The sequence below is a fragment of the Variovorax paradoxus genome, from assembly GCF_000834655.1.
In the GTDB taxonomy this organism is placed as follows: domain Bacteria; phylum Pseudomonadota; class Gammaproteobacteria; order Burkholderiales; family Burkholderiaceae_C; genus Variovorax; species Variovorax paradoxus_F.
This window is the reverse complement of the sequence record NZ_JXQQ01000048.1, coordinates 1-54,442: the sequence shown is the minus strand read 5'-3', so window position 1 is coordinate 54,442 and position 54,442 is coordinate 1. Positions and strand designations below refer to the sequence as shown.

At 67.1% G+C, this 54,442-nt stretch carries 57 protein-coding genes (1 of these 57 cut by a window edge); 25 read left to right on the top strand and 32 right to left on the bottom strand.

What is annotated here, in order from left to right; all coding sequences use genetic code 11:
- Window positions 1-571: the 5' portion of an alpha/beta fold hydrolase gene (locus RT97_RS20530; protein WP_042580668.1), read on the bottom strand. 338 nt of this gene lie to the left of the window's left edge; the window shows 571 of its 909 coding nt (coding positions 1-571); it begins with the start codon at window positions 569-571; the stop codon falls past the left edge of the window.
- A gap of 212 nt (window positions 572-783) precedes the next feature.
- The gene (locus RT97_RS20525; RefSeq protein ID WP_042580667.1) at window positions 784-1,386 is read right to left on the bottom strand and encodes a TetR/AcrR family transcriptional regulator; all 603 of its coding nucleotides are present in this window, start codon (window positions 1,384-1,386) and stop codon (window positions 784-786) included.
- Between the two features lie 172 nt (window positions 1,387-1,558).
- Here RT97_RS20525 and RT97_RS20520 point away from each other — a divergent pair, with 172 nt between their 5' ends.
- Window positions 1,559-2,503, top strand: a complete 945-nt coding sequence (locus RT97_RS20520) for a CysB family HTH-type transcriptional regulator (protein ID WP_042580666.1) — start codon at window positions 1,559-1,561, stop codon at window positions 2,501-2,503.
- A gap of 217 nt (window positions 2,504-2,720) precedes the next feature.
- Window positions 2,721-2,903 carry a hypothetical protein gene (locus tag RT97_RS20515; protein ID WP_253278278.1) on the top strand — a complete coding sequence of 61 codons (183 nt, stop codon included), beginning with the start codon at window positions 2,721-2,723 and terminating at the stop codon, window positions 2,901-2,903.
- Window positions 2,904-2,984: 81 nt separating this feature from the next.
- On the opposite strand, the gene RT97_RS20510 is transcribed toward RT97_RS20515, so the two are convergent.
- Together RT97_RS20510 and RT97_RS20505 are read right to left on the bottom strand one after the other, a co-directional pair.
- Window positions 2,985-3,437, bottom strand: coding sequence for an RcnB family protein (locus RT97_RS20510; protein WP_042580664.1), 453 nt, complete (start codon window positions 3,435-3,437; stop codon window positions 2,985-2,987).
- A gap of 124 nt (window positions 3,438-3,561) precedes the next feature.
- Window positions 3,562-4,134: a dihydrofolate reductase family protein gene (locus tag RT97_RS20505; protein WP_042580663.1), complete on the bottom strand. Its 573-nt coding sequence runs from the start codon at window positions 4,132-4,134 to the stop codon at window positions 3,562-3,564.
- Window positions 4,135-4,246: 112 nt separating this feature from the next.
- Between RT97_RS20505 and RT97_RS20500 the strand changes: the two genes are divergently transcribed.
- Window positions 4,247-4,687: a winged helix-turn-helix transcriptional regulator gene (locus RT97_RS20500; RefSeq protein WP_042580747.1), complete on the top strand. Its 441-nt coding sequence runs from the start codon at window positions 4,247-4,249 to the stop codon at window positions 4,685-4,687.
- A gap of 5 nt (window positions 4,688-4,692) precedes the next feature.
- Here RT97_RS20500 and RT97_RS20495 read toward each other — a convergent pair whose 3' ends face one another.
- Genes RT97_RS20495 through RT97_RS20470 form a run of 6 tightly spaced genes read right to left on the bottom strand, consistent with a single transcriptional unit; the run spans window position 4,693 to window position 10,889 of the window.
- Window positions 4,693-5,583 carry a VOC family protein gene (locus tag RT97_RS20495; RefSeq protein ID WP_042580662.1) on the bottom strand — a complete coding sequence of 297 codons (891 nt, stop codon included), beginning with the start codon at window positions 5,581-5,583 and terminating at the stop codon, window positions 4,693-4,695.
- A gap of 26 nt (window positions 5,584-5,609) precedes the next feature.
- A complete protein-coding gene (locus RT97_RS20490; protein WP_253278277.1) occupies window positions 5,610-6,458 on the bottom strand; it encodes an ABC transporter ATP-binding protein in 849 nt (282 codons plus the stop codon).
- The gene (locus RT97_RS20485; RefSeq protein WP_155403850.1) at window positions 6,455-7,303 is read right to left on the bottom strand and encodes an ABC transporter ATP-binding protein; all 849 of its coding nucleotides are present in this window, start codon (window positions 7,301-7,303) and stop codon (window positions 6,455-6,457) included. Before RT97_RS20485 ends, RT97_RS20490 begins: the two co-directional genes overlap by 4 nt.
- Complete coding sequence (locus tag RT97_RS20480) at window positions 7,287-7,865, bottom strand: OsmC family protein (protein ID WP_042580660.1); 579 nt, start codon at window positions 7,863-7,865, stop codon at window positions 7,287-7,289. The genes RT97_RS20485 and RT97_RS20480 overlap by 17 nt, the downstream gene beginning before the upstream one ends.
- Window positions 7,866-7,878: 13 nt before the next feature.
- The gene (locus RT97_RS20475; protein ID WP_042580659.1) at window positions 7,879-9,708 is read right to left on the bottom strand and encodes an ABC transporter permease; all 1,830 of its coding nucleotides are present in this window, start codon (window positions 9,706-9,708) and stop codon (window positions 7,879-7,881) included.
- Window positions 9,705-10,889: an ABC transporter substrate-binding protein gene (locus RT97_RS20470; protein ID WP_042580658.1), complete on the bottom strand. Its 1,185-nt coding sequence runs from the start codon at window positions 10,887-10,889 to the stop codon at window positions 9,705-9,707. Before RT97_RS20470 ends, RT97_RS20475 begins: the two co-directional genes overlap by 4 nt.
- A 159-nt stretch (window positions 10,890-11,048) precedes the next feature.
- Here RT97_RS20470 and RT97_RS20465 point away from each other — a divergent pair, with 159 nt between their 5' ends.
- Window positions 11,049-11,687: a GDSL-type esterase/lipase family protein gene (locus tag RT97_RS20465; protein WP_042580657.1), complete on the top strand. Its 639-nt coding sequence runs from the start codon at window positions 11,049-11,051 to the stop codon at window positions 11,685-11,687.
- 3 nt (window positions 11,688-11,690) lie between these two features.
- Here the strand turns inward: RT97_RS20465 and RT97_RS20460 are convergent, their stop codons facing one another.
- The 4 genes from RT97_RS20460 to RT97_RS20445 all read right to left on the bottom strand — a co-directional run bounded on the left by RT97_RS20460 (window position 11,691) and on the right by RT97_RS20445 (window position 13,969).
- Window positions 11,691-12,209, bottom strand: a complete 519-nt coding sequence (locus RT97_RS20460) for a class IV adenylate cyclase (RefSeq protein WP_042580656.1) — start codon at window positions 12,207-12,209, stop codon at window positions 11,691-11,693.
- Between the two features lie 293 nt (window positions 12,210-12,502).
- Complete coding sequence (locus tag RT97_RS20455; RefSeq protein ID WP_042580655.1) at window positions 12,503-12,853, bottom strand: hypothetical protein; 351 nt, start codon at window positions 12,851-12,853, stop codon at window positions 12,503-12,505.
- A complete protein-coding gene (locus RT97_RS20450) occupies window positions 12,850-13,446 on the bottom strand; it encodes a cob(I)yrinic acid a,c-diamide adenosyltransferase (protein WP_042580654.1) in 597 nt (198 codons plus the stop codon). The genes RT97_RS20455 and RT97_RS20450 overlap by 4 nt, the downstream gene beginning before the upstream one ends.
- A 22-nt stretch (window positions 13,447-13,468) precedes the next feature.
- Window positions 13,469-13,969 carry a DinB family protein gene (locus tag RT97_RS20445; protein ID WP_042580745.1) on the bottom strand — a complete coding sequence of 167 codons (501 nt, stop codon included), beginning with the start codon at window positions 13,967-13,969 and terminating at the stop codon, window positions 13,469-13,471.
- 74 nt (window positions 13,970-14,043) lie between these two features.
- On the opposite strand from RT97_RS20445, the gene RT97_RS20440 reads away from it, so the two are divergent.
- Entirely contained in the window at window positions 14,044-15,468 is a 1,425-nt protein-coding gene (locus RT97_RS20440) for an FAD-binding oxidoreductase (protein ID WP_042580653.1), read from the top strand.
- A gap of 88 nt (window positions 15,469-15,556) precedes the next feature.
- Here the strand turns inward: RT97_RS20440 and RT97_RS20435 are convergent, their stop codons facing one another.
- The 10 genes from RT97_RS20435 to RT97_RS20395 form a co-directional block, all read right to left on the bottom strand.
- On the bottom strand, window positions 15,557-16,450 hold the full coding sequence (locus tag RT97_RS20435) for a CsgG/HfaB family protein (protein ID WP_042580652.1): 894 nt from the start codon (window positions 16,448-16,450) through the stop codon (window positions 15,557-15,559).
- Between the two features lie 112 nt (window positions 16,451-16,562).
- Window positions 16,563-17,504: a ParB/RepB/Spo0J family partition protein gene (locus tag RT97_RS20430; RefSeq protein WP_042580651.1), complete on the bottom strand. Its 942-nt coding sequence runs from the start codon at window positions 17,502-17,504 to the stop codon at window positions 16,563-16,565.
- Window positions 17,504-18,049, bottom strand: a complete 546-nt coding sequence (locus tag RT97_RS20425) for an RBBP9/YdeN family alpha/beta hydrolase (protein WP_042580650.1) — start codon at window positions 18,047-18,049, stop codon at window positions 17,504-17,506. The genes RT97_RS20430 and RT97_RS20425 overlap by 1 nt, the downstream gene beginning before the upstream one ends.
- Before the next feature lie 42 nt (window positions 18,050-18,091).
- Entirely contained in the window at window positions 18,092-19,006 is a 915-nt protein-coding gene (locus RT97_RS20420) for a ParA family protein (RefSeq protein ID WP_042580649.1), read from the bottom strand.
- 18 nt (window positions 19,007-19,024) lie between these two features.
- Window positions 19,025-19,639, bottom strand: coding sequence for a LysE family transporter (locus RT97_RS20415; RefSeq protein WP_042580648.1), 615 nt, complete (start codon window positions 19,637-19,639; stop codon window positions 19,025-19,027).
- Between the two features lie 115 nt (window positions 19,640-19,754).
- A complete protein-coding gene (gene rsmG, locus RT97_RS20410) occupies window positions 19,755-20,396 on the bottom strand; it encodes a 16S rRNA (guanine(527)-N(7))-methyltransferase RsmG (RefSeq protein ID WP_042580647.1) in 642 nt (213 codons plus the stop codon).
- Window positions 20,393-22,351, bottom strand: a complete 1,959-nt coding sequence (mnmG, locus tag RT97_RS20405) for a tRNA uridine-5-carboxymethylaminomethyl(34) synthesis enzyme MnmG (RefSeq protein ID WP_042580646.1) — start codon at window positions 22,349-22,351, stop codon at window positions 20,393-20,395. The genes rsmG and mnmG overlap by 4 nt, the downstream gene beginning before the upstream one ends.
- A 176-nt stretch (window positions 22,352-22,527) precedes the next feature.
- Window positions 22,528-23,415 (bottom strand): transglutaminase-like domain-containing protein, encoded by an 888-nt coding sequence (locus RT97_RS20400; protein WP_042580645.1) that lies wholly within the window; start codon window positions 23,413-23,415, stop codon window positions 22,528-22,530.
- A gap of 10 nt (window positions 23,416-23,425) precedes the next feature.
- The gene (locus tag RT97_RS33485) at window positions 23,426-23,572 is read right to left on the bottom strand and encodes a hypothetical protein (protein ID WP_172672234.1); all 147 of its coding nucleotides are present in this window, start codon (window positions 23,570-23,572) and stop codon (window positions 23,426-23,428) included.
- Window positions 23,572-23,757, bottom strand: a complete 186-nt coding sequence (locus RT97_RS20395) for a DUF1328 family protein (protein WP_013538518.1) — start codon at window positions 23,755-23,757, stop codon at window positions 23,572-23,574. Before RT97_RS20395 ends, RT97_RS33485 begins: the two co-directional genes overlap by 1 nt.
- Before the next feature lie 193 nt (window positions 23,758-23,950).
- On the opposite strand from RT97_RS20395, the gene gstA reads away from it, so the two are divergent.
- The 7 genes from gstA (at window position 23,951) to gloA2 (ending at window position 30,304) form a co-directional block, all read left to right on the top strand.
- Window positions 23,951-24,559 (top strand): glutathione transferase GstA, encoded by a 609-nt coding sequence (gstA, locus tag RT97_RS20390; RefSeq protein WP_042580644.1) that lies wholly within the window; start codon window positions 23,951-23,953, stop codon window positions 24,557-24,559.
- 145 nt (window positions 24,560-24,704) lie between these two features.
- Window positions 24,705-25,487, top strand: a complete 783-nt coding sequence (locus RT97_RS20385; protein ID WP_042580643.1) for an enoyl-CoA hydratase/isomerase family protein — start codon at window positions 24,705-24,707, stop codon at window positions 25,485-25,487.
- Entirely contained in the window at window positions 25,484-27,316 is a 1,833-nt protein-coding gene (locus RT97_RS20380; protein ID WP_042580642.1) for an acyclic terpene utilization AtuA family protein, read from the top strand. The genes RT97_RS20385 and RT97_RS20380 overlap by 4 nt, the downstream gene beginning before the upstream one ends.
- A gap of 107 nt (window positions 27,317-27,423) precedes the next feature.
- On the top strand, window positions 27,424-28,527 hold the full coding sequence (locus tag RT97_RS20375; RefSeq protein WP_042580641.1) for an alkene reductase: 1,104 nt from the start codon (window positions 27,424-27,426) through the stop codon (window positions 28,525-28,527).
- Window positions 28,528-28,587: 60 nt separating this feature from the next.
- Complete coding sequence (locus RT97_RS20370; RefSeq protein WP_042580640.1) at window positions 28,588-29,073, top strand: RidA family protein; 486 nt, start codon at window positions 28,588-28,590, stop codon at window positions 29,071-29,073.
- Window positions 29,070-29,537 carry a GNAT family N-acetyltransferase gene (locus RT97_RS20365; RefSeq protein WP_042580639.1) on the top strand — a complete coding sequence of 156 codons (468 nt, stop codon included), beginning with the start codon at window positions 29,070-29,072 and terminating at the stop codon, window positions 29,535-29,537. The genes RT97_RS20370 and RT97_RS20365 overlap by 4 nt, the downstream gene beginning before the upstream one ends.
- 5 nt (window positions 29,538-29,542) lie before the next feature.
- Window positions 29,543-30,304, top strand: a complete 762-nt coding sequence (gene gloA2 / locus RT97_RS20360) for an SMU1112c/YaeR family gloxylase I-like metalloprotein (RefSeq protein ID WP_042580638.1) — start codon at window positions 29,543-29,545, stop codon at window positions 30,302-30,304.
- Here gloA2 and RT97_RS20355 read toward each other — a convergent pair.
- Both RT97_RS20355 and RT97_RS20350 read right to left on the bottom strand, forming a co-directional pair.
- Window positions 30,301-31,680: a sensor histidine kinase gene (locus RT97_RS20355; RefSeq protein ID WP_042580637.1), complete on the bottom strand. Its 1,380-nt coding sequence runs from the start codon at window positions 31,678-31,680 to the stop codon at window positions 30,301-30,303. The two genes, gloA2 and RT97_RS20355, sit on opposite strands and share 4 nt — an antisense overlap.
- Complete coding sequence (locus tag RT97_RS20350; protein ID WP_013538509.1) at window positions 31,677-32,366, bottom strand: response regulator transcription factor; 690 nt, start codon at window positions 32,364-32,366, stop codon at window positions 31,677-31,679. Before RT97_RS20350 ends, RT97_RS20355 begins: the two co-directional genes overlap by 4 nt.
- A gap of 138 nt (window positions 32,367-32,504) precedes the next feature.
- Between RT97_RS20350 and RT97_RS20345 the strand changes: the two genes are divergently transcribed.
- From RT97_RS20345 to RT97_RS20325, 5 genes are read left to right on the top strand one after another with little or no spacing between them, the layout of a single operon-like run.
- Entirely contained in the window at window positions 32,505-33,365 is an 861-nt protein-coding gene (locus tag RT97_RS20345) for an alpha/beta hydrolase (protein ID WP_042580636.1), read from the top strand.
- A 37-nt stretch (window positions 33,366-33,402) separates the two neighbouring features.
- Entirely contained in the window at window positions 33,403-33,684 is a 282-nt protein-coding gene (locus RT97_RS20340) for a phosphopantetheine-binding protein (protein WP_042580635.1), read from the top strand.
- A complete protein-coding gene (locus tag RT97_RS20335; RefSeq protein WP_052810711.1) occupies window positions 33,681-34,970 on the top strand; it encodes a beta-ketoacyl-[acyl-carrier-protein] synthase family protein in 1,290 nt (429 codons plus the stop codon). Before RT97_RS20340 ends, RT97_RS20335 begins: the two co-directional genes overlap by 4 nt.
- A gap of 23 nt (window positions 34,971-34,993) precedes the next feature.
- Window positions 34,994-36,121: a sterol desaturase family protein gene (locus RT97_RS20330; protein WP_042580634.1), complete on the top strand. Its 1,128-nt coding sequence runs from the start codon at window positions 34,994-34,996 to the stop codon at window positions 36,119-36,121.
- A 48-nt stretch (window positions 36,122-36,169) separates the two neighbouring features.
- Complete coding sequence (locus RT97_RS20325; protein WP_042580633.1) at window positions 36,170-36,652, top strand: GNAT family N-acetyltransferase; 483 nt, start codon at window positions 36,170-36,172, stop codon at window positions 36,650-36,652.
- Window positions 36,653-36,658: 6 nt separating this feature from the next.
- Here the strand turns inward: RT97_RS20325 and RT97_RS20320 are convergent, their stop codons facing one another.
- Entirely contained in the window at window positions 36,659-38,911 is a 2,253-nt protein-coding gene (locus tag RT97_RS20320; RefSeq protein ID WP_042580632.1) for a heavy metal translocating P-type ATPase, read from the bottom strand.
- Window positions 38,912-39,051: 140 nt separating this feature from the next.
- Between RT97_RS20320 and RT97_RS20315 the strand changes: the two genes are divergently transcribed.
- Both RT97_RS20315 and cueR read left to right on the top strand, forming a co-directional pair.
- Window positions 39,052-39,246 carry a heavy-metal-associated domain-containing protein gene (locus RT97_RS20315; protein WP_042580631.1) on the top strand — a complete coding sequence of 65 codons (195 nt, stop codon included), beginning with the start codon at window positions 39,052-39,054 and terminating at the stop codon, window positions 39,244-39,246.
- Window positions 39,243-39,644: a Cu(I)-responsive transcriptional regulator gene (gene cueR, locus RT97_RS20310; RefSeq protein ID WP_042580630.1), complete on the top strand. Its 402-nt coding sequence runs from the start codon at window positions 39,243-39,245 to the stop codon at window positions 39,642-39,644. Before RT97_RS20315 ends, cueR begins: the two co-directional genes overlap by 4 nt.
- A 117-nt stretch (window positions 39,645-39,761) precedes the next feature.
- On the opposite strand, the gene RT97_RS20305 is transcribed toward cueR, so the two are convergent.
- Window positions 39,762-40,715 carry a YcjF family protein gene (locus tag RT97_RS20305; RefSeq protein WP_042580629.1) on the bottom strand — a complete coding sequence of 318 codons (954 nt, stop codon included), beginning with the start codon at window positions 40,713-40,715 and terminating at the stop codon, window positions 39,762-39,764.
- Window positions 40,716-41,281: 566 nt separating this feature from the next.
- Between RT97_RS20305 and creB the strand changes: the two genes are divergently transcribed.
- On the top strand, window positions 41,282-42,073 hold the full coding sequence (gene creB / locus RT97_RS20300) for a two-component system response regulator CreB (RefSeq protein WP_042580628.1): 792 nt from the start codon (window positions 41,282-41,284) through the stop codon (window positions 42,071-42,073).
- Between the two features lie 124 nt (window positions 42,074-42,197).
- A complete protein-coding gene (gene creC / locus RT97_RS20295) occupies window positions 42,198-43,637 on the top strand; it encodes a two-component system sensor histidine kinase CreC (protein ID WP_042580743.1) in 1,440 nt (479 codons plus the stop codon).
- Window positions 43,638-43,642: 5 nt separating this feature from the next.
- Here the strand turns inward: creC and RT97_RS20290 are convergent, their stop codons facing one another.
- The 4 genes from RT97_RS20290 to creD form a co-directional block, all read right to left on the bottom strand.
- Window positions 43,643-44,248, bottom strand: coding sequence for a hypothetical protein (locus tag RT97_RS20290; RefSeq protein WP_042580627.1), 606 nt, complete (start codon window positions 44,246-44,248; stop codon window positions 43,643-43,645).
- A 97-nt stretch (window positions 44,249-44,345) separates the two neighbouring features.
- The gene (locus RT97_RS20285) at window positions 44,346-46,757 is read right to left on the bottom strand and encodes a penicillin-binding protein 1A (protein ID WP_042580626.1); all 2,412 of its coding nucleotides are present in this window, start codon (window positions 46,755-46,757) and stop codon (window positions 44,346-44,348) included.
- A 13-nt stretch (window positions 46,758-46,770) separates the two neighbouring features.
- Window positions 46,771-48,063, bottom strand: coding sequence for a glycoside hydrolase family 3 N-terminal domain-containing protein (locus RT97_RS20280; protein WP_042580625.1), 1,293 nt, complete (start codon window positions 48,061-48,063; stop codon window positions 46,771-46,773).
- Window positions 48,060-49,535 (bottom strand): cell envelope integrity protein CreD, encoded by a 1,476-nt coding sequence (gene creD / locus RT97_RS20275; RefSeq protein ID WP_042580624.1) that lies wholly within the window; start codon window positions 49,533-49,535, stop codon window positions 48,060-48,062. Before creD ends, RT97_RS20280 begins: the two co-directional genes overlap by 4 nt.
- 205 nt (window positions 49,536-49,740) lie before the next feature.
- Here creD and RT97_RS20270 point away from each other — a divergent pair, with 205 nt between their 5' ends.
- From RT97_RS20270 to RT97_RS20255, 4 genes are all read left to right on the top strand, one after another.
- Window positions 49,741-51,801 carry a VIT and vWA domain-containing protein gene (locus tag RT97_RS20270; protein ID WP_042580623.1) on the top strand — a complete coding sequence of 687 codons (2,061 nt, stop codon included), beginning with the start codon at window positions 49,741-49,743 and terminating at the stop codon, window positions 51,799-51,801.
- Between the two features lie 16 nt (window positions 51,802-51,817).
- The gene (gene xrtQ / locus RT97_RS20265; protein WP_042580622.1) at window positions 51,818-52,747 is read left to right on the top strand and encodes an exosortase Q; all 930 of its coding nucleotides are present in this window, start codon (window positions 51,818-51,820) and stop codon (window positions 52,745-52,747) included.
- Window positions 52,728-53,297, top strand: a complete 570-nt coding sequence (locus tag RT97_RS20260; protein ID WP_042580621.1) for a hypothetical protein — start codon at window positions 52,728-52,730, stop codon at window positions 53,295-53,297. The genes xrtQ and RT97_RS20260 overlap by 20 nt, the downstream gene beginning before the upstream one ends.
- Window positions 53,298-53,385: 88 nt before the next feature.
- Window positions 53,386-54,442: biosynthetic peptidoglycan transglycosylase (locus RT97_RS20255; protein ID WP_253278276.1), on the top strand; the 1,057-nt coding region annotated here is incomplete at its 3' end.

Here is a 54,442-nt window from a genome sequence, read left to right as displayed (position 1 = left end):
GCAGCACGATGCGCTCGGCCGGCAGCCCGCGTCCCGCGGCATAGGCCAGCGCATTGGCGCCCAGCGAATGCGCGACCACGGCGCGCAACGCGCGGCCGTCGGCAGCGAGCCGGGCGGTGACGTAGTCGATGGCGCGCGCGAACTGCGCGCCGTTGGTGGCCGTGCCCTCGCTGCGGCCGTGCGCGGGGAGCTCGAGCAGCACCGGCCGAAGGCCCGCCGCTGCCACCGCCTGTGCGATCGGCAGCATCTGGCCCGCATGGCCGCCCCAGCCGTGCACCAGCAGCACGACCGGCGCCGATTCGGCCGCCGAGTCCTGGGCCGCCAGGTGGTAGATGCCCACGCTCGCGTTCTCGAAGGACCAGGCCTCGTGGCGCCAGTCGGCGCCGGGGTGCTGCCCGCGGTACAGCCACTTGGGCGGCAGTGGCGTGCCGAACACGCGGTAGGCCGCGCGCACGCCGAGCGCGGGCCAGAGGCGCTGCGATGCGCCCAGGCCGAAGCGCATCGCGCGCATCAGGCGGCTGGCGCCGTAGTAGTTCGTGGGGGCAGTGCGCGCGGCGGAGTTGCTCGTCATGTCGATGGGTTCCTTGCGGCTCAGTACCAGACCCAGTCCTGGTTGCTGCGAGGCAGGCTGCGCAGCGTGTCGCGGGCGGTTTCGACGCCAATGGCGACGGCATAGATGGCAAGGCAGAGGGCAATGATCAGCATGACGCTTCTCCTATTTATCGCACGACTGTGCGAAATTCTGGCAAAGAAAGACGGGGGCGAATCCACGTGCCCGACAGCTCAGGCGAGGTAGCTGGAAAGGAGCCGCTGCCAGGTCTGTGCAGCCCGGTCGGCGGTGTGGGGGTCGCGCAGGAAGCGCGCGTCGTGCAACTGGTTCATCATGATCCCGTTGATCTCGCTGACCAGCTGTGCGGGTTCGGTGTCGGGCTTGAGTTCGCCGGACTCGATGGCGAGCGTCACGGTGCGGCGCAGGGCTGCGCGCCAGCGCGTGATCTCCCCGAGGAGCACATCGCGCAGCTCGCCTTCGCGGTCGTCGAACTCGAAGGCGCCGGCCACGTAGAGGCAGCCGGTCTGGGCCTCGACGTCGCGGGTGCGTGCGATCCAGCGGGCCACGATGTCGTTCAGCCGCGCGAGGCCCTTGGGCTTCTGCATGGCCGGCACGAACACATCGGCCAGGAAGCCGCGGCCGTATTCCTCGATGACCGCCTTCTGCAGCGCCTCGCGCGAGCCCACGCGGGAAAACACGCCGCTCTTGGAGAGCCCCAGGCGGCTCGCGATGACCTGCAGCGAGATCGCTTCCAGGCCCTCGGCCAGGGCGAGGTCCATTGCTGCGCCGACGATGGCGGCGCGGGTGAGTTCGCTTTTCTGGGTCTTGGCGTCCATGCTGCAAAATTTAGCACAGTCGTGCGAAACTGCAAGCACGAAGCGAACGTCACACCGTAAAGATGTTTTGCTCATGTGGAACCAACAAACGCATCGTTCCCTGCATAAGCACTTGTGCAGAGAATCGCCGGTCGGGCCCCACTCCGGGGTCTTGATGACACCTCGGCGCCAGATGAACTTCCAACAACTGCGCTCGGTACGCGAGGCCGTTCGTTGCGGCTTCAACCTGACCGAAGTCGCTCACACCCTTCACACCTCGCAGCCCGGCGTGAGCCGGCAGATCCGCGAACTCGAGGAGGAGCTCGGCATCGAGCTTTTCGTGCGCGCCGGCAAGCGGCTCACGGGCCTTACCGAACCGGGCGGCCACGTGCTTCCGATCATCGAACGGATGCTGCTGGAAAGCAGCAACCTGCGGCACGCGGGGCAGGAGTTCGTCGCGCAGCAGAGCGGGCTGCTCTCCATCGCGGCCACGCACTCGCAGGCGCGCTATGCGATGCCGGTGGCCGTGCAGGAATTCCGCGCGCAGTTTCCGAACGTGAAACTGCACCTGCACCAGGGCTCGCCCAAGCAGATCGCGCAGATGCTGATCGACGGCGAGGCCGACGTGGGCATCGCCACCGAGGCGCTGGGCGACTACCCGCAACTGGTCGCCCTGCCCTGCTACCGCTGGACGCATTCGGTGATCGTGCCGCCGGGCCATCCGCTGCTGGATGCGCCGCTGTCGCTGGAGGCGCTCACGCGCTATCCGCTGATCACCTACGACACGGGCTTCACCGGCCGCTCGCGCATCGACGAAGCCTTCGAGCAACGCGGGCTCGCGCCCAACATCGTGCTCGCCGCGATGGATGCCGACGTGATCAAGACCTATGTGCACCTGGGCCTTGGCGTGGGCATCGTGGCCGGCGTGGCCTACGAGGCGGAGCGCGACACGCAGCTGCGCGCGATCGACGCGGGGCGCCTGTTCGGCATCAACCTCACCAAGCTCGCGGTGCGCCGCGGCAACTACCTGCGCAAATACGTCTATGCCTTCATCGAGTCGTTCGCACCGACCCTGACGCGGGCCATTGTCGAAAAGGCGCTGGGCGACGAGGCCAAGGCTTCCCACTACGAAATCTAGCCGTGCCACCCGGGCCGGTGCGGGCGCTGTTGCGTGGCGGGTACTGGGAACACGGCGGGGTTCAAAAGAAAGCGTACGCCTTCACACAAGGGGCGTACATTCGGGTTAATTCCTTGGCTTCCGGAACGGATCAGCAATGGCATCGACCCCGCAGCAGCAGCAACAGCAAACTAGGGCCGCCCAGAAGGCGGCCGATGCAGCGGAGCGACGAGAACGGTTGAAACGAGCGCTGCCCGCCACGGTGGAGCTCCTGCAGAGCCGCCAAGCCGACCGCATCGACGACAACGACATCGACGCGTACGTGAGCCTCAACTGGCTCGAATGGCACGGCGGCGGGCTGCGCCTGACCATCACGGGGCGCAACGTGTGCGCCCAATCGGCCTCCACCGCGCTGGCCTGACAAGCGTCCAGATAAAGAAAAAACCGCCACAGTGACCTGTGGCGGTTTCGTATCCGGCCGGGCCGGGCAGAACGAAGCGGGTTATTGGCCCGCGATGATCTGCGCGATCAGGCCGGTCGCAATGGCGGCGAGCACGTAGTCACCACCCACGCCGACCCACTGGTAACCGCGCGGCGGCGGCTGCAGGCGGTAGGCGCGGTAATCGTTCACCACGTAGTTGCGGCCACGGTACTCGGCCGGCACGCGGCCACCACGGCGCCACTCGGAATGCGGCTGCGGGAAGCCACGGCGATCGAACTGGCGACCGTCGCGGAAGTCCTGGTTGCCGCGGTAGTCGCGGTGCGGACCCCGGCGATCGAAGTTGCGATCGCCCCGGTCGTTGCCGTGACGTTGCTCGACACGTCCATTGCGGTCGTCGCGCCCGTCACCGGGGCGTCCGTCGAAGCGGCGGTCTTGCGCGAAGGCGCTTCCCGCGGCCATGCACATCGCGAGCGCCGCAACAGCGACGGCCATGCTCTTTGAATTGATGATCATCTGGAACTCCTTCATGCGTTGATGACGAGTCCATTGTGTGCCGCCGTTGTGTCTGCTCAGAGCACTTCAGGTCATGGTCAGGTGAAATCAGGTAAGCACCGGTATCGCAGCGGCGCGTTGTCCTTCACGCAGGTGCGTAGCGATTGACGACGACGCCGCATTCGTAGCCCTTCGAGCCCAGCAGCCGCAGCGCATGTCCTTTGCGCTGGTCGTGAAACACCGAGCGCCCGCCGCCCACGGCCGTGGGGTTCACGAAGAACTGGAACTCGTCGACCAGCTTCTCGGTGACAAGCGACGACGCGAAGCCGACGCCGCCGATGACGAGGATGTCCTTGCCCTCTTTCTTCTTGAGCGCATTCACCTCGTCGATGAAGCCACCTCGCGCGATGGCGGTGCGCTCCCAGCGCGATGCCTTCAGCTTGTCGGTGAGCACCACCTTCTGAGCGAAGGCGAACTGCGGGTTCGCCGGATGGTTTTTCGCGGCGCGGCCCCAGTGGTCGAGGTAGCCCTCCTCCACGATCTTGCGGCTCAGCAGGATGGTGTCGACGCCTTCGAAGACCTGGTTGAAAAACGCCTTCAACCCGTCGTCCCAGGCCCAGCGATCGCCCCAGCCCCAGACCTGCCAGTCGAGGCTGCCATTGGCGGGCGAGACATACCCATCGACGGACATCTGCATCTGCAGGATGAGCTTTCGCATGGAGGCACTCCTTGGGTCCGATGGAGAAACTGCTCTTGAAATGCAATCGGTTCGCAGTATTCGTAAACCGATGCAAAAATGCAAGCAGTTTTTCAAACGCACCGGAATCCCGATGGCCACTCAACAGAAGTCGCTCTGCCCGATCAACCTCGCGCTCGAAGTCTTCGGCGACCGCTGGAGCCTCTTGATCGTTCGCGACATGATGTTTGCCGGCAAGCGGCATTTCAGGGAGTTCCTGCAGTCCGAGGAAGGCATCTCCTCGAACATCCTGACCGAGCGCCTGGGCAAGCTCGTCGAGCAGGGCGTGCTCAGCAAGACCAACGACCCCACGCACAAGCAGAAGGCCATCTACAGCCTCACGCCGATGGGCATCGACCTGCTGCCGGTGGTCACGCAGATCGGCATCTGGGGGCGCAGGCACACGCCGGCAACCAAGGAAAGCGGTGCGCCCGCGGCGGCGCTCGAGAAAGGCGGGCCGCCGCTGCAGAAGAAGATGCAGGCGGCGCTGCGCAAGGCGCACCTGGGCCGTGCGAACACGGCTTCGGCGGCCTGAGCGGCTCAGCCCCCGACCACGCTGTTAACCTGGTCGCTGCGCGCGCCGTGTTTCACGTGCAGGTCGACCGGCGGCAGGTCGAGCTCGATCAACGCGCCATGCGTGCTGGCAAGGTCGAGCACGCCGGTGGACTTGGGCTCCTCGGTGTGCAGCACCACCGCGTAAGGGCCTTCGCCGCGCGCCACGAGCCGCTGTGCAAGCGCATCGCCGCCCTGCTTCTCGACGGCAGCGTTCTCGCGCGGCGACGACAACACGAGCACGCTGCCGCCCAGCGCGACGACCGCCACGCGCACGTTGCTGCCGGGCACGGCCACCGGCTCGCCGATGTGCGTGGCGGCATCGTCGGACACGGTGCCCAGCAGTGCGCGGTAGCGCGCCAGCGTGGCATCGAGGTCGCGTACCGCGACCGCGAGGCTCGCCACGCCGAGCGTCCCGTTGGCGTGCACGCGCGCCTCGCCTTCGGGCACGCGCAGGTTGCGCGGCGTGAGGTCGCCGCACAGGAAAGGCAGGTCGGCCGAAGGCGCGCGCGCCGTCTGCCAGCGCAGGCGCTCGCCGTCGGGGCGCACGCGGCCGCCGTCGAGCGGGCCGTCCAGCACGAGGCCCCGCGCCTTCGCATCGGCCACGGTGATCGCGGTGTCGCGCGGCAGAAGCGCGAAATCGACGATGCCTTCGCCGTGCCGCTGCAGCAGTTGCCACCAGCGCTCCGAGGGCGAGGGCTCGCGCCAGGCGATCAATTCGAAGTAGCTGCCGTCATCGAACACCACCAGCGCGTTGTGCGTGGCGCGGCCGGGATGGTCGCCGCCGCGCACCACGTGAAAGCCGAGCGCGCCGTAGTCGGCGATGGTGCGTTCGAGGTCGTGCACCGCGATCACGATGTGGTCGAGTTTCAATGCCATGGTGTGTGTTCCCTGTGTTCGTTCGTTCAGGAGGCGGTGCGGGCAGCGCCCTCCCCGCCGAGGTAGGCATCGCGGATGCGCGCATCGGCCAGCAGTTCGCGCGCCGGCCCCGAGAGCACGATGCGCCCGGTCTGCAGCACGTAGCCGTGGTGCGCGATCTGCAGCGCGAGGCTCGCGTTCTGCTCGACCATGAAGACCGAGACGCCCTGCCCGTTGATGCGCGCGATCAGTTCGAGCACCTTGTCGACGTACAGCGGCGAAAGGCCCATCGTCGGCTCGTCCATGCAGATGAGTTGCGGCCGGCCCATGAGCGCGCGCGCCATCGCCACCATCTGCTGCTCGCCGCCCGAGAGCGTGCCGGCCTGGAACTCGATGCGCTCGGCCACGCGCGGAAAGAGTTCGAGCATGCGCTCGAGGTCGTCGGCCACGGCCTTGCGGTCGCTGCGCGCGTAGGCGCCCATCAAGAGGTTCTCGCGCACGGTCATCGCCGGGAAGAGGCGCCGCGCCTCGGGCACCGAGCCGATGCCCTTTCGGATGATCTGCGGGGTGCCCAGGCCGAGCATCGATTCGCCGTTGAAATTCACCTCGCCCGAACGCGGCTTGAGCAGGCCGAGCACGATCTTCATCGTGGTCGACTTGCCGCTCGCATTGCCGCCCAGCAGGCTGACGATCTGGCCCTTGCGCACTTCGATGTCGAGGTCGAAGTGGGCCTGCACGGGGCCGTAGAAGCTGTTGACCTTCTTGAGTTGGAGCAGGGGGTGCGTGGCGTCGCTGGAAGCGGGCGCGCTCGTGCGTTCGGGCAGCCCCTCGCCCCAACCCTCTCCCCGAAGGGGCGAGGGCGCAAGAAGGCCGGTGCGGGCGACGGTGGCGATCATGCGGGAACCGCCTCTGCCTGTGTTTGACCTACGTGCCGATGGCCGAGGTAGGCCTCGATCACGGCCGGGTCGTTGCGCACTTCATCCGGCAATCCTTCGGCGATCTTGCAGCCGTCGTCGAGCACGGCGACGCGGTCGGACAGCTGCATCACGAGGTCCAGCTTGTGCTCGATCAAGAGGATGGTCTGCCCGCGCGACTTGAGGCCGCGAATGATCTCCAGCATCTCCGCGGTCTCGCTCTCGTTCATGCCGGCCGTGGGTTCGTCCAGCAGCAACAGGCGCGGCTTGAGCGCGAGCGCGCGTGCGATCTCGACGCGGCGGCGGTTCGCATACGACAGGCTGTAGGCGGGATGGTCGATGCGCGGCGCGAGCCGCTCGCCGAAGAGCGCCACGATGTCGAGTGCGTCCTTGCGCAGCGCCTCTTCTTCGCGTCGCACGGCCGAAGGCTGCAGCAGCGCGAGCGCCAGTTCGGCCAGCGCGCCCAGGCCCGGCACGCCGCCCACGCGCGGTTTCACGGCGCGCAGCCGCGTGTGTGCGCCGACCAGCACGTTGTCGAGCACCGAGAGGTTCGCGAACACGCGGCCGTGCTGGAAGGTGCGCGCGAGGCCGCGTTGCGCGAGCTGCTGCGCGGGCAGGCCGGTGATGTCCTGCCCCTCGAACAGCACCTGCCCCGCATCGGGCCGGTCCAGGCCCGTCACGAGGTTGAAGAGCGTGGTCTTCCCTGCCCCGTTCGGCCCGATCACGCTGAGGAGCTCGCCCTCGCCCACCTGCAGGTCGACCGCGTTCACCGCGGTCAGCCCGCCGAAACGGCGCGTGAGACCCTTGATCTCAAGCAGCGAGGGCATCGCCCGCTTCCTGCGGCGCATTCGCCGCTTCCGCCTTGGAATTGACGAGCTTCACCTCGGCGCGGATCGTCTGCGGATTGCGCAGCAGGTTGAGGATCGGGCAGTTGCGCTCCACCGCCTCGAACAGCGCGTCGATCTCCTCGCGGCTCGCGGGCGAATCGATGTGCACCGTGTAGCCGATCTCGTGCGGCCAGATCGGCGTCTTCTCGTGGCCCGGCTTGCCGCCGCGCGGATCGATGAGGCCGGTCACTTCCACCTCGAGGCTTTCGAGCGGCACCTGGCGCTCGGCCGCCTGGATCAGGAAGATGTGCGTGACGCAGGTGCCGAGCACGCCCAGCTGCAGCTCCGGCGAGCTGGGCCCGAGGTTGTAGCCCGCGAAATCGGGCGGGCTGTCGCTGATGACTTGGTGCTCGCGGATGCGCAGGCGCCGCACGCCGCTGCGGCCCTCGGCCTTCACGCTGGCCTTGAGTTGCACGGGCTGCGCGGTGCCTGCTTCGACGGCGGCATTGCGTGCCAGCACGGCGGCGCGCTTCTCGGCGAGGTAGTCGTTGAGGTGGCTCATGGTGTGTGTTCTTTCAGACTGTGCCCAGCAGGCCTTGCGGGCGGAAACGGATCAACAGCAGCAATGCGATGCCGTAGATCAGCATGCGGTATTCGGCAGTCACGCGGAACAGCTCGGGCAGGCTCACGAGCGCCACCGCGCCGAGCAATGCGCCGCTGATGTTGCCGAGCCCGCCCAAGATCACCATCGTGAGCGCGAGGATCGAAATCTGCGAGCCGAAGGTCTCGTGGTTGATGTACGAGTACATGTGCGCGGTGAAGGCGCCGCTCACGCCCGCCGCGAAGCCGCCGAAGCCGAAGGCCAGCGCCTTGTAGCGGTCGGGGCTCACGCCATAGGCGCGTGCGGCCACTTCGTCCTCGCGCACCGCGCGAAAGGTGCGGCCCAGGTGCGAGCGCAGCAGGCGCCACTGCAACAAGGCAAGCAGCACCATCGCGCCGAACGACGCCCAGTAGATGGCTTCGTTCGACGACGCATCGCGGCCGAACAGCGAGAGCGGCGGAATGCCCGAGACGCCGATCGGACCGCGCGTGAGGCTTTCCCAATTGAGGATGGTGAGCGCCACGATCTCGCCGATGCCGAGCGTGGCGATCGACACGTAGTGCCCGCGCAGGCGGAACGCCGGAAAGATCAGCGCCGTGCCGACCAGCGAAGTGAGGATGCCCGCGAGCACGATGCCCGTGCCCACCGGCAGGTGCAGGTCGAGCACCAGCAGCGACGACGCATACGCGCCGATGGCCAGCAGTCCCGCATGGCCGAGCGAAATCTGCCCGATGGTGCCGGCGACGAGCGTGAGGCTCAGCGCGAGCGCCGCATAGAGCCACGCATTGGTGAGCGTCTGCAAGAGATACGGCGACGGATCGAAGAACGGCAGCGCGATCGCCGCGACGAAGAGCGCGAGCAGCAGTCGCCGCGGCACATGCCACGGCTTGCTCGGCGCGATGAAGGTGCCGGTGAGCGGCTCGGGCGGCAGCGCGCGCTTGCGGCCGAAGAGTCCATTGGGCTTCCACACCAGGATCACCAGCAGCAGCGCAAACGCAAAGAGGTTGCGGTAGGGCGTACCGAGGATCGCCACGCCGTAGCTCTCGATCAACCCCAGCAGCAGGCTGCCGACGATGGCGCCCGGCACGTTGCCCACGCCGCCCACCACCGTGGCCACCACGCCCTTGAGCGTCGCCTGGAAGCTCATCGCCGGGCTGATGTTGTTGTAGTACATGCCCACCAGGAGCCCCGAGAGTCCGCCCAGCGCGGCGGCGATGGCGAACACCGTCTGGTTCACCCGGTCGACGTCCACGCCCATCTGCTGCGCCGCGTCTCGGTCCTGCGCGGTGGCGCGCACCGCCCAGCCGAGCTTCGTGAAACGCAAAAAGACGAACAGCACCGCCGCGCTCGCGATGCCGATGCCCGCGATGAGAAGGTCGAGGGCGCCGATGGTGCCGGTGCCGATCTTCAGGCGCCAGTCGGGCAGCTGCGTGGGCAGCGAGCCCGGGTCGGGGCTGAAGACCAACTGCACGAGGATGTCGAGCACGAAGCTGATGCCGATGGTGGCCAGCAGCGGCGCGATGCGCGCGGCACCCTGCAGCGGCCGAAGCCCCACGCGCTCGATCAGCATGCCCAGTGCGCCCGAGCCGAGCACCACCAGCAGGATGGTCAACGGCAGCGGCGTGTGCAGGTAGGTGATGCTCGCCCAGCCGATGTACGCGCCGACCGTGTAGACCGACCCGTGCGCGAAGTTGATCAGGTGCGAAACCCCGAAGATCAGCGCGAGCCCGACCGCCAGCAACGCATAGATGTTGCCGATGATCAGGCCATTGACCGTGTAGTCGAAGAACGAGGCGAAGCTCATTTGGCCGACGCCACCGCCCCTGCCTTCTCGTCGATCTGCGCCCACTTGCCGTCCTTGACCACCAGGTTCACGCTCTTCACGCCGATCACGCGGCGCGTCTGCGCATCGAAGCTGGCCTTGCCGAAGATGACGCTGGGCACGTCCTTGATCTTGTAGAACGCGTCGCGCACCGCCTTTCGGTCGGCCTTCGGGCCGGCCTGGCGCAGCGCGGCGACCGCGTACACCACGGCGTCGTAGGCGTAGGCATTGAAGGCGTCGGGCTCCTTGCTGTATTTGGCGCGGAAGCTCTTCACGAAGTCCTGCACCTCGGCGCGCGGCTCCTCGGGGAAGAAGGCGGTGTTGGTGTGGATGCCGTTCACCGCCGCGCCGCCGAGTTCGATGAACTTCGGCGAATACACCGAGCCCACCGCCGCGATCGGCTGCTTCAACCCCACGCTGCGCACCTGGCCCGCGATGAGCGCGCCGTCGGGGTAGTAGGAGATGAGCACCAGCCCGTCGGGGTTGGCATCGCGCACGCGCACCAGCGTCGAGCGGAAGTCTTTTTCGTCGGGCTGGTAGCCCTCGGCGATGGCGAGCTGCGCGCCGCGCTCCTGCGCGGCCTTCACGAGAACGTCCTTGCTGGTGCGGCCCCAGTCCGTGTTGAGATACAGCACCGCGATGCGCTTGAAGCCCAGCGTCTTCACCGCGAGGTCGGCCAGCAGTGGCTGCGCATCGGCCTGGCTGATTGACGGGCTCCAGATGTAGTCGCCGCCCTTGGTGAAGTCGGGATGCGAGTTGGTGAAGCCCAGTTGCACCAGGCCCGCGCGCTGGTAGATCGGCGAGGCCGCCATCGATGCGGGGCTCGAGAAGTCGCCCAGCTCGATGAGCACGCGCTTGTCGTTCACCAGCTTCTGCGCAATGGCCACCGACTGGCGCGGATCGCTCTGGCTGTCTTCGAAGTTGTAGGCCAGCGGCCGGCCGTGGATGCCGCCCTGCGCGTTGATGTGGTCGAGCGCGAGGTCGAAGCCTGCCTTCCACTGCGCGCCGTACTGCGCGTTCTGCCCGGTGAGCGGCCCGCTCACGCCGAACCATACCGGCTCGCCGGTGGCGGGCCCGGCAAGGGCCGCGAGCGGCGTGGCCAGCAGCACGGCGGAGAGTGCGACCACATGGCGCAGGAAGCGATGGCGATTGAGCAGCGGCATGGTGTCGGGTCCCGGTGATGTATGAGCGTGCAGGGCAACGATTCTTCGCCGCGGCCCTCGGGCGGGGAACGAACAAAAACGGAGAGGCTTATGCGCTTTCCGAGCAAGCAAAGGGGCAATGCCGGCGGGCGTGCCGCCCGCGTTTAAGCTGCGCGCTCCATGAAGCGACGACACCTTCTCCAACTGATGTGCGGCGTGCCGGCTGCGGCCGTCCTGGCCGCCTGCGGCAAGCGCAAGCCATCGGCCGCCGCACTGAAACCCGATGCGCATGTGCTGGCCATCGGCGACAGCCTCACCTTCGGCTACGGCGCGCCGCCCGATGCGTCGTGGCCCGTGAAACTGGGCGAGCTGACCGGCTGGAAGATCGAGAACGCGGGCGTCAACGGCGATACCTCGGCCGGTGCGCTGCAGCGCCTGCCCTCGCTGCTGTCCGCGGGCAGCTACGACGCGATCCTGATCGGCATCGGCGGCAACGACATGCTGCGCGGCGTGTCGGCCTCGGCCACGCGCGACAACATCGCCGCGCTCGTGAGCCAGGCGCGCGAGCACACGCCGCATGTCGCGCTGCTGGCGACACCCGCGCCCGACGCGATGCGCGCGGTCGTCGGTTCATTGAGCGATGCACCGTTCTACGAGGAGGTCGCAAAGTCGGGGCAGGCGCTGCTCGTCGCCAATGTGTATTCGAGCGTGCTGTCGGATGCGTCGCTGCGCTCGGACCGCATCCACGCCAATGCACAGGGCTATGCGAAGGTCGCGCAGCTGCTCGCGGAGCAGCTCAAGGCCGCGGGCTGGTGCTGAGGCTCAGGCGGCCTTCAGCAGGTCGACATAGGCGCCCTGCACGAGCTGGTCGGCACCGATGCCCAGCTGCGCCATGAGCGCGTGAGCCTCGGCCACACCTGCCTCGGCGGACTCGCCCTCTGCCAGCACCACCTCGAGCTCCATGAATTCGCCGAGCCCTTCGACGCGGTCGAGATGCACGCGCGTGCGCCCCACCAGGAACAACCTGCGCTGCTTGCGCACGCGGCCCGCCTGGCCCCAGGCGAGCGTGAGCGATTCGCGCAGCGCATCGGGCGTGGCGCTCGGCGTGATCAGGTAGAACGATTCCTTCGGGCCGCTGCTGTTGGCACGGCGGTAGAAGATCAGCTCCGCGCGATCGGGCGCGAAGGTGCGCAGCTTGAGGCGGTCGGCGCTGTTCTCGCAGCGAAAGAACGTGTCGTCCTGCGCGATCTCGACGGGGCCTGAATCGGCGAGCGTTGCGGCGATGAGCGCCACGCGTTCCACGCTGTCGATGCGGGCCTTGATCTCTATGTTTCTTGCCATGTCGGGTGTCGTTGAATTCTTGTTCAGGGCGCGTGCACAGGCCACCGGGCACTCCCCTCCGCGAATGTCCCCCGGGGCTTCGCCCCTCCTCCTTGATTTCGCTGCGGGGAGCACCCGGTGCCCTGCGCACGATGGGCGCTCGGCTCGTGCGGGCCGATCAGCAAGTGCGCTGAAAGATCACGCTGGCGGTGGGCCCTGTTTCGCGAAATCATGGAGGAGGCGAAGCCGGGGGACATTCGCGATACAGGGCCCACCGTCGGCGCGATCGCCGCCCTGAACAGAGGCCGTGTCGATCAGGGCGCGCTGCCCTGCGGTCCCACAGACGGCGGTGCCGCACGCCCGCTGGAGCCCGGCGAGAGCTTGCGGCCGAAGGCCTCGCCCACGTTGCGCACCGGCCGGCTGGCACGGGCCGACACGTTGTTCACGCCGCGCCGCGTGGCGCTGTCGGCACGGTCGATGCCGCGGCCCGCTGCGTTGGTGCCGCGCTGCACACCGCTCACCACCTTGCTGTCGCGCGGCGGCGCCTTGAGCGTGTGGGCGCGCTGTGCCTTGGGCGGGTTGTCGGCGCTCTGCGCGTGGACGGCGGCAGCAGGCAACAGCAGGAACGCTGCGACGAGTGCAAAGGTGTGCGTGGGCATCTTCATGACGGGTTTCCTTCATCGTCGTTGGCATCGGCGGCCGCAGCGCGCGCCATGCGCTCGCTCTTCCAGTACACGTCGTCGCCGCCGTCCATGCGGTTGAGCACGCGCGCGAGTACGAAGAGCAGGTCGCTCAGCCGGTTGAGGTACTGGCGCAATGCGTCGTTGAGTTCCGCGGTGGCACCGAGCGCCACCACGGCGCGCTCGGCCCGCCGCGCCACGGTGCGGCACACGTGCGCGAGCGAAGCGGCGCGCGTGCCGGCCGGCAGGATGAATTCGGCCAGGCGCGGCAAGGCGGCGTTGTGGTCGGCCAGCGCGTTGTCCAGCTGCAGCAGGGCCTCGGGCTTTAGCAGCGTGAAGCCCGGCATCGAGAGTTCACCGCCGAGGTTGAAGAGCTGGTGCTGCACGTCCACCAGCAACTCGCGCACGGCCTCGGGCATGGGCTCGCACAGCAGCACGCCGATCTGCGAATTGAGCTCGTCCACGTCGCCCATCGCGTGCACGCGCAGGTGGTCCTTGGGCACGCGGGTGTTGTCGCCCAGGCCCGTGGTGCCGTCGTCGCCGGTGCGGGTGGCGATCTGGGAAAGTCGGTTGCCCATGGGTGCTCCTCTGTCTTTGTGTTTATGCGGAAACCGTCGAGGCGTCGATCTTGCCGGCCAGCCATTGCAGGCCCGCCAGATGCTGCTGGTCGTGGCTGCAGAGGTAATGGACGAGGCTGCGCATCGTGAGTGGACCGTAGCCCTCGAAGACGGCCGTGCGGGCGAGTTGCGCATCGGTCAGGCTCGAGACGATCTCCATCGTCTGCACGCGTGCGAGGCGGAAATCGGCCAGCACCTGCCTGGCGTCGGCGGCGCCGTAGTTGCGCTCGATGGCGAGAGGCTCGCTGTCGATCGAGGCCAGCGTCGGGCGGTTCTCCAGCAGCGTGCGCCGCAGGCGCACGTGGTAGCCCTCGATCTCGATGTCGCGCACATGGCAAAGCTGTTCGATGGCGGTGAAGGCCTCGCTGGGCACGCCCTCCCACGAGGGCGGTGCCCAGTGCCGGAAAGCCTCGGGAATGGCCGCGTAATGGGCCTCCAGCTGCAAGGGGAAGGCCGCGAGGGCGCTGAGGGTCGTGGGGTTCATCATTTTTTCCGAAGCGCATTATGGTGCTCGCTCCGTAAAATGGCCGATCCCCCTCACCCGTCTGGAGACTCCCAATGAACGCCCCGACCCAAACCTCGCACCTGATGCCGGAGCTTCATCTGCGCGACGTCCCCGCCAGCCTGATCGAAGGCCTCAAGTCGCGCTTCGGCGCCAACTGTTCCACGGCGATGGCGGTGCGCACCCAGCACGGGCGCGACGAGTCGTCGTTCGACGCACCGCCGCCCTCGGCCGTGGTGTTCGCCGAGAGCACGCAGGACGTGGCCGATGCCGTGAAGCTCGCGAGCGAGCACAGCGTGCCGGTCATTCCCTTCGGCGTGGGTTCCTCGCTCGAAGGCCACCTGCTCGCGGTGCAGGGCGGCATCAGCATCGACGTGTCGCGCATGAACAAGGTGCTGTCGATCAACGCCGACGACCTCACGGTGACGGTGCAGCCGGGCGTCACGCGCAAGCAGCTCAACGAAGAGATCAAGAGCACGGGCCTGTTCTTCCCCATCGACCCGGGTGCGGACGCTTCCATCGGCGGCATGACCGCCACGCGCGCGAGCGGCACGAACGCGGTGCGCTACGGCACGATGCGCGAGAACGTGCTGGCGCTCGAAGTGGTGACGGCCGCGGGCGAAGTCATTCGCACCGGCACGCGCGCGAAGAAGTCGTCGGCAGGCTACGACCTCACGCGCCTCATGGTCGGCAGCGAAGGCACGCTGGGCGTGGTCACCGAAGTCACGCTGCGCATCTACCCGCTGCCAGAAGCCGTGTCGGCCGCAATCTGCTCGTTCCCGAGCATCGAGGCCGCGGTGCGAACCACCATCGAGACGATCCAGCTGGGCGTGCCGATCGCGCGCGTGGAACTGATCGACGTGAACACGGTGCGCATGGTGAACGCCTACGCCAAGCTGAACCTGCGCGAAGAGCCGATGCTGCTGATGGAATTCCACGGCTCGCCCGCCGGCGTGAAAGAGCAGGCCGAGACGGTGCAGGAACTTGCGAGCGGCCATGGCGGCAATGCCTTCGAATGGGCCAGCACGCCGGAAGAGCGCACGCGGCTCTGGACCGCGCGGCACAACAGCTACTTCGCGGCCGTGCAGTCGCGCCCGGGCTGCCGCGTGATTTCCACCGACACCTGCGTGCCGATCTCGCGCCTGGCCGATTGCCTGCTCGACTCGGTGGCCGAAGCGGATGCGAGCGGCATCCCCTACTTCCTCGTCGGCCACGTGGGCGACGGCAATTTCCACTTCGGCTATCTGCTGGACCCCAACATCCCCGAAGAGCGTGTGAAGGCCGAAGCGCTGAACCACGCGCTCGTGAGCCGCGCGCTGGCGCTCGAAGGCACCTGCACCGGCGAACACGGCGTGGGGCTGCACAAGATGGATTTCCTGGTGACCGAAGCGGGTGTCGGCGCGATCGACATGATGCGCACGATCAAGCGCGCGCTCGACCCGAAGAACATCATGAATCCCGGGAAGATCTTCAGCCTCTGATCCATCCGCCTCACACGCAAAAAAAGCCCGGCGGCTCGCGAGAGCGCCGGGCTTTTTGATTGTGACGCGGCCCTGAGGCCGGCGATTCTTACTTGCGGCGACGTGCCGGTGCCGGCTCCGGCGGCACATAGGTCTGCGACGGCGCAGCGCCGCCATCCACGCCGAGCCGGCCGCCACCGCCGAGGCCCTGGCCGCGCACGGTCTGTGCCTTGTAGTTGCGCAGCGAACGGACCATCTGGTTGAAGGCGTCCATGAACGCGGCAGCAATCACCTTGCCCTGTGCGGTGTTGGTGTAGCCGCCGAGGCCGCCGGCGCCGCTGCGGCCAGCCAGCCCGCCGAACGCGCCGAAGTCGGTCTTGGAGGCGCTGCCTTCGGAGGCCGCCACCTGCACGCCCGAACGGTTGTCGATGAGGGTCAGGAGCGCGCTCGCTTCCTTGGTCTGCATGCTGCCGCCGATGGCTGCGAGCGCGCGGCCACGGCCGCCGCCCACGAGGCCGCCGAGCGCGCCGCCGATGCCGCCGGCATCGCTGTTGCTGAACACGATTTCGGGCGACAGGCCGTAGTCGGAGGCGACCATCTGGCCGCGGCCGAAGTTGCTGCCGCCGCGCATTTCACCCGACTGCTGCAGTGCGCGCTCGCGCGTCATGGCGTTCATGCCGGCCGCACCGCGCTCGACCACGATGAAGCAGTTCGACTGCTGCACCAGCAAACGCAACAGGTTTGCAGTAGGCGGCAGGCGGTATTCGCCGGTAAGGATGGTGTACCAGCCGGCGTTGACGTTCTCGATGAGGGACACCGTGCCAAGCGGCGATTCGCAGCGCTCGAGCTGGCTGCTCTCGCCGGCGGTGGACGAGCCGGCGGCGCTGCCGGTGGCCATGGTCTTGGCCGACTGGCTGCCCATCTGCATGTCGGTGGTCGCGCAGCCGGTGAGGAGAAGAGCGCCGACGGCGATGGCCGCGAGCGGGAACTTGGTGAACGTCATGACAGGGACTCCCTCTGTTTTCAGATCTGGGGTTGGAAAAAACCAGCGGTCGAGGATACGCGCAAAGGATTACAGGAATCAATCAAACGAATGCCCCATCCCGATTTCAAAACTAGGCCGTTCGGCGGATGCGCTCGATCAATCCGTTGAGCGCTTCGATGGAGCCGAAATGGATCGCCAGCTCGCCGCTTTCGCCGCGTTTCGTGCGCTTCTTGATGCGCACCTCGACCTCGGCGGTGAGCAGGTCGGCCAGCTCTTCTTCCACGCGCTGCAGGTCGCGCGACTTCTCGCCGGCGTTGCCCCGGCGGGAGGGCGTCAAGGTGAATTCGGCCGCCAGCTTCTTGACCAGCGCCTCGGCTTCGCGCACCGACATCTTCTTGGCGGCGATCTGGTTGGCCGCGGTGATCTGCGTGCCGCGGTCCAGCGAGAGCAACGCGCGAGCGTGGCCCATGTCGATGTCGCCGGCCATCAGCATCAGCTGCGCGGGTTCGGCCAGGTTCAAGAGGCGCAACAGGTTGCTGGCCGCGCTGCGCGAGCGGCCCACGGCCTGCGCCGCCATTTCGTGAGTGAGCCCAAACTCGGCGACCAGGCGTTGCAGGCCTTGGGCCTCTTCGAGCGGATTGAGGTCTTCGCGCTGGATGTTCTCGATCAGCGACATGGCCGCGGCGGCCTCGTTGGGCACGTCGCGCACCAGCACCGGCACGCTGTCCAGCCCCGCGAGCTTTGCGGCACGGAAGCGCCGTTCGCCCGCGATGATTTCGTATTCGGCGTTCTTGGCGGCAGCCGATTCGGCATCGAGCCGGCGCACCAGGATCGGCTGCATGATGCCCTGCACCTTGATGCTCTCGGCCAACTCATAGAGCGCGCCCTCGTCCATGCGCGTACGCGGCTGGTAGACGCCGGCCACCATCTGGTCGAGCATCAGCGTGGTCGGGTTCGGCGGCGCGGCGCCCTCCTCCGTGCCCGCATTGCTTTGGTCGGCGGCAGGCCCGGCCGTTGGGCCGAGCAGCGCTTCGAGTCCGCGGCCGAGGCCCTTGGGTTTCTTGGTCGCCATCAGTTCTTGTCTTTCGAAATATCGTTCAGGAGTTGCCGGCCTTCGGGCCAGTCGCCCAGGCCGGATTCGGCGTTCAGGTGGCCGCCCTTGCCGGCGTCGACGAAGCGTGCGCCCCAGTCCCTGGCCAGCTGCTGCGATCGCGAGGCCTCGCAATACGGATCGTCGTTCGCGGCAATCAGCACCGAAGGGAACGGCAGCGGCTGCCGCACGATCGGTGCCCAGCCGGGAATCAATTGCCTAAGATCGTCGCGCTCCAGATCACCGGGGGCCACCAGCAATGCGCCGCGCACCTTGTGCGTGTTGCGCGAATGCGCGGCCCAGGCGGCGACGAGGATGCAGCCGAGGCTGTGCGCGGCAAAGGCGACAGGACCGGGTGCCGCCAGCACTTCTTCCTCGAGCCGCGCGGACCAGTCGCCGCGCAACGGCCGCATCCATTCATGTTGCTCGACCCGGCGGTCGCCATGGATCGACTCCCAGATGGTCTGCCAATGGCCGGGGCCGCTGTTTTGCCAACCCGGCAACAGCAGGATGCGGGAAACTGTCATTTGCTACGAACTTGATAGCGCCATGCCGATTGACGGCAGGCGTCAGAGGCTTTTTTCGGGGGTGGAATCGGATGCGGGCGCGGGCGCCAGCACGTCCTCGGGAATGGCCAGGTCCGGCGCGATGCGCTCGACCGGCGCAATCGGCGGGGCAACGGCACCCGAGGCAAAGGCACTCGCAGGCGGCAGCTTCTCGACCAGCTCCTGCGCGAAGGCGATGAAGGCCTGGCTACCGCGAGCGGCCGGATCGAACACCACGCCAGGCAAGCCATAGCTCGGTGCTTCGGCCAGCCGGACATTGCGCGGGATCACGGTATCGAACACCTTGTCGCCGAAGTGGGACTTGAGCTGCTCGCTCACCTGCTGCTGCAAGGTGATGCGCGGATCGAACATCACGCGCAAGAGACCGATGATCTGCAGGTTCTTGTTGAGATTGGCGTGCACCTGCTTGATGGTGTTGACCAGATCGGTCAGCCCTTCGAGCGCGAAGTACTCGCACTGCATCGGCACGATCACGCCATGGGCGGCGCACAGGCCATTGAGCGTGAGCAGGCTCAGGCTCGGCGGGCAGTCGATCAGCACGAAGTCGTACTCGGCGCCCACCGCCGCCAGCGCGGTGCGAAGGCGCTTTTCGCGGCGGTCGAGCGCCACCATTTCCACTTCGGCGCCGGCCAGTTCGCGGTTGGCGCCCAGGACGTCGTAGCTGCACCCGCCTTCGATCAGCTTGTCCGACTTGACGCGCGCCTCGGCGACGGAGGCCGATTCGAGCAGCACGTCGTACACCGTCAGCTCCAGCTCGCGCTTGTCGATGCCCGAACCCATGGTCGCATTGCCTTGGGGATCGAGGTCGATCATCAGCACACGCTGCCCAACCTTGGCCAGGCCGGCGGCGAGATTGACGGTGGTGGTGGTCTTGCCGACGCCGCCCTTTTGGTTGGCAATGCAGAAAATCTTGGCCATGTCAGTTCTGGAAATCGATCAGCGCGAGATCGCAAGCTTGACGCCGAAGGCGATCAGGAAAACGCCAGCAAGCTTCTCGAGCGTGCCGGAAATACGGCGATTGGCACGGATTCGCTCGGCAAGAAAGTGCGTGAGCAGCGTCGAGGTCAGGCCGTAGAGAAAGGTCAGCGCCGCAATCGTCACCGCCATCGCGCCGAAAGTGACCAGCCCCTGGTGACGGGCCGGATCGACGAACAGCGGGAAGAAGGCCATGTAGAACACGATAGCCTTCGGGTTCAGCAAGGTGATCGTGAATGCCTGGCGGAAGAAATGGCCGGGCTTGATGTTGAGAATCGGCGCCGAGCCGGGCTTGGCCAGCAGCATCTTGATGCCGAGCCACGCGAGGTAAGCAGCGCCCAGCCATTGCACCGCCTTGAACGCGGTCGGGTAAGCGGCCAGAACCGCCGACACCCCGGCCACCGCAGCCCATAAAAGGCACTGGTCACCGACGATCACGCCTGTGGTCGCTGCCAATCCACCGCGAATTCCGCCTTTGCTGGTCGATGTGATCAGCGCCAGATTGCCCGGACCGGGAATCAGGAGGAACAGGATGATGGCGGCGACAAACGCGCCGTAGTCAGCGATGCCAAACATGGAATTTGCCTCGAAGAAGAGAGCCAAGGGGGAGGCGTCGAGTCTAAGCGAGGCCAGCGCGCGGAGGGCCGTTCGGGCGCCGGCTTTTGCCGGCGGCGCCGCATCTTTTACGGAATCAGACGGGGTCTTTGCGCGCCCAGACGATGCAGCGCTCGGCATCAAGGCCCGGAACCACCAGTTGTTCCACGTGAAACACAGCCACTTCTGGAGGTAGACCCGCGAGTTCGTCGCTGGGATTCTTGCCCTTCATGGCGAGCCAGACGCCATCCGGTGCCAGCAGTTGCTTCGAGCCATTGAAGAAATCCGGCAACGAAGCGAATGCGCGCGAGCTGACCACGTTGTAGCTGCCCTCCAGCAGTTCGACCCGTGCATGCAGCCCACGGAGATTGGGCAGTTCGAGCTCCGCAGCCACTTGCTGGACAAAGGCGGCCTTCTTGGCGACCGCATCCAGGCAGCTCACATCGATGTCCGGCCGCATGATCGCGATGATCACACCCGGCAGTCCGGCGCCCGAGCCCACGTCGAGAAGCTTGCCCTTCTCCGGATATTGCCGCTGCAGCGGTGCAATGACGGCCAAGCTGTCGAGCAGGTGGTGCGTCATCACCCCGGCCGGATCGCGCACCGCTGTCAGGTTGTAGACCTTGTTCCACTTCAGCATCAGCGTGCCGTAGGCCAACAGTTGCTCGGCTTGGCGACCAGACAACGCAACGCCGAGCGCTGCAGCGCCTTCGCGCAGCGTATCGATGGGCGCGCTCATCCTGCGGACTGCGGCTCGGTGGCTGCTTCCGTGGCGGCATCACGGGCGAAGGCTTTGTGGCCGCCCTTGCGCAGATGGATCATCAAGAGCGAAATGGCCGCGGGCGTGACGCCGGAGATACGCGAAGCCAAGCCCAGAGTTTCAGGCCGGTGCTTGTCCAGCTTCTGGCGCACTTCAAAGCTCAGCGCCTTGACCTGCCCGTAGTCGAAATCGGCAGGCAGGCGCAGATTTTCGAAATGGGCAGCGCGCTCCACTTCGTCGTGCTGGCGCTCGATGTAGCCCGAATACTTGGCTGAGATCTCAATCTGCTCGATCTCTGTTCCGCTCAAAGTCGACGCGGCACTGTACTTGCCGCCATCCAGGGACATGAGCGTTTCGTAGTTCACATCAGGACGGCGCAGCAGGTCGGCGAGGTTGTATTCGTGCTCGATAGCCTTGCCTAGCACCCGCTCCGACTCGGCCGCCGGCAGGTTGCGCGGATTCACCCAGATCGACTTGAGGCGCTCTGTTTCACGTGAAACAGCGTCGCGCTTTCGGCTGAAAGCGTCCCAGCGCGCATCGTCCACCAAGCCCAGCTTGCGCCCTGCTTCGGTCAGGCGCATGTCGGCGTTGTCCTCGCGCAGTTGCAGGCGGAACTCGGCGCGGCTGGTGAACATGCGGTACGGCTCGGTCACGCCCTTGGTGATGAGGTCATCGACCAGCACACCCAAATACGCTTCGTCGCGGCGCGGCAGCCAGGCATCTTCGCCACGGCATTGCAGCGCGGCGTTGATGCCGGCAAACAAGCCTTGCGCCGCCGCCTCTTCGTAACCGGTCGTGCCGTTGATCTGCCCCGCAAAGAACAGGCCCTTGACCGAGCGGGTTTCGAAGCTGCTCTTGAGTTCGCGCGGATCGAAGTAGTCGTACTCGATCGCGTAGCCCGGCCGCAGGATGTGGGCGTTCTCCAGCCCCGGCATCGAGCGCACGAGCTGGTACTGAATGTCGAACGGCAGGCTGGTCGAGATCCCGTTCGGGTAGTACTCGTTGGTCGTCAGGCCTTCGGGCTCGAGAAAGATCTGGTGGCTTTCCTTGTCGGCAAAGCGGTTGATCTTGTCTTCGACGCTCGGGCAGTAGCGCGGACCGACACCGTCGATCTTCCCGGTGAACATCGGGCTGCGGTCGAAGCCGGAGCGGATGATGTCGTGCGTGCGCGCATTCGTGTGCGTGATCCAGCAGGCCATCTGGCGCGGATGCATGTCGGTGCGGCCCATGAAGCTGAACACCGGCATCGGCCCTGCCCCACCGGGCATGCCGTCGCCGGGCTGCTCGGTGCACTTCGAAAAGTCGATGCTGCGGCCATCGAGCCGCGGCGGCGTGCCGGTCTTGAGGCGGCCTTGCGGCAGCTTCAGTTCCTTCAGGCGCGCCGACAGGCTGATTGCCGGCGGGTCGCCGGCGCGTCCGGCCTGGTAGTTGTCGAGGCCGACGTGGATGCGGCCGTCGAGGAAAGTGCCCGCAGTCAGCACCACGGTGCGCGCGCGGAAAGCGATGCCCACCTGCGTGACGGCGCCCACCACGCGATCGCCCTCCACCATCAGGTCGTCGACCGCTTGCTGGAACAGGCTCAGGTTCGGCTGGTTTTCCAGGCGATGGCGGATTGCGGCCTTGTACAGCACGCGGTCAGCCTGCGCGCGGGTCGCGCGCACGGCCGGGCCCTTGCTCGAATTGAGAATGCGGAACTGGATGCCCGCTTCGTCGGTGGCAATTGCCATCGCGCCGCCGAGCGCATCCACCTCTTTCACGAGATGGCCCTTGCCGATGCCGCCGATCGACGGGTTGCAGCTCATCTGCCCCAGCGTCTCGATGTTGTGGGAGAGCAGCAGCGTCTTGGCGCCCATGCGTGCAGCGGCGAGCGCGGCTTCGGTGCCGGCGTGGCCACCGCCGACGACGATCACATCGAATTCTTCGGGGTACAGCATTTGAAAGAGGGGCGCACTACTGAGACGCGTGCGCTGCGCAAAGGGGGCACCGATTTTAATCGGCGATGCCGTCTTGCGCCCGTTGTGTGGGCAAGCTAGAGGGCAAAGCCAAACCGCCCGCCACTGCCCGTGGCGACTGGATAGTATGCTATATATTTAATAGCAAACTATCGTTGTCAGGCGGCGGTTTCCGTGAGTTGTGTCACCGGCACTGGCTTTTCGATGCCGACCAGCGCACCGCTCGGCGCCGGGGCGGCCGGGGGTGCAACGCTTTCGTCCTGCAGTTCGCGCACCACCAGTTTCTTGTCCGTCATGCGCACCGCGCCGAAGATCGTGCAGAAGGCCACGTCCTTGGCGTCGCGCCCCGTGCCCACACGAACCAGCCGGTCGACGGGTGCCATGCGCGTTGGATCGAACAGCACCCACTGCCCACCGAGCCAGGCTTCGAAGACAGCATGGAAATCCTGCGGCGGCTCGTCGAACCACACATAACCCACCACCAGCCGCGCAGGAATGTTGAGCGCGCGGCAGAAGGTGATGCCCAGGTGCGCGAAGTCACGGCACACGCCCGCGCGTTCCACGAACACCTCGCGTGCGGTGGTCGTCGAGTCGCTGCTGCCGGGTTCGTAGGCGATGCTCTCGTGGATCCAGTCGACGATCGCCTGCACGCGGCCGATGCCCGGCGGCAACTCGCCGAAGAGTTGCTGCGCGCAACGGGACATCAAGTCCGATTCGCAATAGCGCGTCGGCATCATGTAATGCAGCACCTCGTCGGGCACTTCGCTGACCGGCACCTCGCGCAAGTCGAGCGGCACGTGGACGTGCGAACGCTGCACGGTCGCCCTGTAGCCGATCTTCAGCGGCCCGGGCTTGGCATCGAAGCGGATGAAGCGGTTGCCGCTGCCCTCGTCGCAGAACACCTGCATCTCGGTCGGCGGCTCGATCGTGAGGGTCTCTTCCACCACCGCCTGTGCGCCGGCGCGAGCGGCCTCGATGTTGAGCAGCATGTGCGCAGGCGCCGTCACCTCGTAGTCGAGTTGCGCGTCGATGTGTGAAATGTGCATGGGGATCTCTTCAGGCCTGTCGTCGCCGCGTGCGGTGTTCGGGCAATTGCCAATGGGTCTGCGTCACGAGCAGCACCCGCACCACGCGGTGCGCGGGGCTCTGCAGCAGCGTGTCGAGCGACCGCGCCTGCGGCCACTTCGTCTTCAAACGCAGCATCAGTCCAGCGCCTTCTTCACAGCGCCCACGCCCAGCGCGGCGAGCACAACGAACAGCACGGCCAACACGAGGAACAAGCCGAACAGCAGCTTGGCGATACCGGCCGCTCCCGCAGCCACGCCGCCGAAGCCGAGCAGGCCCGCCACGAGGGAGATGACCGCAAAAATGATTGCGTACTTCAACATCCGAAACTCCTTGCAGCAGGCCTCGCCCACCGTGGGCAGGAGCTTAGAAAGCGGGCCGCTCCCGCCCGATAGTCACGAGCCCCAAGCCGCCGTAGGACAAAAACGCGACGACCTCAAACCCGCTAGCATCCGCCTCGGTTTCACATAAAGATCACCTCGTCATCCACATCCATTTCCCCTGGAGTCATTTCGCATGAAGTTGTATTACTCGCCCGGTGCCTGTTCCCTCTCGCCCCACATCGCGCTGCACGAGGCCGGCCTCGCCTTCGAGCCCGTGATGGCCAGCACCAAGAGCCACAAGCTGCAGGACGGCACCGACTACTACGGCATCAACCCGCTGGGCTACGTGCCGATGCTCGAACTGGACGACGGCGCGCGCCTGCGCGAAGGCCCGGCCATCCTGCAATACATCGCCGATCTCGCGCCCACCAAGAACCTCGCGCCGGCCAACGGCACGATGCAGCGTTATCGCCTGCAGGAGTGGCTCACCTTCATCGGCACCGAGATCCACAAGGGCTACAGCCCGCTGTTCAACCCGAACATGCCCGAGGAAGCCAAGACCATCTTCAAGGACAAGCTCAAGTCGCGCTACGAATGGCTCGACGGCCAGCTCGCCGACAAGCAGTACCTGATGGGCGAGCATTTCAGCGTGGCCGACGGCTACCTGTTCACCGTGACCAACTGGACCAAGCCGACCGGCGTGGACCTCTCGCCCTTCGCCAACGTGCAGGCCTGGCATGCGCGCGTCGCGGCCCGTCCGGCGGTGCAGGAAGCAATGAAGGCCGAAGGCCTGCTGAAGTAAACCGAAGCACACAGAAGCAGCGAAGCGACCGGGCCCTCCTACGGGAAAACCCGGTCCGCTTCAGCCACAAGCCGCACGATGCGGCTTTTTTTTCGCGTCACGCTACGGCCAGAACTCCAGAAGAACTTCGAAGGAACCCAGCGCCATGGCCGAAACCCTTCCCACCGTCGAACTGCGCGAAGAGATGCGCGGGCCCGTCATGTGGCTCACCATCGACCGCGAGGAGCGGCGCAACGCGATCAACGCCGCCGTGCTCGCCCGCCTGTCCGATGCCCTCGCGCGCGCCAACGGCGATGCCGCGGTGCGCGCCGTCGTCATCACCGGAGCCGGCACTCGGGCTTTCTGTGCGGGCGCCGACCTGCAAAGCGGCACCGCGTTCAAGTTCGATTACGCCGAGCCCTACCAGGGCTTCGCCAACCTCTTTCGCCAGGCGCGCCAGTTGACGGTGCCGCTCATCGCGCGCGTCAACGGCGCCTGCATGGCGGGCGGCATGGGGATCATGGCGATGTGCGACATGGCGGTGGCGAGCAGCGGTGCCGTGTTCGGCCTGCCCGAGGTGAAGGTCGGCCTCTTTCCCGCGCAGGTGCTCAGCGTGCTCGACGGCCTGCTGCCGCGCCGCGTGCTCACCGAGATGTGCATCACCGGCGAGCCCATCGCCGCCGCACAGGCGCTCGCGCATGGATTGATCAACCGCGTGAGCGACGACGTGGACGAGAGCGTCGAGTGGCTGCTCTGCCGCATGCTCGACAAGTCGCCCGCAGCCATCCGCCGCGGCCTCTACACGATGAAGAAGATCGAGGCGATGGCCTTCGAGGAATCGATGGCGTTCACCGAAAGCCAGATCGGCCTCTTCGCGCTCACCGAGGACGCAGCCGAAGGGCAGCTCGCCTTCCGCGAGAAGCGCAAGCCGCAATGGAGCGGCCGATGAGCAACGACAGCAAGGGCACCGCCGAGCGCATCGTCCGCATCGGCGGCGCCTCGGGCTTCTGGGGCGACAGCAGCGTGGGCGCGCCGCAGCTCGTGGCCAGCGGGCAGATCGACTACCTGGTGTTCGACTACCTCGCCGAACTCACGATGTCGATCCTCGCGGGCGCGCGGCTCAAGAAACCCGAGCTCGGCTATGCGACGGACTTCGTGTTGGTCGCGATGAAATCGGTGCTCGAGGATGTCGTGAAACAAGGCATCCGCGTGGTGAGCAACGCGGGCGGCGTGAATCCGCAAGGCTGCGCCGATGCACTGGCCTCGCTCGCGAAAGAGCAAGGCATCGAGCTGAAGATCGCGGTGGTGAGCGGCGACGACGTATCCGCGCTGCTGCCGCAACTGCGCCAGGCCCAGCCGCCCGTGCGCGAACTGCAGAGCGGCGCGGCGCTGCCCGAGCGCGTGCTCACCGCCAATGCGTACCTCGGCGCGCGGCCGATCCAGGCTGCGCTCGATGCGGGCGCGCAGGTTGTCATCACCGGCCGCTGCGTCGACTCGGCCGTCACGCTCGGCGTGCTGATGCACGAGTTCAAGTGGCAGCCCGGCGACCACGACCTGCTCGCCGCCGGCAGCCTCGCGGGCCACATTATCGAGTGCGGCTGCCAGGCGACCGGAGGCCTGCACACCGACTGGGACACCGTGCCCGACTGGCCGCACATCGGCTACCCGATCGTCGAGTGCAGCGCGGACGGCAGTTTCGTCGTCACCAAGCCCGCGGGCACCGGCGGCAAGCTCACGCCGGCGGTGGTGGGCGAGCAGATGCTCTACGAGATCGGCGACCCCGCCGCCTACCTCCTGCCCGACGTGACGGCCGACTTCACGCAGGTGCGCATCGAACAGGCGGGCGAACACCGCGTGCACGTTCACGGCGCGCGCGGCCGTGCGCCGACCGCGAGCTACAAGGTCAGCGCGACCTATGTCGACGGCTTCAAGACCGCGGCGCAGCTAACCATCGTGGGCTTCGATGCGGCCGCGAAGGCACGGCGCACGGGCGAGGCGATCCTCGCGCGCACCGGCGAACTCTTCGCGCAGTCCGGCTTCGGCCCCTACAGCGCCACGCACATCGAAACGCTCGGCGCCGAGTCCTGCTACGGCCCGCATGCGAATGCACAGGTGCTGCAGACGCGCGAGGCGGTGCTGCGGCTCGCGGTGACGCATCCGCGCAAGGAGGCGCTCGAGCTGTTCGCGCGCGAAGTGGCGCCGGCCGGCACCTCGTGGGCTCCGGGCACCACGGGAGCGGGCGGCGGGCGGGCTTCGGTATCGCCGTCGATCCGGCAGTACGCCTTCTTGCTCGACAAGTCGCAGGTCGAGGCCCGCGTGCGCATCGATGGGCAACCCGTCGATGTGCCGCGCACCCTTGCGCCTTCGGTCGCCGAAGTTTCCCCTCCGCGACCCGCCGGCGCCACGCGGCACCCAGCCGCACCCGAGGCCCCCGACACCGTCGAAGTGCCCCTCATCCGCCTTGCCTGGGCCCGCAGCGGGGACAAGGGCGACACCTCGAACATCGGCGTCATCGCGCGCCACCCCGCCCTGCTGCCCGTCTTGCGCAAACAGCTCTCCGAGGCGCGAGTGGCCGATTGGCTCGCGCACCTCGTCAAGGGCCGCGTCACGCGCTACGAGGTGCCGGGCATCGACGCCTTCAACTTCGTCTGCGAACAGGCGCTGGGCGGGGGCGGCATGGCGTCGCTGCGCAACGACCCGCTGGGCAAGGGCATGGGGCAGATCCTGCTGGCGATGCCGGTGCGCGTGAGCGCGGCGTTGCAGGCCCTCGTGCCCTGAAAAGCGCCGACAGCGCCACTAACACCAATCGGGACAACCGTGCGACAGCAGGGTTGACGCCGGGCGCTTAGCCTTGCGCCTGTTTCAACTCTGCCTCTTCTTTCACGATGTCCACCCTTTTCGACCCCGTACAGGCCGGCGACCTGAAGCTCGCCAACCGCATCGTGATGGCGCCGCTGACGCGCAACCGCTCGCCCAACGCCGTGCCGCCCGAGCTGGCCGTCACCTACTACGCGCAGCGCGCCACCGCGGGCCTGCTGATCACCGAAGCCACCGCCGTCAGCCACCAGGGCCAGGGCTATTCCGACGTGCCCGGCCTCTACGGCACCGAGCAGCTGGACGCCTGGAAGCGCGTGACCGACGCGGTGCATGCCAAGGACGGCAAGATCGTCGTGCAGCTGTGGCACGTGGGCCGCGTCTCGCACACCGAACTGCAACCCGATGGCGGTAAGCCCGTCGCGCCCTCGGCCATCACCGCCAAGACCAAGACCGTGCTCATCAAGGACGGCGTGCCCACCTTCGTGGAGACCTCCGAGCCGCGCGCGCTCGATGCCGGTGAACTGCCGGGCATCGTCCACGCCTATGCGGTCGCGGCCCGCAGCGCGGTGGAAACCGCCGGCTTCGACGGCGTCGAGGTGCATGGCGCCAACGGCTACCTGCTCGACCAGTTCCTGAAAGACGGCAGCAACAAGCGCACCGACGACTACGGCGGCTCCATCGAGAACCGCGCGCGCCTGCTGCTCGAAGCCACGCGCGCCGTCGTCGATGCCGTCGGCGGCGGCAAGACCGGCATCCGCCTGTCGCCCGTCACGCCCGCCAACGACGTGCACGACAGCAACCCGCAGCCGCTCTTCACCTACGTGGTCAAGCAGCTCGCGCAACTGAACCTGGCCTACATCCACATCATCGAAGGCGCCACCGGCGGCCCGCGCGAGATCGAGGACCGTCCCTTCGACTACGAAGCCCTCAAGGCCGCATACCGCGAAGCCGGCGGCAAGGGCGCATGGATGGTCAACAACGGCTACGACAAGCCGCTGGCCGACGAAGCCGTGAAGGAAGGCGACGACCTCATCGCCTTCGGCAAGCCCTTCATCTCGAACCCCGACCTGGTGCGCCGCCTGCGCGAGAACGCGCCGCTGAACGAGCTCGACAAGGCCACGATGTACGGCGGCGGCGCCAAGGGCTACACGGACTATCCGGCACTCGGCTGACGCCCGGGGCCATGGCAAGATGCGGCGGACTTTTCGTGTCCGCCACAGGAGAGAAATGCCATGGCCCGCATCGAGCAACGACTGGCCGCGCTCGGCCTCGTTCTTCCCCCGACCGTGACGCCGCCGCCCGGCGTCGTTTTGCCCTTCCAGTTCGTGCGGCTCATCGGCCGCCGCGCCATCGTCTCGGGCCACGGCCCGCTCAACGCCGACGGCACCATCGCCGCGCCGCTGGGCAAGCTGGGCCGCGAGGTGACGGTCGAGCAAGGCTACGCATCGGCCCGCCTCACGGCCCTGGCGATGCTCGGCAGCCTGCAGCGTGCGCTGGGCGATCTCGACCGCATCGCTGCCTGGACGCGCGTGTTCGGCATGGTCGCCTCGGCACCCGGCTTCGACAAGCAGCCGGCGGTGATCAACGGCTTCTCGGACCTCATCCTCGAACTCTTCGGGCCCGACATCGGCGCGCACGCGCGCAGCGCCGTCGGCATGGCGGAGCTGCCGTTCAACATTCCGGTCGAGATCGAGGGAGAGGTGGAGTTCGACGCGTGAGCGGCAACGCGACATGGACTCTCCGGCGGGCCGACGCGAGCGATGCGGCCTCCATCGCCGCATGCGCCATCGAGGCCTTTCGACACTACATTCCGCGCCTCGGTCTCACACCGATTCCGATGACCAAGGACTACCGCGCAGCGATCGCCCATGCGCAGGTCTGGGTCGCCACGCAGCAGGACGAAACCATCGCCGCGCTGGTGCTCGACATCACCGACGAAGGCTTCCTGATCGACGTGATCGCGGTGCGGCCCCAGCACCAGGGCACCGGGGTCGGCCGCGCCCTTCTCGAGCTCGCCGAGCGCGAGGCGCTCCGGCAGGGCCACGATTCCATCTACCTCTTCACCAACGAGAAGATGACCGAGAACCGCGCGCTCTACGAACGCATCGGCTATGTCGAATACAAGCGCCTCGCCTTCGCGGAGCGCACCCGCGTCTTCCTGCGCAAGCCCTTGAGGAATTGACCGCCATGCAGTTGGCCCGCATTCACCACGTCGCGATCATCTGTGCCGACTACGCGCGCTCGAAGCGCTTCTACACCCAGGTGCTCGGCCTGCGCGTCGTCGCCGAAAACTACCGCGCCGCGCGCGATTCGTACAAGCTCGATCTCGCACTGCCCGACGGTTCGCAGGTCGAGCTGTTCTCGTTTCCCGAGGCGCCCGCGCGCCCTACGCGGCCCGAGGCGCAGGGGTTGCGGCACCTGTCCTTCGAAGTGCACGACGTGCAGGCCGCCGCCGATGAACTCGCGGCGCAGGGCATCGCGGTGGAGCCGCTGCGCATCGACGAGTACACGGGCCGGCGCTTCACCTTCTTCGCCGACCCCGACGGCCTTCCGCTCGAACTCTACGAAGCCGCGCCTTGCGAAGACCTCGATGCGCTGCTGCTGAAACTCGAAGGCGCGCTGCATCTGCGCAAGGTGCGATCCAGTGCCGCGCAACTGGAGGAACTGCTCGACGACGACTTCCGCGAACTCGGTGTGTCGGGGATCGAATGGACGCGGCCCGCGATCGTCGAAGCGCTGCGCGACGAAGCTTTTTCGGAGCGAACGATCTCGGACTTCCGCGTGCAGCGCATGGCGCCCGATGTGGCGCTGGTCACCTACCGCGCGCACCGTGCCGCAATACCCGAGCGGCCCGCAGCCGATTCGCTTCGCAGTTCGTTGTGGCGACTGCGGCGCGGCAGATGGCGCATGGCGTTCCACCAAGGCACGCCGCTGCCGACGCAGCCCTAGGCGACCTCGCCGAACGCGACGCTCACGCGCAGGCCCGTGGGCTCGGCCGCCTCGAGCCGCAGCTCGGCCCCCAGCAGCTCGGCATAGCGCGACACGATCGACAACCCCAGCCCCGAGCCTTGCCCCAGCTTCTGCCCCGCGGGGCCCTGCGCCCAACGCTGCATCAGGTCGCGCTGCGCTTCGAGTGGTATGCCGGGGCCGTCGTCGATCACGCTCAGCGTACGGCCTGCGAGCTCGACCGTGATCGTGCGGCCGCCGTAGCGCAACGCGTTGTCGATGAGGTTGTCCAGGATGCCTTCGACCAGCGCTTCGTTGGCCATCACGACCACACCGTCGTCCAGGCCCCTCGCACCGAGGTCCACGCCGCGCGCATCCGCACGCGCCAGGTGGCGCAGCACCGTCTGCTCGGCCAATGCATCGAGGTGCACCGGCGCGCGGGCCAGGCTCGTGCGCGCCTCCTCGGCCAGTGCAAGTGCGAGCAACTGGTCGATCAGGTGGCTCGCGCGCGCCTGGCGCTCCGACACGCGCTCGAGCTGCTCGCGCCACACCGTGGTGTCGTGCTGCGCCAGGCCGTATTCGGCCAACGCGCGGATGCCGGCAAGCGGCGTGCGCAACTCGTGCGCCACGTTGCCCACGAACTCGCGCTGCGCCTGCACGCTGTGGCCCAGCCGCTCGAACAGCGAATTGACCGCGTTGCCGAGGCGCTGCAACTCGCGCGAGGTCTGCGCCACCGCGACCGGCGAAAGATCGCGCACGTCGCGGCGGTCGAGCGCACGCTGCAGGTCGCCGAGCGGCCGCAGGTCGCTGCGGATGCCGTACCAGAGCCACACCGCCAACAGCACCAGCAGCAGGATCTGCGGCGCCAATGCAAAGCCCAGCAGTTGCCGCACGAGCGCCGTGCGGCTCAGCGTGGTCTGCGCGATCACCACGCGGTAGGGCATGGCGATGCCGGGTTCCGCGTCGTGTTCGAGCGTCACCGCGCGCATGGATTTGCCTTGATAGGTCACGTCGGAAAATCGGTAGCGCGCGCCGCCCGCAGGCAGCGGCGCCTGCAGGTCCGACTCGCCCGAGATCAGCGAGCCGTCGAGACGCTGCACAGAGAAATGGACCTTGTCGATCTGGTCGAAGAGCACCGTGGCCACTTCGCGCGGCGTGAGCAAGAGCTCGATGCCGCGCTCGCCCGCCTGCACGTTGGCCGACAGCGCATAGGCATCGTCGAGCATGCCGCGATCGAAGGCCTGTTCGGAAAAGTAGTTGGCGATGACCAGCGCGATCACCGCGCCGAGCATCCACGTGAGTGCCAGCGGCACCAGCACGTTGCGCAGGACCCGCCGCGTGAGCGACGGTGCGATCGGGGGAACGGTGCCGTCCGTCACACCTCGGCTTCGAGCAGGTAGCCGATGCCGCGCAGCGTGCGGATGCTTGCACCCGTGCCCAGCAGCTTCTTGCGCAGCCGCGAGATGAAGGCCTCGAGTGCGTTGTCACCCAGCGATTCGTCGAAGCTGGAGAGCTTGTCGGACAGCGCACGCTTGCTCACGGTGCGGCCCGGCGGGCTCATCAGTTCCCACAACACCTCGAACTCGCGCGCGGGCAGATCGAGCGGACCACCCGCGGTGGAGAAGCGCCGCGCCTTGCGGTCGAGCTTGAGTTGGCCGAGCAGCACGATGTCTTCGGTGCCCTTCGCACGGCGCACCAGAGCGCGCAATCGCGCCTCGACTTCGGCGAGATCGAAAGGCTTGCCCAGGTAGTCGTCGGCACCCGCATCGAGGCCCGCGATGCGCTCTTCGGTGCGGCCGCGCGCGGTGAGCACGAGCACGGGCGTGCGGTCGCCGCGCGCGCGCGCCTGCCTGAGCGCGGTGAGGCCGCTTGCGAGTCCGCTGGTGGGGCTCGCGGTGGCCGGCAGGTTGAGGTCGAGCAGCACCGCATCGAAGGGTTGCACGCGCCAGAGGTGGTCGGCGTCTTCGACGTTGGTCGACACGTCGACCCGGTGGCCCGCATCCGCCAGGCTGCGCAGCATCACATCGCGCAGGACGGCGTCATCTTCGACAAGCAGGATTCGCATGGTGGTGGGGTGGTGGAAGTGTGAAGAGTTGCTGAATGAATGGGTCAGGGGCCGGTCAGTAGCTCCACACGATAGTCGTTGCATGAGCATACGACAGCAGCATGAAACAGGGGCCATTTTCATGGCCGGCGCCACGCGATGAGCGCACGCGATTCCTCTGATCAGCTGAGCATGGTGCCCCGCGAGGTGCAACGCACCGCGGTGGTCCTGCTGCATGGTTTATGCAGCACGCCTGACGAGTTGCTGACCGTGCAATCGGCATTGCGCGTCCGGGGGTATGCGGCACACCCGCTGTCGATCGAAGGCTACTCGTTCGACGCCAATGCGCCGCTGCGGCATGCCGCGCCGTACGAGCGCTGGCTCGATGCCATCCAGGCGCAGGTCGAGGCGCTTCGCGCACAGCACGACCGCGTGATGCTGGTCGGCATCTCCGCCGGCTCCTCGCTCGCGCTGGGCGCGGCCATCCGGTGCGGGCGCGACGTCGATGCGCTGGTGCTCATGTCGACCACGCTGCGCTTCGACGGCTGGGCGATTCCGCGCACGCAGTTCCTGTTGCCGCTGGCCTTCTACACGCCGCTCGGGCGCCTCTGGCAATACCGCGAACGTCCGCCCTACGGCGTGAAGAACGAACGCGTACGCGCCTGGATCGAGCGCGAGCTGCGGCATCGCAAGATCTCGCGCGCGGGCAGCTCGGTGATCGGCGTGAGCCACCTGCGCGAACACGACCGGCTGATCCGCCACGTGCGGCGCAACCTGAATGCAGTGCAGTGCGACAACGTGCTCGCGCTGCATGCCCAGCAGGACGAGGTGGCCAGCGTGGCCAACCTCGACATCCTCGCGCGGGGCCTGCGCTGCCGCGCCTTCCGCACCGTGGTCGTGGCCAACAGCTACCACATGATCACGATCGACAACGACCGCCAGCAGGTCGTGCGCGAAACAGTGTCGTTCGCCGATGCGGTCGCGCACGGCTCGATGCCCGAGCATCCCCTGTACGCATGAGCTCGCCCGAGCGAACACACTGAAAGGAACACAGCCCATGTCCTCGCCTACCTTCAACAGCATCGCGACCATCCTGGAGACCGACTTCAAGATCGATCGCAGCGACATCTCGCCCGCCACCGTGCTGACCGACCTCGGCCTCGATTCGCTCGCGCTGATGGAGTTCGTCTTCGCGGTGGAAGACGCCTTTCACCTGCGCATTCCAGAAGACCGGCTGGACCCGCGCGAAGCCGGCATCACGCTGCAGCGCCTGTGCGAGGTGATCGACACCGAGAGCAGCGGCGCCCTTGTACCCGCCGGCGAAGCGGCCCACGCATGAGCAGCGGAGCAGCCCACGCCGTGCTGGCCGCCTCCGCGGCGCGTGCCGCATCGGCACCCGTACGCGTGAGCGGCATGGGCTTCATCACGCCCATCGGCCGCACCGTCGAGGCCTTCGACGATGCGCTGTTCAACGGTCGCTCGGCCGTGCGCGCGCAGACGCTCGAGATCAAGGGCATGGACCCGATGTCGCTCGCCGTGGCGGCCTGCGATTTCGATTCGAACGGCGTGCGCAGCACCTCGCGCCTGCCGCTGGACCGCGGCACGGCGATGGCGCTGGCCGCCGCGCAGGACGCGGCCGCCGAAGCCGGACTCGGTGCCGGCAGCGTCGACCCCGAGCGCCTGGGCATCTTCTGGGGCAGCGGCCTCGCCGGCGCGGGCGCCTTCGACACCACGACCCGCGCGCTCTACGGCGAGCAAAAGCGCATGCGCCCGACGACGGTGCTCACCGTGATGCCCAACGCAGCAGTGGCGGAGCTCGCGCTGCATTTCGGCGCGCGCGGTTCGGCCATTGCCTATGCGTGCGCCTGCGCCTCGTCGGCGGTGGCCATCGGCGAGGCCATGCGCGCCATCCGCGGCGGCTGGATCGACGTCGCCATCGTCGGCGGACACGACGCGATGCTCACGCCCGGCGTGATGGCCAGCTGGCACGCAATGCGCGTGATGGCACCGCCACCTGCCGGCGCGCCCTCTTCCGCCTGCCGGCCTTTCTCCGGCGACCGCGCGGGCTTTGCCATCGGCGAAGGCGCGGCGGCGCTGGTGATCGAATCCGAAGCCCACGCACAGGCGCGCGGAGCGGGGGCTTCCCCGTTCGTGCTCGCGGGCTACGCCACCAACTGCGACGGCACGCACATCACCAACCCCGACAGCGCCGGCCAGGTGCGTGCGATGCGCGCCGCCCTGCGGGATGCGGGCATCGAGGCCTCCGACATCGGCCACATCAATGCGCACGGCACCGCCACCTCGGCCGGCGATGCAGCAGAAGCCGCATCGATCCGCGAGGTGTTCGGCAATGCCACGCCCGTGAGCGCCACCAAGGCCATCCATGGCCACGTGCTCGGTGGCGGTGGCGCCATCGAACTCATTGCGGCGTTGCGCGCACTGGCGCGCGAATCGCTGCCGCCCGTCGCGAACCTGCAGACGCCCGATGCGGCCTTCGATCTCGACTTCGTGCGCGGCGAAGCGCGCGAAGCCAAGGGCATCCGCTACGCGCTCTCCAACTCCTTCGCTTTCGGCGGCACCAACGCGGTGATCGTGGCCGGCCGTGCGGATGCATTGGATCGCTGAAGGCCTGCTGAAAAAACAACGCGGTGCATCGGCTGGTCGTTCTCGTCGTGCCCGTGTTCGCACTGCTCATGGCGTGCGAATTCGCATGGGGTTGGCTCAAGCGCCGCAACACCTACCGCTTCAGCGACACGCTCGGCAGCCTGAGCCAGGGGCTGCTGAGCCAAGCGCTTGCTGTGTGCACGCAACTCTTCCAGATCGGGCTTTACGCGATGGTCTATCCGGCCGTCGCGATCTGGACGCGGCCCTGCTTCTGGGACAGCGCCATCGGCTGGATCGTCGCGGTGCTGCTGTTCGACTTCTGCGATTACTGGCTGCATCGCGCAGGCCATGAGTCGGCCGTGTTCTGGGCCGCGCACTCGGTGCATCACCAGAGCCAGCAGTTCAACTTCTCGACGGCATTGCGGCAGGAAAGCATGGTGGCTTTCCTGGGCTGGGCTTTCTACCTGCCGATGGCGGTGGTGGGCGTGCCGCCCGAGCAGTTCGGCATCGCGGGGCTCGTCGTTCTGGTCTACCAGTTCTGGATCCACACCGAGCACATCGGCAAGCTCGGCTGGTTCGACCGCGTGTTCTCGTCGCCCTCGAACCATCGCGTGCACCACGCGGTGAACGATGGGTACGTGGACCGCAACTACGGCGGCATGCTCGTGGTGTGGGACCGCATGTTCGGCACCTTCGCCGAAGAGAACGAAGGTGCCGTCTACGGCACGCGCACGGCGCTGGCGAGCTTCGATCCGCTGCGCGCGATCCTCGGGCCGTATGCACCGCTCGTGCACGACAGCTGGCACGCGCGCAGATGGCGCGACAAGGTCGCGGTGTGGTTCAAGCCGCCAGGCTGGCGGCCGGCCGACGTGGAGGCGCGCTTTCCGCAAGCGCCGTTTTCTCTCGACGAGGCGATGCACATCCACGACCCCGAGCTGACCCGCATGCAGGTCGCCTCGGCATCGATCCACTTCGCCGGATGGGTCGGCGTGACGCTTGCCTTCCTGTGGGGCGCCGACGACCTCGCAGTTCGCACCGGGCTCGAACTCCTGGCATTGGCCGTCGGGGGTTTCTGGGCGATCGGCGCGGTGCTGGATTCGCGACTTCGCCTGCGGTGGGCATGGTGTGCGCAATGCGTGCTGCTGGCTTTGTCGGCGGCGCTGCTGGCGTGAGGCGCAGTCGGTAAGCTCGGCGCTTCCATCGCTCCGGGACTCTCACTTATGCGCAGGCTCGCCACACCTGAAGACATCGACACCGTCTTCGCGCTCTACATGCACGAGAAGGTCGTGCCCTATCTCGGCTACGACCCGATGCCGCTCGAAGACTTCCGGCCCATCTACCAGGAGATGGTCGACAGCCGGCGCTTCTTCGTCTACGAACTGGACGGGCGGATCGCCGGCTTCTATCGCGCGACGCGTTATCCGGGCCGGGTGCAGCACGTGGCCAGCCTCGGCACGCTGGCGGTCGATCCGGCGTTGCATGGCCAGGGCGTGGCGCTCGCGATGGTGAGCCAGGCGATCGACGAACTGAAGGCAGCGGGCGTCAAGCGCGTCGAGCTCTGCGTCGAAAGCGACAACACACCGGGCCTGCGCTTCTACGAGAAGCTGGGCTTCCAGCGCGAAGGCACGCTGCGCAAGTTCTACCGGCGCGCCGGCGCTGCGGAGGCCATCGACGACCACATGATGGCGCTGCTGTTCGACTGAAACAGCTCAGGGCTTCCAGCGGCGCAGCAGCAATGCATTCGCCATCACGCTCACGCTGGACAGCGCCATCGCCGCGCCGGCCACCACCGGACTGAGCAGGCCGAAGGCGGCGAGCGGAATGCCGGCCACGTTGTAGGCGAAGGCCCAGAACAGGTTCTGGCGGATCTTCGACACGGTGCGTGCCGAGAGTTCGAACGCCTGGGCCACCAGCGCGAGGTCGCCGCGCATCAGCGTGATGCCGGCGGCTTCCATCGCCACGTCGGTGCCGCCGCCCGAGGGCGCCATCGCGATGCCCACGTCGGCCGCGGCAAGCGCAGGTGCGTCGTTGGCGCCGTCGCCGACCATCGCGACGACGTGGCCGTTGCGGCGCAACGCGCTGACCTGCGCGGCCTTGTCGGCCGGCAGCACATCGGCGCGTACATCCTCCACGGCAATGCCGAGCCGCGCCGCCATCGCCTGCGCCGCGCGCAGGTTGTCGCCGGAGATCATCACCACGCGCAGGCCTCTTGCACGCAGCGTGCGAATGGCTTCGGCAGCCTCTGGCTTGGGTTCGTCGGCGAAGGCCAGCAAAGCCTGCACATGCGCGGCGCCCGCTTCGTCCAAACGCAGCAGCGCCGATACCGTGGCGCCTTGCGCCTGCAGGCTTTCGATCTCGCCTTCCGCTGGCATCGCATCGAGCTCCCTGCACCAGCGCAGGCTCGCGATGGCCCAGGTGGCGCCGTTCACTTCACCGCGAACACCGCGGCCCGGCATGGCCTGCATCGCACCCAGGGGCGGTGCCTGCACGCCGCGCTGCGCCGCGGCGCCGAGCACCGCGCGTGCAAGCGGGTGTTCGCTGCCGCCTTGAAGGCTGGCTGCGGTGGCCAGCAGTTGGTCTTCGGTGACCTCGATGCCCGCAACCGGCAGCAACGCAGTGAGCACGGGCCGGCCCAATGTCAGCGTGCCGGTCTTGTCGAAAGCCACGGTATCGACGCGGTGCGCGATTTCCAGCGAACGCGCGTCCTTGATCAGGATGCCGTGCCGTGCAGCCACGCCGGTTCCCGCCATCACCGCGACCGGCGTTGCAAGGCCGAGCGCACACGGACAGGCGATCACCAGCACGGCAACCGCGTGGATCAATGCGGTTTCGACGCCCGCGCCCGCGACGAGCCAACCGACCAGCGTGACCAGCGCAATCACCAGCACCACCGGTACGAAAACGGCCGCGACCTTGTCGACCAGCCGCTGGATCGGCGCCTTGGCGGCCTGTGCGTCCTCGACCAGGCGGATGATGCGTGCCAGCACGCTCTCGGCACCGATCGCGCTCACCTCGATGACCATGCGGCCATCGCCGTTGACCGCACCGCCCGTGAGCGCATCGCCGGGTCCCTTGGCCACCGGCAGGGGTTCGCCGGTGAGCATCGATTCGTCGACCTCGGACTGCCCTTCTATCACCCGCGCATCGGCCGGCACGCGCTCGCCGGGCCGCACGGCAAGGCGGTCGCCCACCATCACCTCGGCGAGCGGCACATCGCTCTCGCCGCGCGCGCCGACCAGGTGAGCCACTTCGGGCCGCAACTGCTGCAGCGCGCGGATCGCGGAGGTCGCCTGGCGCTTGGCACGCGCCTCGAGCCACTTGCCGAGCAGCACCAGCGTGATCACCACCGCGGCAGCCTCGAAATAGAGATGCGGCATCTCGCCGTGACCCGCATGTTCGCCAGTGGCTGCGCGCCACCACAGCCACAGCGACAACCCGAAGGCCGCGCTGGTGCCGAGTGCCACCAGCAGATCCATGTTGCCGGTGCGGGCCTTGGCCGCATGCCAGCCCGCGCGATAGAAGCGCGCGCCCAGCCAGAACTGCACCGGCGCAGCGAGCAGCAGTTGCAGCCAGGGCGGCAGCATCCAGTCTTGCCCTAACGGATCGCCGAGCATCGGCGCCAACAGCGGAATCGACAGCGCCAGCCCGATGGCCACCGGGCCGAAACCATGCCACGGCGACAATGCGGCCGCTTCGTCGGCCGCGCTGCTCGCCGCGCGCGGCTCGTAGCCTGCGGCCCGCACGGCGCGGCGCAGTCGCGCATCCATGCCGTCTGCATCGGTGGTGACCACTCGTGCCGATTCGGTCGCGAGGTTCACGCTCACGTCCTGCACGCCGGGCACGTTCTTCAACGCGCGTTCCACGCGCATCACACACGAAGCGCAGGTCATGCCGCCGACCGAGAGGTCCAGCGTGGTGGCAGTGGCAATGGCGGTCGAGGGAATCGGTTGCAGGGTTTCCATGTGCCGAAGACTAAAGCCTCACACCATGGCAAGGTCAAGGCCGAGTCCGAAGTGCCCCTTCGCTGGACATTGACATCGTGAGAGGGTTCAAACTGGCGGCGCATTTCATTCATTCATCCACCAAAGAAGGAGTCAGAACGATGAGCCAGAAATTCCAGGTCTCGGGCATGAGCTGCGGCCACTGCGTGAACGCTGTGCAGAACGCGGTGCAGACGGTCGATCCCGAAGCGCAGGTCACCGTGGACCTCGAGACGGGCCATGTCGACGTGCTGAGCGCGCAGCCGCGCAAGGACATCGTGGCGGCGATCGAGAACGCGGGCTACGCGGTTCAATGACGGGCCAGGTCGCCATCGGCGAAGCCGCGCGCCTGTCGGGCGTGTCGGCACGCATGGTCCGGCACTACGAGGGGCTGGGCCTCCTGCCGGCGGTGGCGCGCACAGACAGCGGCTACCGGCAGTACGGCGAGGCCGACGTGCACACGCTGCGCTTCATCAAGCGCTCACGCGACCTGGGTTTTTCGATGGAAGAAATCGCCGAGCTGGTAGGCCTCTGGCACAACCGCCGGCGCGCGAGTTCGAGCGTCAAGCGGATTGCACAGAAGCACCTAGGCGAATTGGAGCAGCGCATCGCGGACATGCAGTCGATGCGCAACACGCTCGCGCACCTCGTGCATTGCTGTCATGGCGATGCGCGCCCCGACTGCCCGATCCTGGACGACCTGAGCAAGGTTTAGCCAACTCTCTCATCCAGAAACACCGCGGAACCGGCTTTGCCGGGCCGCTGGTGTTGCCCCCGGCGAGGGGGTTGGAGAAGCGACACGCAGTGCGCGAAGCCTGGGGGAGAGCCTGTTTCAGGCGCCTCGCACGAGCGAGAGCACCTTGCCTGCATCCAGCGTGCGGGCCTTCTCTTGGATAGCCGGCAGGTATTGCGTCTGCAGGCTCTGCCCTTCCTTCACCACGCCCGAGAACGTGTCCTTGAGCATCTGCGTCGAGAGCGTGCGGCCGCCGGCGTAGTAGCGCTTGGCCACATGGCCGAGCGCATAGGTCGAGGCGAAGCTCATGCCCGAGCTCACGGCCTGGTTGCCAAGACCGCGCAGCAGCCCGCCGCCCACCTTGCTGAGCAAGCCGCCGAGCAGCTTGCGCCCGGCCTGCTCCAGGTACTGCGAGGTCAAACCCACGCCGACCGTGGCCAGGAAATCCTTGACGTGCCCGCTGTCGAGTTGGTAGCCGTGCGCCTGGCCGATGCGATAGACCAGCTTCATCTGCAGCGGAATGATTGCCATGGTCGAGAGCGTCTCGGGCAGCAATTCGAGCGCGCCGTTGAGGATGGCGGCATTGAGGATCGACTTGTCGAGCTCGGCGCTGTCGGGCGCGTTGACTGCATTGGGAGTGGCAACCGCCGCGACGGCGGTGCCTGCCGCAGCGGCCACGGGCACCGCGGCAATTTCCTCGGCCTGCTGGGAGAAACGCGCCGCCGAGGCGTCAAGGCCGAGCGAGGTGCGCACATCCATGAGGAACATGCGCTCCGATTCCGATTGCGCGCCGTCGGCATCGCACACGCACACCGCCATTTCGTAGGCGAGCTGCCTGGATTCGTTGCTGGTCAGTTCGCCGGCCACCGAAGCGAGGGAAACGCGCTTCATCAGCACGTCCTGGTAAAGCGTCGGCAGGTTCAACCCGTCGGCCTGCGACAGGCCCTCCGCAATGCGCTTGATCTCGGCGCGTTCGCGCTCGTGCTTATCGCCGTCGACAAAGGCAGCCAGCAGGCTCAGGGTCACGATGGCCTTGGTTTCTGAAGGTGTCATGTTCGATATTTTTCGCAATGTGAAGGACGGCGTTGGGTTGTCCGGGGGCTCGAAGGTTCCTCGGGCGTTCTCCCCACAAAACTTGGGCAACTCTGTGGATAACCTCGGCACTTCTGTGTAGGGGTGCGGCAAGTGCTTGATTTAAAAGGGAAATCTACATATTGCCCAAATATGAGGCAATGAATTATTAGTACCAAAAACTGCCTTTCGCAGATTTCCCCGACACTGTCAAAGGACAACTCTGGGGAGAGTTCTGGCACAAGCCATGGGTTATCCACAGGCCGCGAGGGTTAGCCGATGTTGTCCCTTTTGCGGGTACATCCCGGAAGCGCAGCTGCGCACAGTGACGCAGCTGTGACAAGTCCTTGTCGCATAACGAAAAAAGCGCCCTGTCCACAGAAGAGCGCTTCCCTTATCTACTACTACTAATTTGAATAAGAAGAATAAGAAATAGAAGACAGAAAGAGCGCCGCGCCAAAAAAAAGCCCGCGAAAGGCCGCGCCGGTCCCGGCGCCTCGGTCGAAAACCGGCATCGCCGTCTTCCCTCCCCTCGGTAACATTCGCGGATGAGCTTCAAACCCCGGATCCTGATCGCCGAAGACGAATCGGGCATCGCCGACACGCTGCAATACGTCCTCAAGAGCGACGGCTTCACGCCGGTCTGGTGCGCCACCGCCGAAGAAGCGATCGCGCAGTTCGCGCAGGAGCCGCCCGCGCTGGCTATCCTGGACATCGGCCTTCCCGATCTCAACGGCTTCGAGCTTTTCAAGCGCCTTCGGGCGCTGAACCAGTCGCAGGGCGGGCCAGAGATACCGATGCTGTTCCTCACGGCCCGCAGCGACGAAATCGACCGCGTGGTGGGGCTGGAACTGGGCGCCGACGACTACATCGCCAAGCCGTTTTCGCCGCGCGAACTGGTCGCCCGGGTGCGCACCATCCTGCGGCGCAGCACGCGAAACAGCGCTGGAGGCCCCGGAACGGCCGCGGCGCCCGGAACCGGGGTACCCCCTCAAAATCCGCCCGCAGCGCCTCCAGCGGCGCCACAGACCCCGCCAATGCCCTTCGCGGTCGACAACGAGCGGATGCAGATCCGGTACTACGGTCGGCTACTTGAGCTCTCCCGCTACGAATACGGGCTCCTGCGGCTGCTCGTTCAGCGGCCGGGCCGCGTCTTCACGCGCGACGAACTGCTGGAACACGTCTGGGACGATGCCAGCGACAGCTTCGACCGCACGGTCGATGCGCACATCAAGACGCTGCGCGCCAAGCTCAAGACGGTCGCGCCCGACGTCGAGCCGATCCGCACGCTGCGCGGGACCGGCTATGCGCTGAACGAAGAACTTCCATCCAAGGCATGACATCGGCCCAGGTCTGCCTTTTCGTGGAATACCGCGGAACCGGCTTTGCCGGGCCGCAGGTATTGCCCCCGGCGAGGGGGTTGGCGGCCACACGGAGTGGGCAAGCCTGGTGGGGCGCCAAGCCGTGACCCGGCGAACGCGGATATTCATCGGGATCCTGCTGATCTACACGGCGGGTATCGCCTTCCTGCTTTACCGCGTGGTGTCGGACATCGATCCGCGCTACCGCGAATCGGCCGAGGAATCGCTGGTCGAGACCTCGCAATTGATGGCCAGCCTGGTCGAGCAGGACGTGATCGCGGGCGCCATCAACACCGCACGGCTGGAGCCGCTGTTCCGCACGGTCTATGCGCGCGAGTTCTCGGCGCAGATCTACAACCTGCACAAGAGCCAGGTGGAACTGCGCGTCTACGTGACCGACCGCAGCGGCCGCGTGATGTTCGATTCGCTCGGCAGGCACCTGGGCGCCGATTATTCGCAGTGGAGCGACGTGAGCCGCACGCTCGCCGGCGTGTACGGTGCGCGCACGTCGCGCGATGTCGACGGCGATCCGCGCACCTCGGTGATGTATGTCGGTGCGCCCGTTCGCTGGAACAACGAGATCGTCGGCATGGTCAGCGTCGGCAAGCCGGTGCAGAGCTTCGGCCAGTTCGTGGAAGACGCGCGTGCCCGCACGCTGTGGGTCGGCGTGGGTTCGGGCCTGGCGTTGTTGCTGCTGGCGCTGATCGTCTCGGTCTGGCTGGTGCGGCCGTTCGGGCTGATCTCCGATTACTGGACCTGGGTACGCGCACAGCGAAGCCTAAGCGTCTCGCGCATGGCGCGGCGCGCGGTCGACGCGGTGCGCACCGGCTTCAGCGAAATGCGCGATGCGCTCACGGGCCGCAACTACGTTGCCGACTACGTGCAGACCTTCACGCACGAAGTGAAGAGCCCGCTCTCCGCGATTCGCGGTGCGGCCGAGTTGCTGCAGGAGCCATCGATGCCGCATGCGGAGCGTGAGCGGTTCCTCAAGAACATCGAACGCGAGACGCAGCGCATCCAGGAAATCGTCGACCGCATGATGGAGCTCACCGCGCTCGAAACGCGGCGGGCGCTGGAGCGAACCGAACCCGTGCCGCTGGCTTCGCTGATCGACGACATCGCCATCAGCGCGCAGCCCGCGGCAGCCAAGCGCAACATCCGCCTCCTGGTGAACATCCGCGCCGAGGCGAGCACCGAGGGCGATCCGTTCCTCCTGCGCCGCGCGATCAGCAACCTGCTGGACAACGCGATCGACTTCTCACCGCCCGACAGCGAAGTGCTGTTGACGCTGGAGACCACCGCCAAGCTCGCGCGCGTGAGCGTGCGCGACCACGGACCCGGCATCCCGGAGTACGCGCAGGAGAAGGTCTTCCAGAAGTTCTATTCGCTCGCGCGGCCGCACAACCAGAAGAAAAGCACGGGGCTCGGGCTGGCGTTCGTCAAGGAGATTGCGGCGCTGCACCGCGGCCGCATCGAGCTGGGCAACGCGGTGCGCGGCGGCGCGGTGGCCACGCTCACGCTGCCGCTGGCGTCACACCACTGACCGGGTCACTGGCCCGTCAGGGCGCCGTAGGCGTTGCGGGTCTCGGGGCTCACCGCGTCGAGCAGTTGCTCGTACGAGGTCTGGTGCCGCGCCAGCATGCGGGCCGATGCCACCGTTTTCGACTTGCAGAACCAGTGGCAGGTGTGCTGCATCAGGAACAGTTCGGCCGACATGGTGAAGGCCTTGGACTTGGCCGAGCGGCCCGACGCATTCTTCGTCACGCCGGCAATGCCGCGCGCATGGATCTTCAACGCTTCGCGCAGATCGAAAGTCGCGGACGGAAAGAGCTTGTGCGCGTAGGGAATGGAGATGGGCAGCTTGCTCACGCGCGTTTCCGTTTCGGGAACGCGAGCGAACTCGGCTGCAAAGCTGTCGAACTGCGCCGAGAGCTGCTGCTCGGTGGTGTCGAGCAGGCTCCAGATCTGCTGGCGGCGTTCGGGGTCGTCTTCGCCCAGGCACCGCAGGTAGCCCTGGGTCAGGCTCTCCATCAGCTTCTCGATCTGGTACTTGCCCAGGTGGCTTCCCAGCAGCGCGATGCGCTGGCGCTGGTCTCTGGACTTGAGGATGTAGGCGCCGACAAGGAGCAGCGCCACCAGCGTAAGGATTTCCATGAATGCGTTGGGCCAAAGCGAAAAGGGGACGGCACCGAGTGTAGAGACCCGGTGACCCTCCCCTTTTTTCGCCGCCTCTTCCTGGCGCTATCCGGCGCTATCTGAAGAAATCGAGGATGCGGTTGCGCTCTTCAGGCGGCGGCGGCGCGCCGATCGGTGCGCCCGTGAGTTCTTCCACCGGCGGCGGCGCCTGCTCGGCGTTCTCCAGGCCCAGGCTCGCCACGTTGTGGCCCGGCGTGAAGTCGTCGAAGTACCACTCGCCGTCGATGTTCACCACGCCGGGCGGCGCGGCGGGTTGGGTCACCGGCACGCCTTGCAGCGCCGATTGCATGTAGCCGATCCAGATCGGCAGGCTCAGGCTGCCGCCGGTTTCGCCGCGCACGCCGAGCTGGCGCGGCGTGTCGTAGCCGATCCATGCGATGCCCACGCGCGTGGGCTGGAAGCCCGCGAACCAGGTGTCGAATGAATCGTTGGTGGTGCCGGTCTTGCCGTAGAGGTCGTCGCGCTTCAAGGCCTGGTGCGCCTTGAACGCGGTGCCGCCCCGCACCACGCTTTGCAGCAGCGAATCCATGACGAAGGCGTTGCGCTGGGGAATGGCGCGCCGCGCTTCGTCGAGCACCGGCGGCTCGGTTTCCATGATGACCTTGTCCTTCATGTCGGTGACGCGCGTGACCAGGTACGGATTGACTCGGTAGCCGCCGTTGGCGAACACCGAGTAGCCCACCGCCATCTGCATCGGCGTGACCGAACCGGCGCCCAGGCCCATCGGCAGGTTGGCGGGCTGCTTGTCCTTGTCGAATCCGAACTTGGTGACCCAGTCCTGCGCATAGGGCGTGCCGATCGACTGAAGCACGCGCAGCGTGACGAGGTTCTTGGACTTCATCAACGCGGTGCGCAGCGGCATCGGACCTTCGTAGGTACCTTCGAAATTCTTCGGCTCCCAGGGCTGGCCGCCGTTGGCGTTGGCATCGAAATACAGCGGCGCATCGTTCACCACGGTGGCCGGGGTGAAGCCCTTTTCGAGCGCGGCCGAATAGATGAAGGGCTTGAAGCTCGAGCCCGGTTGGCGCCATGCCTGCGTCACGTGGTTGAACTTGTTCTTGCCGAAATCGAAACCGCCCACCAGTGCCTTGATCGCGCCGCTGCGCGGGTCCATGGCGATGAAGGCGCCTTCGACTTCGGGCAGCTGGGTGATCTCCCAGGTGCCCTTGGCGGTCTTCGCCACGCGGATCACCGCGCCGCGGCGGATCTTGATGTTGGGCGGGGCCTTGGCCGCGAGGCCCGACTGCGCGGGCTTGAGACCTTCGCCGGTGATCTGGATCGCTTCGCCGTTGGCGCGCACGGCGTTGATTTCCTTCGCGTTGGCATCGAGCACCACCGCCGCGATCACGTCGCCGTTGTCCGGGTGTTCTGCAAGCGCATCGTCCACGGCATCGTCGACCTCCTTCTGCTCGGCCGGGAGGTCCACGAACTTCTCGGGCCCCCGATAGACCTGGCGCCGCTCGTAATCCATGATGCCCTTGCGCAGCGACTTGTAGGCCGCCGCCTGGTCGGCCGCGACCAGCGAGGTGTAGACCTTCATGCCGCTGGTGTAGATGCTGTCGCCGTACTGCGTGTACATCATCTGCCGCACGGTTTCGGCGACGTACTCGGCATGCAGGCGGTTGGGGTCGGCGGCATCGCGCAGGTGCAGCTCTTCTTTTTTCGCTTCGGCCGCCTGCTCGGCGGTGATGAAGCCGGTCTCCTGCATGCGGTCGATCACGTAGAGCTGGCGCGCCCGCGCACGGCGCGGGTTGGCCACCGGGTTGTTCGCGCCGGGGGCCTTGGGCAAACCGGCGAGCATCGCGGCCTCGGCGACGGTCACGTTCTGCAGGGGCTTGCCGAAGTACGTCTCGGATGCGGCGGCGAAGCCGTAGGCGCGGTTGCCCAGGTAGATCTGGTTCAGGTAGATCTCCAGGATCTGGTCCTTCGTGAGCTGCTGCTCCAGGCGGAAGGCCAGCATGATCTCGTAGGTCTTGCGGCTGAGCGTGCGCTCCGAACTCAGGTAGACGTTGCGTGCCACCTGCATCGTGATGGTCGAGGCACCTTGCTTGCGCCCGCCCTTCATGCTGGCCACCGCGGCGCGCATGAAGCCCTTGTAGTCGACGCCGCCATGGTCGTAGAAGCGTGCGTCCTCCACGGCGAGCACGGCGTCTTTCATGACCTTGGGAATGCTCGCGAACGGCGTGAGGGTGCGGCGCTCTTCGCCGAACTCGCCGATCAACGTGCCTTCGGTGGAATACACGCGCAGCGGCAGCTTGGGCCGGTAGTCCGCGAGCTCGGAAATGTCGGGCAGTTTCGGATAGATGGCGACCACCGTGACGATGGACGCGACCAGCACCACCAGTGCGCCGGAGCCCACCACGATGGCGCTCCATTTGCCGATGAGCCGCCAGCGGGCGTTGCGGTCGTTGGCGTCTTCAGGGGTGGCGCCGTCTTCGGGTCGGGAGGAGCTTGAACGTTTGAACATAGGAAGAGGGCTGCTAGCGAAGGGGTTGGAGCCGGCGGGCGCCGCTGCGTTCCAGCATCGGCAGGTCGAGTACGCCGCGCTGCGCGGCCTGCTGCGCGCAATGCATGGCGTCGAAATACTTGTCGTGGTCGAAGGCGATCAACAACAGGTCCACACCGGCATCGAGGGCGCGGATCGTGGCGTTGCACAACCCGCGGTTGTAGGCCGCGCCCATCGTCAGATCGTCGGTGACGAGCAGGCCCTGGAAGCCCCACTCGCCGCGAATCAGCTGGTGCACGATTTTGCGCGAGAAAGAGGCCGGATAGTCCGCATCGAGTTCCGGAACGACCACATGGCCGAGCATGATGGCGGCGCCCGAGTTTTTCGACACGTCTTGAAACGGCTTCCAGTCATGTGTTGCAAGTTGGGCGACGGGCGTGCGCAGCGTCGCTGCGAAGTGGTGCGTGTCTTCGGTTACGCCCCCGAGACCGGGAAAGTGCTTGAGGGTGCCGCGCACGCCAGCCGATTCGAGGCCTTGCTCGTAAGCGAGCGCCACCTGCGCGGTGAGTGCGGGGTCGGCCGAGATGGCGCGTTCGTCGATGCGGGTGTGGAAGTCCCACTTGCCCGGTGCACGTCCGGTGCGCAGGTCGACCACGGGACTGAAGTTGAGCGTGATGCCGAGCGCGTCGAGCGAACGGCCTTGTTGCGCGCCGTAGGCATGGGCGCGCCGCGTGAGTTCGGCCTCGGGCACGTCGGCGTCCAGCAGCGTGGAGAGACCGGGCTGGCGTTCGATCAATGGCGAGAGGCGGGAGACCGCGCCGCCCTCCTGGTCCGTCGCGACGATCAGCGCAGGCAGGCCGGCTTCGCGGCGCAGCGCCTGCAGGTCGTCGATCTCCCTGCGCAGATCGGCGGCTGTGCGCCCCTTCACGTTGCGGCCCGTGATGAACACGCCGCCGATCAGGCCCTTGCGCGCGAGTTCATGCAGGTCCTTCGCATCGTCGTAGCCGACCATGAAGTGCGCGCCGAGCGTCTGGGCCACCCGCCCGGATGAAGCCGCCACATCGGCCCGGTGCCGCACGCTCGCCGCTTCGTTGCCGAGGGCCGTGAGCAGTGCCGCGAACACCACGCCCAGCGACACCGGGCGCAGCGCGCGCCGGCCGCATCGCCATGCGGTCGCCGCGCTCACGCACAGCGCGCCCAGCAACATCGGCAACTCCCACGCACGCATGAAGCGCAGGTGCGGGTCCTTCAGGTGCCAGGCCCAGAACCACAGCGCGGCCAGGGCCAGCCAGCCCAGGGCGCCGAGTGCGAAGCGCAGGAGTTTCATGCGCCTTGTGCAGCCGACTGGGCGGGCGGGATGGGCTCGGCGCGCCGCGACAGCGCGTACCAGTCGACCTTGCGCGTCACCAGCATCAACGTGGCGAGCATGCCGAAGATCAGCAATGCACCGAGCAGCAAGGCATTGCTCTCTGAGGCAAGCAGTCCGTAGAGCGCGCCGTACAGGAGTGCGATGAAAGCACCGAACGAGAGGCCGCGCTGCCATCCGCCGAGCACCGCACTGAAGTACACGGCAAGCAGTGCAACGCTCGCGGTGGCCGCGCTCGCATAGGCGACCCAGAACGCGAACTTCTCGGACAGCGCGAGCAGCAGCAGGAAGAACAGCGCGATCGAGAGGCCCACCAGGCCGTACTGGATCGGGTGCAGGCGCAACTTGCGAAAGAGCTCGAACATGAAGGCCGCCATCAGCACCAGGCCGATGAAGAGCATGCCGTACTTGCCGGCGCGCGTGCTCATCGAATAGACGTTGATGGGCTGCGCGAGCGACACGTCGAAAGTCTGCAGCGGGCCGAGATTGCGTTGCGCACGGGCGCTGCTTGCCGTTGCGGCGGTGGCCGCGACGTCGATGGCATCGCCGCGGCCTGAAAGCCCGGCGCGCACCTGCTCGCGCGCGGAGGTCACGAGCGACGAAATGCGCCATTGCGCATCGAAGCCCTGCGGCGTTACGTTGCGTTCCGCAGCGAGAAAGCGGCCGCCAAAACTCGGGTGCGCCCAGGGCGAGGTGAGGCGCGCGGTGGTTTCTTCGGCAATGGGGGCGATCGCGAGGGTGTCCTGGCCGACCAGGCCGAGCTTCATCTCGAAGGAGAGCGGCGTGTTGGCCTGCCATGCCGCGAGCGCTGCGCCGGTGACGGGCGCATGGATGCCATCGGCGAACCAGGCGTCGTCGGCGATGCCCGGCACGCGTTGCTTGAAGCGCAATGCCTCGCCGGCCATCACCAGCGCCGGCGAGCCGTCGAGGCCGCGCAGGTCGCTCACATTGAAGGCGATGAACGGCGCCTTGAACTCGATCTTCGAGTCGGTTTCGCTGTGCGGCAAGGCCTTGGGGTCGAAGGCTGCGAAACCGCCGCTCAGCGTGGCGTTGAGCGTGTAGAACGGAATCTTGAAGATGCCGCGATAGCGCTCCTGCGGCGTCATCGAGCCTTCGAGGTGCAGCTTGTCGGGAAACACCACGTGGGCCATTTCCTTGCTGCGTTGCTCCTGGCCGATCACCTTGCCTTGCGCATCGCGCAGGGGCTCCATCCAGCGCTCGACATACGGAACCAGCAACAGCGGACCGACCATGGTCTGGCGGCTGGCGTAGGTGGCGGCGAGTTCCTCGGCCGCTTCGCGCTGGCTCTCGCCGCGCTGGCGATTGATCGAATCGATTTCTGCCAGCGGAATGCAAAGCAGCAGCACCAGGAAGAACAGGCCGGCCACCTTGGCCAGCACGGAAGCCTGGAGGGCCTTCAGGAACTGAAGCATGATTTTTTCTCCTCGTCTGTAGCGGAGCGGCGATGCTCTCCGCGCGATCCGAAGGTTGTGTGAAGCACCCGGACGGCGTCACTTCACACAGGCTTCACACAGCGCCGCGCGCGTGACCGGCGACTTCAAGGAGCCTTCCAACTGACTTCTCGTGCGGTGTCGAAAGTTGCGGCCGTGCAAGTTCGCACGGACAAGGACCGCCGCCATGAACCCCATCACCACCCCACGTCCCGGCCGCTGGCTCTGGCTCGCCACCGTGAGCCTGGCGACCGCGGGCTTCATCGCCATGGGCCTGCGGCCGGTGCATGCGCAGGAAGCGCCCGCCGGCCCGCGCCTGAAGACGGAGAGCCCGTACTTCTTCGTCAAGAGCGACGACCCCTCGGTCGATCGCCTGCCGCTCAAGGGCACGGAAGTCGCCGTGAAGATCTCGGGCGTGATCGCCGATGTCACGGTCACGCAGACCTACCGCAACGAAGGCCAGCGCGCCATCGAAGCCAAATACGTATTTCCCGGTTCGACCAAGGCTGCCGTGAGCGGTCTCAATGTCCGGTTGGCCGATCGCCTCATCACCGCGCAGATCCGCGAGAAGCAGCAGGCGCAGATCGAGTACGACACCGCCAAGAAAGAAGGCAAGACCGCCGCGCTGCTCGAGCAGCACCTGCCCAACGTGTTCCAGATGAACGTCGCCAACATCCTGCCCGGCGACGATGTGAAGGTGGAGCTGCGCTACACCGAGCTGCTGGTGCCGCAATCGGGCAACTACGAGTTCGTGTTCCCGACCGTGGTCGGCCCGCGCTACAACAGCCCGAAATCGGAAAATGCGCAGGCCAAGTGGGTCGCGCAACCCACGCTCTCCGCAGGCGTCGCGCCGAGCACCGGCTTCAAGCTCAAGGCCACCATCGACACGCCGATGGGCCTGAAGGAAGTGCGCTCGACCACCCATGCGATCGACGTGAAGAAGAGCGACGAAGACCAGCACGCCGACATCACGCTCACGGCCGACGGCCGCCCCGCCGACAACCGCGACTTCGTGCTCGACTACCGCCTCGCGGGCGAAAAGATCGAATCGGGCCTGATGCTCTACAAGGGCCAGGGCGAGAATGCGGAGAACTTCTTCCTCGCGATGGTCGAGCCGCCCAAGGCCGTGGCGGCCAGCGCGATCTCGCCGCGCGACTACATCTTCGTGGTCGACATCTCGGGCTCGATGCACGGCTTTCCTCTCGACACCGCCAAGACGGTGCTCGAGCGCCTGATCGGAAGCCTCCGCCCGAGCGACACCTTCAACGTGCTGCTGTTCTCGGGCAGCAACAAGATGCTTTCGCCGAAGTCTGTGCCCGCCACGCGCGCCAACATCGAGCAGGCGCTCGCCACCATCAAGAACTACAGCGGCAGCGGCAGCACCGAGCTGATCCCCGCGCTCAAGCGCGTCTATGCCGAACCGAAGGAAGAGAACGTGTCGCGCACCGTGGTCGTGGTGACCGACGGCTACGTGACGGTCGAGCGCGAAGCCTTCGACCTGGTGCGAAGCAACCTCTCGAAGGCCAATGTGTTCGCCTTCGGCATCGGCTCTTCCGTGAACCGCAGCCTGATGGAAGGCATTGCACGCGCCGGCATGGGCGAGCCGTTCATCATCACCGACCCGGTGCAGGCGCCCGAGCAGGCCGCGCGCTTTCGCCGCATGGTGGAGTCGCCGGTGCTCACCAGCGTGAAAGCCACCTTCGGCGGCTTGGACGTGTACGACGTGGAACCCCAGGCCTTGCCCGACGTGCTCGGCGAACGACCGGTGATCGTGTTCGGCAAGTGGCGTGGCGAACCCAAGGGCCGCGTGATCATCGAAGGCCGCAGCGCCAGCGGCCCGTACCGTCAGGAAGTGCGAATCGACGACCGCACCCGCCTGGACACCGCGGCGCTGCGCACGCTGTGGGCACGCCATCGCATCCAGAGCCTGAGCGACCAGGAAACGCTCGAAGGCAGCGCGGCCTTCAAGGAGCGCATCACCGAACTGGGCCTGAAATACAGCCTGCTCACGCAGTACACGAGCTTCATCGCGGTCGACAAGGTGGTGCGCAACGCCGCGCCGCAGAACAGCGTCGACGTGAACCAGCCGCTGCCGATGCCGCAAGGCGTGAGCGACCTGGCGCTGGGCGCCGAAGTGCCCAGCACGCCCGAACCCGAGTCGCTGGGTGCCATCGCCGTCGTGCTGTCGATGCTCGCCATGCTGCGCCGCCGGGCACGCCGCAACGACGCACGCCGCTTCACCTCCTGAACGATCGAGAAGAAACATGTCCTTGGCAACGCTCGCCCACCGTCATCCGCGCATCGTGGATTGGGGCATCCACATCGACCGCACGCCGGCCGCCGGCTGGCTCGCACTGCAGTTCGCCGCACTCGCGCCCACCTGGGCGTGGATGGTGCAGCGCATGCGCGACGGCTCCGACGATCCGCTGGGCCTGGTGGCGCTGGTCGCCCTGGCCGCGCTGGCATGGCAATGCAGGCGCGAGCTGCGCGCTTCCCCGCGCCTGGGTTGGCTGGCGCTGGCGGGTGTCGGCACCGTGCTCGCCACGCTGCTGCGTTCGGGGCTCGGTGTCGTGCCCGCACTGCCGCCGCTTGCGGCGGGGTTGGTGGCCGTGCTGGCATTGGCCTGCGGCCTGCTGGCTTTCCTGCCGAGGCGCGTGGCCGCGTTGCCGGTGGCGGGCCTTGCGGTGCTCGCACTGCCGCTGCTGTCGTCGCTGCAGTTCTACGCGGGCTATCCGTTGCGCGTGGCGACCGCCGAGGCCAGCCGCTGGCTGCTCGCGCCGGGCTTCGACGTGGCGCGAGAAGGCTCGAGCCTGATGGTGGGCGGCCGCCTGGTGATCGTCGACGCGCCTTGCTCCGGCGTGCAGATGGTGTGGCTGGGCTACTTCACGGCCTGTGCCGTCGCGCTGTGGGCGCGCCGCAGCGACAAGGCCTTTCTGCGGCGCCTGCCGATGGTCGGCCTGCTGGTGCTGGCCGGCAACATCGTGCGCAACAGCGTGCTCATCGCCTTCGAGGGCGCGGGCCATGCATTGGCGCCATGGGCGCACAACGCGCTGGGGCTGGTCGTGCTGGCGGCCGTGTGCGGCGCCATCGCGCGTCTGATGATGCCCGCACGCGCCGTGCCGGAACCCGCCGACCACCCGATCCCGGGCCTGATCACCCTGCAAGGAGGCCGCCATGTCGACACCGTTCTTTGAGCGCTGGTTCGCCAACCATTTCATCAACCGCATCGGCCACAAGACCGCCTTCGCGCTGGCGATGCTGTTGTGCATGCTCTGGTCGACCGCGGCGGCGCTGCGCACGCCGGACGCACTCGCCGAGACCGCCATGTCGCACGAATGGCCCCGCCAGTGGGACGGCGTTCCGTTGCGGCCGCTCGCGCTGAGCGAGGTCGAGCAACGCTTTGCCGACCGCTTTCCCGGCGCCATCGGCCGCATGACCGACGGCACCCAGACCCTCGTGATGCGCGAGGTGAAGCAGCCCACGCGCATGCTCCATCCGGCCGCCGATTGCTACCGCGCGCTCGGTTACCGCATCGAACAGGCGCGGCTGGAACGCGACGCGCAGGAGCGTTTGTGGCGCTGTTTTGTTGCGCAACGGCACGGCGCGCAAAAGTTCCGCGTTTGCGAGCGCATCGTGGATGCCCAGGGCACTGCTTTCACCGACACTTCAGCCTGGTACTGGTCGGCAGCGAGCGGGCAATCGACCGGACCGTGGCAAGCCGTCACCGTGGCGAGACCGATGTGAGAGCGTGTTTGTGAAGAAGACCTTGCGATTTGTGCTTTTCGGGCTGCTGGCCCTTGTTTTGACAGCGCTTGCAGCTATCTTTTTGATAGTGAAGATCGCGCTGGCACCGGCGGCGGGCGAGTGGAGCACGTCGGTGAAGGCCGGTCCGCTCGATTTCGAGATCGGCGTGCCGACGGCCGTGCGGCTGGCCACTTCGCCGTGGTTCGCGCCGCGCCTCGACGGCCATTCGCTCGACACCCGTTTCGGCACCGTGCGCTTCAGCTGGAAAGACGCCACCGGCCTGCAGGAGCTGCGCTGCGAGCCCTGCAGCGTCGAGGTGCCCGCGCTGGGCACGCAGCCGATCAAGGTCGAACGCCTGGTCGCCACCGTGCGCCGCGACGGCAACACCCTGACAGGCACATTCGAAGCCACCCCCCGCACCACCGAAACCGACATGCTCCAGGGCCTGTGGGAAGGCCGCCTGGCGCCCAAGAGCCTTCACCTCAGCGCCAAGGTGCAGGACGCGCCCATCGCGCGGTGGTACGCGGTGCTGGTGCCCACCCTGCCCGAGCTGCAGCGCGCGCGCATCGGCGGCACGCTCGCGCTGAGTGGGCAGCTGGTGTTGCCCGAGGCCACCTTCGCAGTGCAGCCCGTCATCAGCCAGTTCACGGTCGAGGGGCTCGGCACCGAGGCGATGCTCGGCGCGCGCACGAGCTGCGGCCCGTCCGCCAAGTTGGCCAACGACAGCTGGCTGGCGCGCGCGGTCATCGCGGCCGAAGACCAGCGCTTCTTCCAGCACGCGGGCTACGACATCACCGAGATCCTCGCGTCGATCGACAACAACCAGAAGGAAGGCCAGACCAAGCGCGGCGGCAGCACGCTCACCCAGCAACTCGCCAAGCTGCTGGTGACCGGCAGCGACCGCACGGCCGAGCGCAAGCTGCGCGAAATGCTCTACGCGGTCGAGATGGAGCAGACACTGGGCAAGGCCCGCATCCTGCAGCTCTACCTCGACAACGCACCCTGGGGCGGCAACATCTGCGGCGCCGAGGCGGCCGCGCGGCGCTACTTCAAGCGCAGCGCCCGCACGCTGGAGCCCGCGCAGGCCGTGTGGCTCGCCGCCATGCTGCACAAGCCGCAGGCCGTGCTCGAGCAATGGCGGCGCG

Excerpts from the sequence above, each read along its gene's own strand:
- RT97_RS20525 (WP_042580667.1), bottom strand. The coding sequence starts at position 1,386 with ATGGACGCCAAGACCCAGAAAAGCGAACTCACCCGCGCCGCCATCGTC.
- RT97_RS20520 (WP_042580666.1), top strand. The coding sequence starts at position 1,559 with ATGAACTTCCAACAACTGCGCTCGGTACGCGAGGCCGTTCGTTGCGGC.
- RT97_RS20510 (WP_042580664.1), bottom strand. The coding sequence starts at position 3,437 with ATGATCATCAATTCAAAGAGCATGGCCGTCGCTGTTGCGGCGCTCGCG.
- RT97_RS20505 (WP_042580663.1), bottom strand. The coding sequence starts at position 4,134 with ATGCGAAAGCTCATCCTGCAGATGCAGATGTCCGTCGATGGGTATGTC.
- RT97_RS20500 (WP_042580747.1), top strand. The coding sequence starts at position 4,247 with ATGGCCACTCAACAGAAGTCGCTCTGCCCGATCAACCTCGCGCTCGAA.
- RT97_RS20495 (WP_042580662.1), bottom strand. The coding sequence starts at position 5,583 with ATGGCATTGAAACTCGACCACATCGTGATCGCGGTGCACGACCTCGAA.
- RT97_RS20490 (WP_253278277.1), bottom strand. The coding sequence starts at position 6,458 with ATGATCGCCACCGTCGCCCGCACCGGCCTTCTTGCGCCCTCGCCCCTT.
- RT97_RS20485 (WP_155403850.1), bottom strand. The coding sequence starts at position 7,303 with ATGCCCTCGCTGCTTGAGATCAAGGGTCTCACGCGCCGTTTCGGCGGG.
- RT97_RS20480 (WP_042580660.1), bottom strand. The coding sequence starts at position 7,865 with ATGAGCCACCTCAACGACTACCTCGCCGAGAAGCGCGCCGCCGTGCTG.
- RT97_RS20475 (WP_042580659.1), bottom strand. The coding sequence starts at position 9,708 with ATGAGCTTCGCCTCGTTCTTCGACTACACGGTCAATGGCCTGATCATC.
- RT97_RS20470 (WP_042580658.1), bottom strand. The coding sequence starts at position 10,889 with ATGCCGCTGCTCAATCGCCATCGCTTCCTGCGCCATGTGGTCGCACTC.
- RT97_RS20465 (WP_042580657.1), top strand. The coding sequence starts at position 11,049 with ATGAAGCGACGACACCTTCTCCAACTGATGTGCGGCGTGCCGGCTGCG.
- RT97_RS20460 (WP_042580656.1), bottom strand. The coding sequence starts at position 12,209 with ATGGCAAGAAACATAGAGATCAAGGCCCGCATCGACAGCGTGGAACGC.
- RT97_RS20455 (WP_042580655.1), bottom strand. The coding sequence starts at position 12,853 with ATGAAGATGCCCACGCACACCTTTGCACTCGTCGCAGCGTTCCTGCTG.
- RT97_RS20450 (WP_042580654.1), bottom strand. The coding sequence starts at position 13,446 with ATGGGCAACCGACTTTCCCAGATCGCCACCCGCACCGGCGACGACGGC.
- RT97_RS20445 (WP_042580745.1), bottom strand. The coding sequence starts at position 13,969 with ATGAACCCCACGACCCTCAGCGCCCTCGCGGCCTTCCCCTTGCAGCTG.
- RT97_RS20440 (WP_042580653.1), top strand. The coding sequence starts at position 14,044 with ATGAACGCCCCGACCCAAACCTCGCACCTGATGCCGGAGCTTCATCTG.
- RT97_RS20435 (WP_042580652.1), bottom strand. The coding sequence starts at position 16,450 with ATGACGTTCACCAAGTTCCCGCTCGCGGCCATCGCCGTCGGCGCTCTT.
- RT97_RS20430 (WP_042580651.1), bottom strand. The coding sequence starts at position 17,504 with ATGGCGACCAAGAAACCCAAGGGCCTCGGCCGCGGACTCGAAGCGCTG.
- RT97_RS20425 (WP_042580650.1), bottom strand. The coding sequence starts at position 18,049 with ATGACAGTTTCCCGCATCCTGCTGTTGCCGGGTTGGCAAAACAGCGGC.
- RT97_RS20420 (WP_042580649.1), bottom strand. The coding sequence starts at position 19,006 with ATGGCCAAGATTTTCTGCATTGCCAACCAAAAGGGCGGCGTCGGCAAG.
- RT97_RS20415 (WP_042580648.1), bottom strand. The coding sequence starts at position 19,639 with ATGTTTGGCATCGCTGACTACGGCGCGTTTGTCGCCGCCATCATCCTG.
- rsmG (WP_042580647.1), bottom strand. The coding sequence starts at position 20,396 with ATGAGCGCGCCCATCGATACGCTGCGCGAAGGCGCTGCAGCGCTCGGC.
- mnmG (WP_042580646.1), bottom strand. The coding sequence starts at position 22,351 with ATGCTGTACCCCGAAGAATTCGATGTGATCGTCGTCGGCGGTGGCCAC.
- RT97_RS20400 (WP_042580645.1), bottom strand. The coding sequence starts at position 23,415 with ATGCACATTTCACACATCGACGCGCAACTCGACTACGAGGTGACGGCG.
- RT97_RS33485 (WP_172672234.1), bottom strand. The coding sequence starts at position 23,572 with ATGCTGCGTTTGAAGACGAAGTGGCCGCAGGCGCGGTCGCTCGACACG.
- RT97_RS20395 (WP_013538518.1), bottom strand. The coding sequence starts at position 23,757 with ATGTTGAAGTACGCAATCATTTTTGCGGTCATCTCCCTCGTGGCGGGC.
- gstA (WP_042580644.1), top strand. The coding sequence starts at position 23,951 with ATGAAGTTGTATTACTCGCCCGGTGCCTGTTCCCTCTCGCCCCACATC.
- RT97_RS20385 (WP_042580643.1), top strand. The coding sequence starts at position 24,705 with ATGGCCGAAACCCTTCCCACCGTCGAACTGCGCGAAGAGATGCGCGGG.
- RT97_RS20380 (WP_042580642.1), top strand. The coding sequence starts at position 25,484 with ATGAGCAACGACAGCAAGGGCACCGCCGAGCGCATCGTCCGCATCGGC.
- RT97_RS20375 (WP_042580641.1), top strand. The coding sequence starts at position 27,424 with ATGTCCACCCTTTTCGACCCCGTACAGGCCGGCGACCTGAAGCTCGCC.
- RT97_RS20370 (WP_042580640.1), top strand. The coding sequence starts at position 28,588 with ATGGCCCGCATCGAGCAACGACTGGCCGCGCTCGGCCTCGTTCTTCCC.
- gloA2 (WP_042580638.1), top strand. The coding sequence starts at position 29,543 with ATGCAGTTGGCCCGCATTCACCACGTCGCGATCATCTGTGCCGACTAC.
- RT97_RS20350 (WP_013538509.1), bottom strand. The coding sequence starts at position 32,366 with ATGCGAATCCTGCTTGTCGAAGATGACGCCGTCCTGCGCGATGTGATG.
- RT97_RS20345 (WP_042580636.1), top strand. The coding sequence starts at position 32,505 with ATGAGCGCACGCGATTCCTCTGATCAGCTGAGCATGGTGCCCCGCGAG.
- RT97_RS20340 (WP_042580635.1), top strand. The coding sequence starts at position 33,403 with ATGTCCTCGCCTACCTTCAACAGCATCGCGACCATCCTGGAGACCGAC.
- RT97_RS20335 (WP_052810711.1), top strand. The coding sequence starts at position 33,681 with ATGAGCAGCGGAGCAGCCCACGCCGTGCTGGCCGCCTCCGCGGCGCGT.
- RT97_RS20325 (WP_042580633.1), top strand. The coding sequence starts at position 36,170 with ATGCGCAGGCTCGCCACACCTGAAGACATCGACACCGTCTTCGCGCTC.
- RT97_RS20320 (WP_042580632.1), bottom strand. The coding sequence starts at position 38,911 with ATGGAAACCCTGCAACCGATTCCCTCGACCGCCATTGCCACTGCCACC.
- RT97_RS20315 (WP_042580631.1), top strand. The coding sequence starts at position 39,052 with ATGAGCCAGAAATTCCAGGTCTCGGGCATGAGCTGCGGCCACTGCGTG.
- cueR (WP_042580630.1), top strand. The coding sequence starts at position 39,243 with ATGACGGGCCAGGTCGCCATCGGCGAAGCCGCGCGCCTGTCGGGCGTG.
- RT97_RS20305 (WP_042580629.1), bottom strand. The coding sequence starts at position 40,715 with ATGACACCTTCAGAAACCAAGGCCATCGTGACCCTGAGCCTGCTGGCT.
- creB (WP_042580628.1), top strand. The coding sequence starts at position 41,282 with ATGAGCTTCAAACCCCGGATCCTGATCGCCGAAGACGAATCGGGCATC.
- RT97_RS20290 (WP_042580627.1), bottom strand. The coding sequence starts at position 44,248 with ATGGAAATCCTTACGCTGGTGGCGCTGCTCCTTGTCGGCGCCTACATC.
- RT97_RS20285 (WP_042580626.1), bottom strand. The coding sequence starts at position 46,757 with ATGTTCAAACGTTCAAGCTCCTCCCGACCCGAAGACGGCGCCACCCCT.
- RT97_RS20280 (WP_042580625.1), bottom strand. The coding sequence starts at position 48,063 with ATGAAACTCCTGCGCTTCGCACTCGGCGCCCTGGGCTGGCTGGCCCTG.
- creD (WP_042580624.1), bottom strand. The coding sequence starts at position 49,535 with ATGCTTCAGTTCCTGAAGGCCCTCCAGGCTTCCGTGCTGGCCAAGGTG.
- RT97_RS20270 (WP_042580623.1), top strand. The coding sequence starts at position 49,741 with ATGAACCCCATCACCACCCCACGTCCCGGCCGCTGGCTCTGGCTCGCC.
- xrtQ (WP_042580622.1), top strand. The coding sequence starts at position 51,818 with ATGTCCTTGGCAACGCTCGCCCACCGTCATCCGCGCATCGTGGATTGG.
- RT97_RS20260 (WP_042580621.1), top strand. The coding sequence starts at position 52,728 with ATGTCGACACCGTTCTTTGAGCGCTGGTTCGCCAACCATTTCATCAAC.